Annotated in this window: 56 protein-coding genes (2 of these 56 only partly in view); 13 read left to right on the top strand and 43 right to left on the bottom strand. The window is 62.3% G+C overall.

Features of this window, described 5'->3' with window-relative positions:
- Both argJ and argC read right to left on the bottom strand, forming a co-directional pair.
- Positions 1-396 carry the 5' portion of a bifunctional glutamate N-acetyltransferase/amino-acid acetyltransferase ArgJ gene (gene argJ / locus AC1DCM_RS16665; RefSeq protein WP_442005825.1) on the bottom strand. Its footprint begins 771 nt before the window's first position, so 396 of the gene's 1167 nt are visible here — the first part of the coding sequence; its start codon is at positions 394-396; its stop codon lies beyond the left edge, outside the window.
- Positions 393-1424 carry an N-acetyl-gamma-glutamyl-phosphate reductase gene (argC, locus tag AC1DCM_RS16660; protein WP_477519063.1) on the bottom strand — a complete coding sequence of 344 codons (1032 nt, stop codon included), beginning with the start codon at positions 1422-1424 and terminating at the stop codon, positions 393-395. Before argC ends, argJ begins: the two co-directional genes overlap by 4 nt.
- Positions 1425-1603: 179 nt before the next feature.
- Here argC and AC1DCM_RS16655 point away from each other — a divergent pair, with 179 nt between their 5' ends.
- The 4 genes from AC1DCM_RS16655 to AC1DCM_RS16640 all read left to right on the top strand — a co-directional run bounded on the left by AC1DCM_RS16655 (position 1604) and on the right by AC1DCM_RS16640 (position 9182).
- Complete coding sequence (locus AC1DCM_RS16655; RefSeq protein ID WP_431119551.1) at positions 1604-2692, top strand: fatty acid desaturase family protein; 1089 nt, start codon at positions 1604-1606, stop codon at positions 2690-2692.
- Between the two features lie 85 nt (positions 2693-2777).
- Entirely contained in the window at positions 2778-3743 is a 966-nt protein-coding gene (locus AC1DCM_RS16650) for a quinone oxidoreductase family protein (RefSeq protein ID WP_477519062.1), read from the top strand.
- A gap of 125 nt (positions 3744-3868) precedes the next feature.
- On the top strand, positions 3869-7825 hold the full coding sequence (locus AC1DCM_RS16645; RefSeq protein ID WP_477519061.1) for a Pls/PosA family non-ribosomal peptide synthetase: 3957 nt from the start codon (positions 3869-3871) through the stop codon (positions 7823-7825).
- Between the two features lie 13 nt (positions 7826-7838).
- Positions 7839-9182, top strand: a complete 1344-nt coding sequence (locus tag AC1DCM_RS16640) for a M1 family metallopeptidase (protein ID WP_477519060.1) — start codon at positions 7839-7841, stop codon at positions 9180-9182.
- Here AC1DCM_RS16640 and AC1DCM_RS16635 read toward each other — a convergent pair.
- From AC1DCM_RS16635 to pheS, 4 genes are all read right to left on the bottom strand, one after another.
- Positions 9179-9832 carry a 4'-phosphopantetheinyl transferase family protein gene (locus AC1DCM_RS16635; RefSeq protein WP_477519059.1) on the bottom strand — a complete coding sequence of 218 codons (654 nt, stop codon included), beginning with the start codon at positions 9830-9832 and terminating at the stop codon, positions 9179-9181. The two genes, AC1DCM_RS16640 and AC1DCM_RS16635, sit on opposite strands and share 4 nt — an antisense overlap.
- A gap of 18 nt (positions 9833-9850) precedes the next feature.
- Positions 9851-10822 carry an aldo/keto reductase gene (locus AC1DCM_RS16630; RefSeq protein WP_477519058.1) on the bottom strand — a complete coding sequence of 324 codons (972 nt, stop codon included), beginning with the start codon at positions 10820-10822 and terminating at the stop codon, positions 9851-9853.
- Between the two features lie 202 nt (positions 10823-11024).
- A complete protein-coding gene (pheT, locus tag AC1DCM_RS16625) occupies positions 11025-13568 on the bottom strand; it encodes a phenylalanine--tRNA ligase subunit beta (RefSeq protein ID WP_477519057.1) in 2544 nt (847 codons plus the stop codon).
- A gap of 2 nt (positions 13569-13570) precedes the next feature.
- Positions 13571-14632: a phenylalanine--tRNA ligase subunit alpha gene (gene pheS / locus AC1DCM_RS16620; protein ID WP_223936608.1), complete on the bottom strand. Its 1062-nt coding sequence runs from the start codon at positions 14630-14632 to the stop codon at positions 13571-13573.
- 163 nt (positions 14633-14795) lie between these two features.
- Between pheS and AC1DCM_RS16615 the strand changes: the two genes are divergently transcribed.
- On the top strand, positions 14796-15233 hold the full coding sequence (locus AC1DCM_RS16615; protein WP_477519056.1) for a hypothetical protein: 438 nt from the start codon (positions 14796-14798) through the stop codon (positions 15231-15233).
- Entirely contained in the window at positions 15230-15862 is a 633-nt protein-coding gene (locus tag AC1DCM_RS16610) for an SIMPL domain-containing protein (RefSeq protein ID WP_477519055.1), read from the top strand. Before AC1DCM_RS16615 ends, AC1DCM_RS16610 begins: the two co-directional genes overlap by 4 nt.
- Here AC1DCM_RS16610 and pcp read toward each other — a convergent pair.
- On the bottom strand, positions 15831-16478 hold the full coding sequence (gene pcp / locus AC1DCM_RS16605) for a pyroglutamyl-peptidase I (RefSeq protein ID WP_477519054.1): 648 nt from the start codon (positions 16476-16478) through the stop codon (positions 15831-15833). The genes AC1DCM_RS16610 and pcp overlap by 32 nt on opposite strands.
- Before the next feature lie 92 nt (positions 16479-16570).
- On the opposite strand from pcp, the gene AC1DCM_RS16600 reads away from it, so the two are divergent.
- Entirely contained in the window at positions 16571-17665 is a 1095-nt protein-coding gene (locus AC1DCM_RS16600) for an Rv2578c family radical SAM protein (protein ID WP_477519053.1), read from the top strand.
- Between the two features lie 27 nt (positions 17666-17692).
- On the opposite strand, the gene AC1DCM_RS16595 is transcribed toward AC1DCM_RS16600, so the two are convergent.
- Positions 17693-18127: a (deoxy)nucleoside triphosphate pyrophosphohydrolase gene (locus tag AC1DCM_RS16595; RefSeq protein ID WP_477519052.1), complete on the bottom strand. Its 435-nt coding sequence runs from the start codon at positions 18125-18127 to the stop codon at positions 17693-17695.
- A 132-nt stretch (positions 18128-18259) separates the two neighbouring features.
- On the opposite strand from AC1DCM_RS16595, the gene AC1DCM_RS16590 reads away from it, so the two are divergent.
- Positions 18260-19471 (top strand): MFS transporter, encoded by a 1212-nt coding sequence (locus AC1DCM_RS16590; RefSeq protein WP_477519051.1) that lies wholly within the window; start codon positions 18260-18262, stop codon positions 19469-19471.
- Positions 19472-19577: 106 nt separating this feature from the next.
- Here AC1DCM_RS16590 and AC1DCM_RS16585 read toward each other — a convergent pair whose 3' ends face one another.
- The 5 genes from AC1DCM_RS16585 to infC all read right to left on the bottom strand — a co-directional run bounded on the left by AC1DCM_RS16585 (position 19578) and on the right by infC (position 23865).
- Positions 19578-20495, bottom strand: a complete 918-nt coding sequence (locus AC1DCM_RS16585; RefSeq protein ID WP_477519050.1) for a cation diffusion facilitator family transporter — start codon at positions 20493-20495, stop codon at positions 19578-19580.
- Positions 20496-20586: 91 nt separating this feature from the next.
- Positions 20587-21507 (bottom strand): TrmH family RNA methyltransferase, encoded by a 921-nt coding sequence (locus AC1DCM_RS16580; protein WP_442019236.1) that lies wholly within the window; start codon positions 21505-21507, stop codon positions 20587-20589.
- 26 nt (positions 21508-21533) lie between these two features.
- Positions 21534-22214: a 50S ribosomal protein L20, sunset domain variant gene (gene rplT / locus AC1DCM_RS16575; RefSeq protein WP_431119525.1), complete on the bottom strand. Its 681-nt coding sequence runs from the start codon at positions 22212-22214 to the stop codon at positions 21534-21536.
- Between the two features lie 119 nt (positions 22215-22333).
- Positions 22334-22528, bottom strand: a complete 195-nt coding sequence (gene rpmI / locus AC1DCM_RS16570; RefSeq protein WP_059387794.1) for a 50S ribosomal protein L35 — start codon at positions 22526-22528, stop codon at positions 22334-22336.
- A 119-nt stretch (positions 22529-22647) separates the two neighbouring features.
- Complete coding sequence (infC, locus tag AC1DCM_RS16565; protein WP_477519049.1) at positions 22648-23865, bottom strand: translation initiation factor IF-3; 1218 nt, start codon at positions 23863-23865, stop codon at positions 22648-22650.
- A 229-nt stretch (positions 23866-24094) separates the two neighbouring features.
- Between infC and AC1DCM_RS16560 the strand changes: the two genes are divergently transcribed.
- Positions 24095-24499, top strand: coding sequence for a DUF1844 domain-containing protein (locus AC1DCM_RS16560; protein ID WP_442019234.1), 405 nt, complete (start codon positions 24095-24097; stop codon positions 24497-24499).
- 124 nt (positions 24500-24623) lie between these two features.
- Here AC1DCM_RS16560 and AC1DCM_RS16555 read toward each other — a convergent pair whose 3' ends face one another.
- From AC1DCM_RS16555 to AC1DCM_RS16520, 8 genes are all read right to left on the bottom strand, one after another.
- Entirely contained in the window at positions 24624-25928 is a 1305-nt protein-coding gene (locus tag AC1DCM_RS16555; RefSeq protein ID WP_477519048.1) for an MFS transporter, read from the bottom strand.
- A 53-nt stretch (positions 25929-25981) separates the two neighbouring features.
- Positions 25982-26860 (bottom strand): SseB family protein, encoded by an 879-nt coding sequence (locus AC1DCM_RS16550; RefSeq protein WP_477519047.1) that lies wholly within the window; start codon positions 26858-26860, stop codon positions 25982-25984.
- On the bottom strand, positions 26860-27603 hold the full coding sequence (gene priA, locus AC1DCM_RS16545; RefSeq protein ID WP_477519046.1) for a bifunctional 1-(5-phosphoribosyl)-5-((5-phosphoribosylamino)methylideneamino)imidazole-4-carboxamide isomerase/phosphoribosylanthranilate isomerase PriA: 744 nt from the start codon (positions 27601-27603) through the stop codon (positions 26860-26862). The genes AC1DCM_RS16550 and priA overlap by 1 nt, the downstream gene beginning before the upstream one ends.
- Positions 27604-27637: 34 nt before the next feature.
- A complete protein-coding gene (locus AC1DCM_RS16540) occupies positions 27638-27796 on the bottom strand; it encodes a hypothetical protein (RefSeq protein WP_216925244.1) in 159 nt (52 codons plus the stop codon).
- Complete coding sequence (gene hisH / locus AC1DCM_RS16535; protein WP_477519045.1) at positions 27797-28558, bottom strand: imidazole glycerol phosphate synthase subunit HisH; 762 nt, start codon at positions 28556-28558, stop codon at positions 27797-27799.
- A complete protein-coding gene (hisB, locus tag AC1DCM_RS16530; protein ID WP_442017063.1) occupies positions 28555-29181 on the bottom strand; it encodes an imidazoleglycerol-phosphate dehydratase HisB in 627 nt (208 codons plus the stop codon). The genes hisH and hisB overlap by 4 nt, the downstream gene beginning before the upstream one ends.
- 46 nt (positions 29182-29227) lie before the next feature.
- Positions 29228-30346, bottom strand: coding sequence for a histidinol-phosphate transaminase (locus AC1DCM_RS16525; protein ID WP_442017062.1), 1119 nt, complete (start codon positions 30344-30346; stop codon positions 29228-29230).
- Between the two features lie 77 nt (positions 30347-30423).
- Positions 30424-30783, bottom strand: a complete 360-nt coding sequence (locus tag AC1DCM_RS16520; RefSeq protein ID WP_442005803.1) for a LysM peptidoglycan-binding domain-containing protein — start codon at positions 30781-30783, stop codon at positions 30424-30426.
- Between the two features lie 355 nt (positions 30784-31138).
- Between AC1DCM_RS16520 and lexA the strand changes: the two genes are divergently transcribed.
- The gene (gene lexA, locus AC1DCM_RS16515; RefSeq protein ID WP_224093932.1) at positions 31139-31882 is read left to right on the top strand and encodes a transcriptional repressor LexA; all 744 of its coding nucleotides are present in this window, start codon (positions 31139-31141) and stop codon (positions 31880-31882) included.
- A gap of 9 nt (positions 31883-31891) precedes the next feature.
- Here the strand turns inward: lexA and AC1DCM_RS16510 are convergent, their stop codons facing one another.
- Positions 31892-33949, bottom strand: a complete 2058-nt coding sequence (locus AC1DCM_RS16510; protein ID WP_477519044.1) for an ATP-dependent DNA helicase — start codon at positions 33947-33949, stop codon at positions 31892-31894.
- Positions 33942-35504 carry a GTPase HflX gene (gene hflX / locus AC1DCM_RS16505; RefSeq protein WP_442005801.1) on the bottom strand — a complete coding sequence of 521 codons (1563 nt, stop codon included), beginning with the start codon at positions 35502-35504 and terminating at the stop codon, positions 33942-33944. Before hflX ends, AC1DCM_RS16510 begins: the two co-directional genes overlap by 8 nt.
- A 497-nt stretch (positions 35505-36001) precedes the next feature.
- Here hflX and AC1DCM_RS16500 point away from each other — a divergent pair, with 497 nt between their 5' ends.
- The gene (locus AC1DCM_RS16500; protein WP_442017060.1) at positions 36002-36616 is read left to right on the top strand and encodes a class I SAM-dependent methyltransferase; all 615 of its coding nucleotides are present in this window, start codon (positions 36002-36004) and stop codon (positions 36614-36616) included.
- Here the strand turns inward: AC1DCM_RS16500 and dapF are convergent.
- The 6 genes from dapF to AC1DCM_RS16470 all read right to left on the bottom strand — a co-directional run bounded on the left by dapF (position 36597) and on the right by AC1DCM_RS16470 (position 42218).
- On the bottom strand, positions 36597-37565 hold the full coding sequence (gene dapF, locus AC1DCM_RS16495) for a diaminopimelate epimerase (protein WP_477519043.1): 969 nt from the start codon (positions 37563-37565) through the stop codon (positions 36597-36599). The two genes, AC1DCM_RS16500 and dapF, sit on opposite strands and share 20 nt — an antisense overlap.
- A gap of 61 nt (positions 37566-37626) precedes the next feature.
- Positions 37627-38532 carry a tRNA (adenosine(37)-N6)-dimethylallyltransferase MiaA gene (miaA, locus tag AC1DCM_RS16490; RefSeq protein ID WP_477519042.1) on the bottom strand — a complete coding sequence of 302 codons (906 nt, stop codon included), beginning with the start codon at positions 38530-38532 and terminating at the stop codon, positions 37627-37629.
- A 20-nt stretch (positions 38533-38552) separates the two neighbouring features.
- Positions 38553-40151 (bottom strand): tRNA (N6-isopentenyl adenosine(37)-C2)-methylthiotransferase MiaB, encoded by a 1599-nt coding sequence (miaB, locus tag AC1DCM_RS16485; RefSeq protein ID WP_477519041.1) that lies wholly within the window; start codon positions 40149-40151, stop codon positions 38553-38555.
- Positions 40151-40693 (bottom strand): regulatory protein RecX, encoded by a 543-nt coding sequence (locus AC1DCM_RS16480; protein ID WP_442005796.1) that lies wholly within the window; start codon positions 40691-40693, stop codon positions 40151-40153. Before AC1DCM_RS16480 ends, miaB begins: the two co-directional genes overlap by 1 nt.
- A complete protein-coding gene (recA, locus tag AC1DCM_RS16475) occupies positions 40683-41723 on the bottom strand; it encodes a recombinase RecA (protein WP_223936581.1) in 1041 nt (346 codons plus the stop codon). The genes AC1DCM_RS16480 and recA overlap by 11 nt, the downstream gene beginning before the upstream one ends.
- Positions 41724-41993: 270 nt before the next feature.
- Positions 41994-42218 (bottom strand): DUF3046 domain-containing protein, encoded by a 225-nt coding sequence (locus tag AC1DCM_RS16470; protein ID WP_442005795.1) that lies wholly within the window; start codon positions 42216-42218, stop codon positions 41994-41996.
- A 32-nt stretch (positions 42219-42250) separates the two neighbouring features.
- On the opposite strand from AC1DCM_RS16470, the gene AC1DCM_RS16465 reads away from it, so the two are divergent.
- Positions 42251-42808 carry a MarR family winged helix-turn-helix transcriptional regulator gene (locus AC1DCM_RS16465; protein WP_477519040.1) on the top strand — a complete coding sequence of 186 codons (558 nt, stop codon included), beginning with the start codon at positions 42251-42253 and terminating at the stop codon, positions 42806-42808.
- A 70-nt stretch (positions 42809-42878) separates the two neighbouring features.
- Here the strand turns inward: AC1DCM_RS16465 and AC1DCM_RS16460 are convergent, their stop codons facing one another.
- The 7 genes from AC1DCM_RS16460 to AC1DCM_RS16430 form a co-directional block, all read right to left on the bottom strand.
- A complete protein-coding gene (locus tag AC1DCM_RS16460) occupies positions 42879-43313 on the bottom strand; it encodes a helix-turn-helix domain-containing protein (RefSeq protein ID WP_216925260.1) in 435 nt (144 codons plus the stop codon).
- A 138-nt stretch (positions 43314-43451) separates the two neighbouring features.
- Complete coding sequence (locus AC1DCM_RS16455; RefSeq protein WP_477519039.1) at positions 43452-43964, bottom strand: CinA family protein; 513 nt, start codon at positions 43962-43964, stop codon at positions 43452-43454.
- Positions 43961-44563, bottom strand: coding sequence for a CDP-diacylglycerol--glycerol-3-phosphate 3-phosphatidyltransferase (gene pgsA, locus AC1DCM_RS16450; RefSeq protein ID WP_477519038.1), 603 nt, complete (start codon positions 44561-44563; stop codon positions 43961-43963). The genes AC1DCM_RS16455 and pgsA overlap by 4 nt, the downstream gene beginning before the upstream one ends.
- A gap of 9 nt (positions 44564-44572) precedes the next feature.
- Positions 44573-47437 (bottom strand): FtsK/SpoIIIE family DNA translocase, encoded by a 2865-nt coding sequence (locus AC1DCM_RS16445; protein ID WP_477519037.1) that lies wholly within the window; start codon positions 47435-47437, stop codon positions 44573-44575.
- 73 nt (positions 47438-47510) lie between these two features.
- Positions 47511-49202 (bottom strand): ribonuclease J, encoded by a 1692-nt coding sequence (locus AC1DCM_RS16440; protein ID WP_477519036.1) that lies wholly within the window; start codon positions 49200-49202, stop codon positions 47511-47513.
- 27 nt (positions 49203-49229) lie between these two features.
- On the bottom strand, positions 49230-50141 hold the full coding sequence (gene dapA / locus AC1DCM_RS16435; protein ID WP_223936573.1) for a 4-hydroxy-tetrahydrodipicolinate synthase: 912 nt from the start codon (positions 50139-50141) through the stop codon (positions 49230-49232).
- 74 nt (positions 50142-50215) lie between these two features.
- Positions 50216-50527, bottom strand: coding sequence for a hypothetical protein (locus AC1DCM_RS16430; protein ID WP_442005789.1), 312 nt, complete (start codon positions 50525-50527; stop codon positions 50216-50218).
- Positions 50528-50742: 215 nt separating this feature from the next.
- Here AC1DCM_RS16430 and AC1DCM_RS16425 point away from each other — a divergent pair, with 215 nt between their 5' ends.
- Complete coding sequence (locus tag AC1DCM_RS16425; RefSeq protein ID WP_477519035.1) at positions 50743-51978, top strand: heparan-alpha-glucosaminide N-acetyltransferase domain-containing protein; 1236 nt, start codon at positions 50743-50745, stop codon at positions 51976-51978.
- Here the strand turns inward: AC1DCM_RS16425 and AC1DCM_RS16420 are convergent.
- From AC1DCM_RS16420 to AC1DCM_RS16390, 7 genes are all read right to left on the bottom strand, one after another.
- Positions 51954-52442 (bottom strand): hypothetical protein, encoded by a 489-nt coding sequence (locus tag AC1DCM_RS16420; RefSeq protein ID WP_442005787.1) that lies wholly within the window; start codon positions 52440-52442, stop codon positions 51954-51956. The two genes, AC1DCM_RS16425 and AC1DCM_RS16420, sit on opposite strands and share 25 nt — an antisense overlap.
- A gap of 4 nt (positions 52443-52446) precedes the next feature.
- Positions 52447-53205, bottom strand: a complete 759-nt coding sequence (dapB, locus tag AC1DCM_RS16415; protein ID WP_477519034.1) for a 4-hydroxy-tetrahydrodipicolinate reductase — start codon at positions 53203-53205, stop codon at positions 52447-52449.
- Between the two features lie 75 nt (positions 53206-53280).
- Entirely contained in the window at positions 53281-53736 is a 456-nt protein-coding gene (locus AC1DCM_RS16410; RefSeq protein WP_442005785.1) for a molybdenum cofactor biosynthesis protein MoaE, read from the bottom strand.
- Positions 53726-54229, bottom strand: coding sequence for a MogA/MoaB family molybdenum cofactor biosynthesis protein (locus tag AC1DCM_RS16405; RefSeq protein ID WP_442005784.1), 504 nt, complete (start codon positions 54227-54229; stop codon positions 53726-53728). The genes AC1DCM_RS16410 and AC1DCM_RS16405 overlap by 11 nt, the downstream gene beginning before the upstream one ends.
- Complete coding sequence (moaC, locus tag AC1DCM_RS16400) at positions 54226-54804, bottom strand: cyclic pyranopterin monophosphate synthase MoaC (RefSeq protein ID WP_477519033.1); 579 nt, start codon at positions 54802-54804, stop codon at positions 54226-54228. The genes AC1DCM_RS16405 and moaC overlap by 4 nt, the downstream gene beginning before the upstream one ends.
- On the bottom strand, positions 54792-56024 hold the full coding sequence (locus AC1DCM_RS16395; RefSeq protein WP_477519032.1) for a molybdopterin molybdotransferase MoeA: 1233 nt from the start codon (positions 56022-56024) through the stop codon (positions 54792-54794). The genes moaC and AC1DCM_RS16395 overlap by 13 nt, the downstream gene beginning before the upstream one ends.
- Positions 56025-56095: 71 nt before the next feature.
- Positions 56096-56187: the end of a molybdopterin-dependent oxidoreductase gene (locus AC1DCM_RS16390; RefSeq protein WP_477519031.1), read on the bottom strand. It continues 1495 nt past the right edge of the window; 92 of the gene's 1587 nt are visible here — the last part of the coding sequence; its start codon lies beyond the right edge, outside the window; its stop codon occupies positions 56096-56098.

Here is a 56187-nt window from a genome sequence, read left to right as displayed (position 1 = left end):
CAGCTCGCCGAATGCGGCCTCAACGCCCGGAAGGATCTTGTCCATGGGCAGTTGCTCACCAATCAGGCCAGTGGAGCAAACCACGACGTCGGAAGCTGAGACTCCCAGCACTTCTGCCACTTTCTCGGCCGTGGCGTGCGTGTTCTGGAATCCCTGCGGACCAGTGCAGGCGTTGGCGCCCCCTGAGTTCAGGACCACTGCATCAACACGTCCGTCGCTGACCACCTGGCGTGACCAGTGAACCGGAGCAGCGGCCACGCGGTTTGAGGTGAAGACAGCAGCAGCGGACTTTTGCGGGCCGTCGTTGACCACCAGGGCCAGGTCCGGGTTGCCGGATGCCTTGATGCCGGCTTTGACGCCGGAAGCCCGGAATCCCTTGGGTGCGGTAATGGTCACGGTGCAACTCCCTGCAGGTTAAGGCCGGCGGTTTCGTCCAGGCCGAGGGCAATGTTCATGGACTGCACGGCGCCGCCGGCAGTTCCCTTGGTGAGGTTGTCAATGGCGCACGTCACGATCACACGGCCAGCGTGCTGATCAAAAGCCACCTGCATGACGGCATGGTTGGAACCCTGCACCGACTTGGTCGTGGGCCAGTGGCCTTCAGGCAGCAGGTGGACGAACGGTTCGTCGTCGTAGGAGTCCGCCCAGGCTTGGCGCAGTTCTGCATAAGTAACGCCGTGACCGACTTTTGCAGTTGCCGTGGTGAGAATGCCGCGGCTCATCGGCGCGAGAGTGGGAGTGAAGGACACTGTCACCGGCTCGCCGGCGGCGTTGGACAATCCCTGCTCGATTTCCGGCGTGTGCCGATGACCGCCGCCAACACCGTAAGGGCTCATGGACCCCATGACCTCGGAGCCAATCAGGTTGACCTTCGCCGCCTTGCCGGCACCGGAGGTACCAGAGGCCGAGACAATCACGACGTCGTCCGTCAGGAGGAGATTGTTGGCGAACCCGGGCGTCAAGGCGAGCAGGGCCGACGTCGGGTAGCAACCAGGAACGGCGATGCGCTTGGCGCCCTTGAGCGCGTCGCGCTGTCCCGGCAGTTCCGGGAGCCCATACGGCCAGGTGCCAGCATGGGCCGAGCCGTAAAACTTTTCCCATGCAGCCGCATCCTGCAGGCGGTGGTCCGCACCGGCGTCGATGACCACTGTGCCTTCCGGCAATTGGGCAGCGATCTCTGCAGAAGCGCCGTGCGGGAGTGCCAGGAAGACGACATCATGCCCGGACAGGTTCTCCACCGTGGTGTCTTCCAGAATCCGGCTGGCCAAACCGTGGAGATGAGGCTGCAACTCCCCTAGTCTGGAACCGGCGTTGCTGTGCGCAGTGATAGCACCGATAGTGACGTTCGGATGGCCTGCAAGCAGGCGCAGCACTTCTCCCCCGGCGTAGCCGCTGGCACCGGAGACGGCAACAGAAATAGTCATAGCTCCACTGTACAGCAAAACTATTCATGGTTGCCGATATTTATGCATGCCGTCTTCTGGCAAGTGCACGGCGTCACAATAGGTTAGTGCCGACAGCGTATGCTTAGTGGAGGGTGATCCAGACCGTGCAGTCCGAACGTCGGCTGCAGCGTTGCCCGTTAGCGATACGGGGCACATATATGGCACCCACGTCCACCGCTGAGCGCCCCAAAACACGCGCAATTCAGCCAAACCCCGTTGTCCAAAGCTATTCGGAGCTCCTCAAGAGCGTGAAAGCTGCCGGTCTCCTCGAACGGCGCAGCGGGTTCTACATCTGGCTCTTCGTAGCCCTCATGATCCTCATGGCCGCCACCTGGACAGGCTTCGCGCTCTTGGGTGATTCCTGGTTCCAGCTCCTGATCGCTGCCGCCGTGGGCATCTTCTGTACACAGTTGAGCTTCCTGGCCCACGAGGCCGGGCACAAGCAGATCTTCGCCTCGCGTCGTGCCAACGATTGGTCGGCCCGCCTCCTGGCAACAGGAATCGCAGGCATCAGCTACTCCTGGTGGGAGCAAAAGCACGGTGCCCACCACAACCATCCCAACGTCATTTCCAAGGACCCCGACATCCGGAACAACGCGCTGGTCTTCTATGAAGATGCAGCCGCCGAACGCAAGGGACGCCTGGCCTTCCTGACCAAGAAACAGGGATGGTTCTTCTTTCCGCTCCTGACACTCCTTGGCCTGAGCCTCCAATTCGACTCGCTTCGCTTTATCTTCGGCAAGCAGAAGGTACGCCATCGCTGGGTGGAGACGCCTATCCTGGTTGCGCGTCTTACCGCTCTTCCCGTCCTTGCCTTCACGTTCCTCCCCATTGGAATGGCGTTTGCGTTCCTCGGCGTCCAGATCATGGTCTACGGCTTCTATATGGGCGCTTCCTTTGCTCCCAACCACAAGGGCATGCCGGTCCTTCCCAAGGACAGCCGCGTCGACTTCCTCAACCGCCAGATCCTCACCTCGCGAAACATCTCGGGCGGACGCTTCATGGACTTCCTGCTGGGCGGACTGAACCGCCAGGTGGAACACCACTTGTTCCCTGACATGGCCCGGCCCCACCTTCACAAGGCCGCAGGAATCGTCCGCGAATTCTGCACGAAGCACTCCATCCCCTACACGGAAACCACGCTGATTCAGTCCTATGGAATAGTGGTCAGCTACCTCAACGAGGTAGGCCTGGCAGCTGGACGTGGCTTCGACTGCCCCGTCGCTTCGACGCACGGACGCTTCTAGGCCTCCGCAACCAAAGGCGGCATCCTTCATAGGATGGATCCTGGAACCGGGCACCGGAAGGACCGCCCCGGAGTAAGGAGCCACCATGACGCACGCCATTGTTGCCAACGAGCCCGGAGGACCTGAAGTCCTCGAATATGCCTCCGTGGAGCCACCAGTACCAGGTCCCGGGCAGCTGCTGATCAAAGTCGCAGCTGCCGGGGTCAATTTCATCGAAACCTACCAGCGCAGCGGCACCTACAAGGTTCACTACCCCTTCACCCCGGGCGCGGAAGCGGCCGGTACGATCGAAGCAATCGGTGAGGGTGTGGAGGACTTTGCGGTAGGCGACAGGATTGCCACGGCCGAAGGCTCCAGGACGTACGCTGACTACGCGATTGTGGAAGCTGAGAAGGCGCTACCCGTGCCGGCCGGCGTCGATGATCACACTGCCGCCGCCCTGCCCTTGCAAGGAATTACCGCCCACTACCTCATGAACTCCTCCTTCCGCGTGGAACCCGGGCACACGGTGCTGCTGCACGCGGGAGCCGGCGGTGTGGGGCTGCTGCTGACCCAACTCCTGAAGGCACGGGGGGCACGGGTCATCACCACCGTTTCTTCCGATGAAAAGGCCGACCTCTCCAAGCTCGCCGGCGCCGACGAAGTCCTGCGCTATGAAGGCTTCGCGGACAGGGTCCGCGAGCTTACCGACGGCGAGGGCGTGAACGTGGTGTACGACGGCGTGGGCAAGGATACGTTCGACGACTCCCTCCGAAGCCTGCGCATCAGGGGGACGATGGTGCTCTTCGGCGCCGCTTCAGGGCCCGTCCCCCCGTTCGATCCCCAACGCCTGAACTCCGGCGGGTCCCTGTCGTTGACGCGCCCCACGATGGGCCATTTCGTCCAGAACAGGCACGAGCGGCGTTGGCGTTCAGCTGAGATCTTTGAAGCCGCAGCGAACGGTACGCTGGCGGTTCGCGTTGGCGCTAGCTACCCCCTGGCCGAAGCGGCACAGGCGCACCGGGACCTTGAAGGGCGCCTCACCACAGGAAAAGTCCTCCTGCTTCCGTAGTCGCCCCGCTCAACCTCCACTGGGCGGTTCAGCTGTGACCGCTAAGCGAACATCTGTGCAACAAACCGTGACGGGCAGGAAGCGTCCGACACCTTTTGTTCACCTTTCTGGGAAAAGCTGACTGCGTGAGCACAGAACATTCTGCCGTGGCCGGGAACACACCTGCCTTGGCTACCTATCGCCCCCAATTTCCGGGGGCTTCTGCAGCACCGGCCCAGCGGACCCTGGTGGATATCCTCGAGACGACTGCGGCAGCTTTTCCGGAATCCTCGGCGCTGGACGATGGCCGGAAGTCACTGAGTTACACCGAACTCCTGGGAGCAGTCCGAGCGTTCGCGCGGACCCTGAACGCCGCTGGTCTTGGTCGAGGGGACAAGATCGGCGTCCGCGTCTCATCCGGCACCAGCGATCTCTACATCGCCATCCTGGGAATCCTCATGGCCGGAGCAGCGTACGTCCCAGTTGATGCGGACGACCCCGACGAGCGCGCCAGGCTGGTTTTCGGCGAAGCAAAGGCTGGCGCTGTGGTTGGCGCCGGTCTGGCCCTTGACCTGGCAGGCGAGGCACGGCAGCCTGTGACCGAGCCGCAGAGACCCGGGCTGGATGACGACTCATGGATCATCTTCACCTCGGGTTCCACGGGTACGCCGAAGGGCGTAGCCGTCGCTCATCGTTCCTCGGCCGCTTTCGTGGACGCCGAAGCCCGTCTCTTCCTTCAATCCGACCCGATCGGACCGCAGGACAGAGTCTTGGCAGGCCTATCGGTTGCGTTCGATGCTTCCTGCGAGGAGATGTGGCTGGCCTGGCGGCACGGCGCCTGCCTGGTACCGGCTCCGCGCGCCCTTGTCCGGACCGGCATGGATCTGGGCCCATGGCTCATCAACCACGGCATCACCGTTGTTTCCACAGTGCCCACCCTCGCTGCCTTATGGCCAGTCGAAGCCCTCGAGAATGTGCGTCTCCTCATCTTCGGTGGGGAGGCCTGCCCGCCTGAACTTGCCGAACGGCTCGCCGTCGACGGTCGTGAAGTCTGGAACACCTACGGGCCAACCGAGGCTACGGTGGTGGCCTGCGCGGCGCCCTTGGGCGGACCCGGCCCCGTTCGGATCGGACTGCCGCTGGACGGCTGGGACCTCGCCGTCGTCGATTCCGCCGGCGTTCCCGTGGCCGAAGGCGAAATTGGGGAATTAATCATCGGCGGAGTCGGACTGGCCCGATACCTGGATCCCGGCAAGGACGCTGAGAAGTATGCGGCCATGCCGACCCTGGGCTGGGAACGCGCCTACCGGTCCGGGGACCTTGTGCGCTTCGAAGCTGAGGGGCTGGTCTTCATCGGGAGGGCCGATGAACAGGTCAAACTCGGTGGGCGACGGATCGAACTGGGCGAAGTCGATGCCGCACTGCAGGCGCTGCCTGGGGTGGCAGGTGCGGCCGCCGCGGTGCAAACGACGGCGGCAGGTAACCAAATCCTTGTCGGTTACCTTGCGGCCACCGAGGGCTACGTACTGGACCTGGACGAAGCCCGCAGACGGTTGAGCGGGAGCCTGCCGGCAGCATTGATCCCCCTACTGACGGTTGTTGATTCGCTGCCGACAAAGACCAGCGGCAAAGTTGATCGTCGCGCCCTTCCGTGGCCTCTTGCCGGGGCCGGGGCCAAGGAGGCCGGCAAAGCACCGCTGAATCTGCCGGACGACGCCCGATGGATTGTGGAGCAGTGGGAATCGGTCCTCGGCAGCCCTGTGAGCTCCCTCGATGCGGACTTCTTCGCGTACGGTGGCGGTTCACTGGCGGCCGCACAGCTTGTTTCCGCATTGCGCGTTCGCTACCCGATCATCACGGTGGCGGACATCTACGCGACACCGCGGGTGGGGGCGCTCATAGATACTGCCCGGCAGTCACTTCCCGACGGCGGCATGCCCGGTCCCGCTGCGGAGCGCACCGTACGGCCCACTGCGTTTAAGTCGCAGGTCTTCCAGGTGCTCATGGGCGTACCACTGCACATCCTGGTCGGGATGCGGTGGTTGACCTACCTCATGGCTGCCAACAGGCTGTTGGCCGATTTCGCTGGGTTCACTGCGGCCCCCGTTGTTTCCTGGTGGTGGATCGGGGCATCCTGGCTGGTCTTCGTCAGTCCGCTCGGCCGAATGGCGATCTCGGTGGTGGCTGCCCGCATCCTGTTGGGCAAGGTTGAGCCAGGAACATATCCCCGATCCGGCAAGACGCACCTGCGGCTTTGGCTGGCTGAGCAAATACAGGACCTCTCCGGTGCCATTGGTCTGGCCAGCGCACCGTTCGTTCCATACTACGCACGGGCCCTCGGCGCGAAGATTGGAAGGGACGTCCATCTGCATTCTTTGCCGCCGGTAACCGGTCTACTGTCCTTGGGAACTGGCGCCAACATTGAGCCGGAGGTGGATCTCTCCGGCTGGTGGGTGGACGGCGATTCTGTCCACATAGGGCAAATCCATGTTGGCGCTGGAGCCGTGGTGGGCTCCCGAAGTACGCTCATGCCCGGTGCCACCATCGGCGCAGGCGCACACGTCGAAGCAGGGTCTGCCGTGCTGGGCAAGGTGAAGGCCGGGCACCTCGTGGCCGGTTCCCCGGCCGGACGCCGCGGAAAAGCAAAACACGACTGGCCTGAGCCCAGCAACCGGCGTTCCCTGATGGACCGGCTCTGGTTCTCCGCCTTCGCTGCTGCGTCGGCATTGCTGGCATTGATCCCTTACATTTCAGCGTTCGCAGGCGCCATGGTGGTCCTTGCTTTCATCCAAGGCCATGACTCCCTGGAGACTGCAGTCCCCCGGATTGCACTTGCACTGCCTCTCGCAGCCCTCGTCTGGTTCTTCGGCAACCTCATCCTCATCCTGGCCGTGGCGCGGCTCCTTGGCTTGGGCTTGAAGGAAGGCTATTACCGGGTCCGAAGCCGCATTGGCTGGCAGGTTTGGGCCACTGAGCGGTTGCTGGACATGGCGAGGGACCTGCTCTTCCCCATCTACGCAAGCCTCTTCACTCCAGTGTGGCTACGCCTGCTGGGGGCCAAAGTGGGCAAGAACGTGGAAGCATCAACTGTGCTGTTGGTGCCCAGGATGACCACCATCGGCGATGGTGCTTTCCTCGCAGACGACACCATGGTGGCGTCCTATGAACTCGGCGGCGGCTGGATGAGGATCGCCCCTGCCAAAATCGGAAAACGCTCATTCCTGGGCAACTCGGGCATGACGGCAGCTGGACGGAATGTGCCCAAGAATTCACTCGTGGCGGTGCTCTCGGCAACGCCTGCAAAAGCGAAGTCGGGGACCTCCTGGCTGGGCAGCCCGCCTGTCAGACTGCGCCGGACCGCCGTCGACGCCGACCAGACCCGGACGTTCCAGCCGCCCCTGAAACTCAAGGTAGCCAGAGCACTGTGGGAGGCATGCCGGCTTGTCCCGGTCATCCTCACGGTCGCCATCGCAGCCAGCGTGATGTTGGCCTTGGATTGGATTGCCCGTGGTTGGGGTTACGGGATAGCGGCCCTGCTGGGCGGTGTTGTGGTTCTGGCAGCCGGTGCCGTGGCCGCGTTCAGTTCCATCATTGCCAAGTGGGTGCTGGTGGGTGCCATCCGGGCCGGCGAACACCCACTGTGGAGTTCGTTCATTTGGCGGAACGAGGTAGTGGACACCTTCATCGAGATGGTGAGCGCACCGTGGTTCGCCCGTTCGGCAGCGGGCACGCCGGCCCTGGTGTGGTGGCTTCGCGGCCTCGGAGCGAAAATTGGGCGGGGAACGTGGTGTGAAAGCTATTGGCTTCCCGAGGCTGACCTCGTGACACTTGGGGAGAACTCCACCGTCAACCGGGGCTGCGTTGTCCAAACACACCTCTTCCACGACAGGGTCATGAGCTTGGATACGGTCACGTTGGGAAATGGTGCGACGATGGGACCACACGGCGTCATCCTCCCTGCGGCCAGCATCGGGAATGGCGGAACTGTCGGGCCCGCGTCGTTGGTCATGCGCGGCGAAACCGTGCCGGCCGGAACATACTGGATGGGAAATCCGGTGAGTCCTTGGGAGGGTCCGGCAGCACGGGCCGCCCGACTCAAGTAGATTGGGGCAGATCATGACGGAACCGATCACCAAACTTGTGACCCCTGCTGACCCCTATACCCTGGACCACGGCAGCACGAGCTACCGTGTGGATCGGTATGAGTTGGATCTCGATGTCAGGCTCGGCAGTAACAAGCTGATCGGAAAAGCGATCCTCCGCTGCACTGCCTTGGAGCCTGCTGCCCAGATAGTCCTGGACCTGGTGGGACTCCGGTCGTCCAAAATCCAGATGGATGGCAGGAAGGTCCAAAGGTTCAGCCAACGGGCCGAACACCTCGTGGTCACCACTGCGTCGCCCTTGAAGGCGGGTCAGCCGTTCGTCCTCGAGATCCGCTATGAGGGCAATCCGCAACCGCGCCGAGGCTTGTGGGGCGAGGTTGGCTGGGAAGAACTGAATGACGGCGTCCTGGTGGCCGGCCAGCCCAACGGCGCAGCGTCATGGTTTCCTTGCAACGATCATCCCCGCAGCAAATCCTCGTTCCGGATCTCGGTGACCACGGATGACAATTACCGGCCGGTGTGCAACGGCCAGCTAGTATCCCGATCACGAAAATCAAGCCGTGAGACCTGGGTCTACGAACATTCCGAGCCCATGGCCACATATCTCGCCACGCTGCAGATCGGCCGTTATGTCATGATCCCGCTCAACCCTTCAGACACCCATCATCGGGTCCCGCAGTTCGCCGCGGTCACTGCGGACATGGCTGGCGACGCCCGCCAAGGGCTTCAACGCCAGCCGGACATGATGAAGACGTTTGAGGACTGCTTCGGCCCCTATCCGTTCAGCGATTACACCTCGGTTGTCACCGAGGATGAGTTGGAAATCCCGTTGGAGGCACAGACCGTCTCCATTTTCGGCCGCAATCACATGCGCGGCACGTGGGAGGCCCAACGACTGATCGCCCATGAGTTGTCTCACCAGTGGTTTGGTAACTCCCTGACTGCCAGCAACTGGAAAGACATCTGGCTCCACGAAGGGTTCGCTTGCTACGCCGAGTGGCTGTGGTCCGAGGAGTCCGAAACCATGCCAGTCGCGGCCCGCGCCTTGGCCGCTTGGAAAAAGCTCGACGCCGGGCCGCAGGACCTGCTGGTTGGCGACCCCGGCCCGGAGCTGATGTTCGATGACCGCGTGTACAAGCGCGGCGCCCTTGCCCTCCACGCGGTCCGCCTGGCAGTCGGGGACGAAGCGTTCTTCGGGCTACTGCAGCATTGGACGGAGCGGAACCGGCATGGATCCATTTCCACGGCGGCATTCATCGATACCACCGACGCTTTCATTCCAGGGTTTGATGCCGCAAGCGTCCTTTGGCCATGGCTCTACGAAGCAGCACTTCCGTCGCTGCCATCGCCTCTCTAGCCCACGGCCAAGGCGGCGACGAAACCTTCCGGCAGATCAATGCCCGCATCGCCGCTGCTGTTCAGGTCCCGCAAGCCCGGACGCTCCAGCACATCCACCTCCGCTGGGTTCCTTCGAAGGCCTTCCCCGGTCATCTTCAGCCAGGCCTCCTTGCGCGCCCAGAGCTGGGCACGCTGCCTGGCCCGCTGATTATCCGGGATGGACGCCAGGAAATGCTTCTCGCCTTCGGTCAAGGCGACATCGTCAAAGCCCACGAACGCTGCTTGATCAGTCGCTTCAAGGTCCACTCCCAGCCGGAGGCCAAGCGTTGGATTCACGACGGCGGCCAGCAGCACCCAGCCCTGCGCTTTGGACGCGCTCAGCGCGAGAGGCGCGGGCACGCCGTCGAGCATGAAGCCCGGGCGGCCGTGGTCCTTTCCTTGACCGCATTGAGGGCAGTGATAATTGGGGTTCAGCCGGTTGGGGCTTACCCCAAGGAGCGAGGCCGCGAAGCGGTGCAGGGCAACCCGGCCGGCGATGAATTCTTCCCGAGCCTTGGTGCTGGCGAACCGCTGTGCGCGTTCCATGGCAGCCGGCCCGAGCTCCTGAACGGCAGAGTCCGGAACGGGGACGTCGGCGAGCTTCTGGAGCTCAAGCACAGGGCTCTGCACTATCGCCGTTCCTTCCGATCAGGACGTGGACCCGTCAGTCAGCGCGGAGACCGCATCCAGCTGCTCCGGCGTGAGCTCGAGGTCCGCTGCCGAGGCGTTGGCGCGGAGTTCGTCGACGGTCTCGGCCCCGACGATCACCGAGGCCACGGCCGGGCGGGAGAGCAGCCACGCCAATGACACCTGCTGCATTCCGAGCCCCCATTCTCTGGCCAGACGGTCGAGCTTGCGGGCAACGGCGATCTCGGACTCCGAATATCCGGGTCCACCATAGCGCTTGTCCCCCGCAATTTCGCGATCCAGAACCTTCAGATTGGCGAGCAGGCCGCCGTGCAGCGGCCCGTAGGGGACGATCGACACCCCGAACCGCACGCAGGCGGCGCTCAGCTCCCGCTCGACGCTGCGGTCCAGGAGGTTGTACATTACCTGCGCAGCCACGGGAGCAGAGACCAGCCGACGGTCATCGGCGATCCACAGGGCCTCGGCCACCTGCCAGGCAGGGTGGTTGGACAGTGCGACGTAGCGCAGCTTTCCTTGGCGGATCAGGTCGTCGTAGACAGCAAGTGTCTGCTCCAGCGGCGTATTCGGATCAGGGAAATGGGCGTAATAGAGGTCAATGCGGTCTGTGCGCAACCGGCGCAGGCTCTGCTCAACCTGCTGGATGATGTACCGGCGTGAGAGACCGGCATCCGGGTCGAAGCGGCGCTCCCCCGACTTCGTGGCCAGCACCACCCCATCCCGATGACCGGCGAGGGCGCGACCAAGGATCTCCTCTGCCGACGCCCGCTCCGAGGCAGGCGGGGCACCAGGCCGGTCGAATGTCGGCGTGGAGCCGTAAACGTCTGCGGTGTCGAAGAAGTTGATGCCGAGGTCCAGGGCCGCTTGGACAACGCCATTAGCTTCGTGTGCGCTCGGTGCTACGCCGAAGGTCGCAGTGCCCACGCAGATGCGCGACACACGCACGCCGGTCGGGCCGAGAACGGAGTACTTCATCCTGAGGATTCCTATCTGCGGGTTCGGTCCGGCTGGGACGTGGAGCGATCGTTCAGGACGTCCCTGACGGCTACGAGCCGCGGCTGAGTTTAAACACTAACCAATTGGTTATATTTCGGCACGCCAGCACCGCCGCGTGGGGAGGCAACTGAAAAAAATCCCCGGAACCATCAGGTTCCGGGGATTTCGCATAGCGAGAGGCCTAGCGCTGGACTGCTCCAAAGCGCTCTGCAGCAACAGCCACGGCGCCAGCGCGGGCCTCCGAGGCCTCGTCGGCAGTGAGTGTGCGGTCGTCGGCACGGAAGCGAAGGCCGAAGGCCAGGGATTTCTTGCCTTCCTCAATCCCGGGTCCAACGTAGACATCGAACAATGCGACGTCTTCGAGGAGTTCGCCCGCACCTTCACGCAATGCTGCAAGGACCTGGTCAGCCGGCACGTCCTGCGGAACAACCAGGGCCACATCCTGGGTGGCCACTGGGAATCCGGAGATGTGCTTGGCAACAATGACGTCGGCAGCAGCTTCAAAGAGCGCCTCCACGTTGACCTCAACCGCCACAGAGCGTGCTGGCATGTCGTGGGCTGCCAGAAGCTTCGGGTGCAGCTCACCGGCGTATCCCACCACGTCGCCTGACCGCAGCGCGAGCTGTGCGGCACGTCCGGGATGGAATGCCTGGTGGCTTCCCTGGCTGACGACAAGTTCAACACCGAGAACATCCGCGATGAGTCGGGCCACATCCAAAGCATCTGCCCAGTCCCAGGGACGCGGCGTGTGCGTCGCCGCCGCAGGCGAATCGTGGCCAGTCAAGACAGCGGCGATGTGCAGCGGCTGGTGCGGGACGCCGTCGTACAGTGCATCCAGTACCTCATCGGAAGGCTTGATGCCCAGCGGCGGAATGGATTCAGTACCGAGCTTCTCGCCGGGCAGGAAGACAGAGCCGGCCTCGTAGAGTGCCAGGTCACGGAAACCGCGGGAGTGGTTGCGGCGCGCAACCTCGATCAGTCCCGGCAGGATGGACGTACGGAGGTAACCGTGTTCCTCGCTTATGGGATTCGCCAGCTTCAACGCCGCACGTTCTTCGCCTTCCGTCGGCACGCCGAAGGTGTCGTTGGCTGCCTTGGCCACGAACGGATAGGACAAGACCTCCGTCAGCCCGGCGTCTGCCAGTGCCTGTACGACGCGGCGCTTCTGCTGCTGGCTGCGGCTCAGGCCACGCCCCGGAGGCGCCACGGGCAGGGTGGCCGGGATGTTGTCATAACCAACCAAGCGGGCAATTTCCTCGGAGAGGTCTTCCTTGGTTTCAAGGTCGTGGCGCCAGCTTGGAGCCGCCACCAGGTAACCGGTGGCAGTCTTTTCCACGGCAGCACCCAGATCCATCAGGGATGTGGTGATCTGCTCTTCCGTGAAGTCGATGCCGATACGGGCGGCAGCGAACTCTGCCGGCAGTTCAATCGTGACGGCGTCAGGGGCCGTTCCGACGTCGGTACCGGTCTCGTCAGCTGTGCCACCAGCGAGTTCAACCAAAAGGTCCACGACGCGCTGGGCGGCGATACTGGCAACGTGCCAGTCAACGCCGCGCTCGAAACGCTTGGAAGCCTCGGACGGGAGCTTGTGCCGACGACGCGAACGGGCAATAGATACTTCATCGAAGTGCGCGGCTTCCACCAGGATGTTCGTGGTGGAATCCGAAACCTCGGTGTGGGCACCGCCCATGACCCCGGCAATGCCGATGGCTCCGGAGTCATCAGTGATCAGCAGGTCTTCGACGTCGAGCGTGCGCTCTTTGTCGTCCAGAGTGGTGATCTTCTCCCCGGCCACGGCACGGCGGACCACGATGTCGCCCGCAAGCTTGTCGAGGTCGTAGCAGTGGTTCGGCTGACCGAGCTCAAGCATGACGTAGTTGGAGATATCAACGGGCAGGGAGATGGAACGGACGCCGGCCAGACGAAGACGGGCGGACATCCAAGGCGGCGTGGGACGGGAAGCGTCCACGCCACGCACTGTGCGTGCCACGAAGCGGTCACAGCCCGGCTTGCCATAGATGGGGGCGTCGTCGTTGAGCTTGACGCCGTAACCGCCTTGGAGGCTGGCCGGAGCGTTGACCTTGGAGGCCGGGTCAACGAAGGATGTTCCGGTGGCGTGTGCGTACTCGCGTGCCACACCACGGATGGAGAAGGCGTAGCCGCGGTCCGGGGTGACGTTGATTTCTGCAGCCTGGTCATAGAGACCAAGGAGTTTCATCGCATCCGTGCCGATTTCCGGATCCAGCCCAATCCGTGAGAGGACCAGGATTCCGTCGTGGTCATCGCCGATACCCAGTTCGCGAACGGAAGCGATCATGCCCGCAGACAGGTGGCCGTAAGTCTTCCGCGCCGAAATCTTGAAGTTTCCGGGCAGCACAGCTCCGGGAAGCGTGACAACAACTTTGTCGCCTTCCACGAAGTTGTGGGCACCACAAATGATGCCCTGCACGCCGGAGGGATCGATTCCCTCGCCAGTCAGCGTCTGTTCCTGCCCTTCAGGGACAACACGGACCTGGCACCAGTTGATGGTCTTGCCATTGGATTGCGGTTCCTTGACCAGGCTCAGCACCTGGCCAACCACAATGGGACCCGTGAGTTCATCCGTGGGACGGTGGACTTCTTCTTCTTCAAAACCGACCTTGACCAGGTCAGCCATAACGTCTTCGGCCGTAGCATCGGCCGGAACCTGCGCAAATTCACGCAGCCAGGAAAGTGGGATACGCACTGTTAGATCTCCATCCCGAAGTGCTCGCTGAAACGTACATCGCCCTCGATCATGTCGCGCATATCGCCGACCTCATTGCGGAACATGAGCGTGCGCTCGATGCCCATGCCGAAGGCAAAACCTGAATAGACGTCCGGGTCGATGCCGGCAGCCCGAAGGACGTTGGGGTTGACCATGCCGCAGCCACCCCATTCAATCCAGCGGGGACCACCCTTGGCACCGGGGTGCCAGATGTCCAGCTCAGCAGAGGGCTCGGTGAACGGGAAGTAGTTCGGGCGCAGGCGAATGGAGGCTTCGTCGCCAAACATCTGGCGGGCGAAGTGCTCCAGCGTTCCACGGAGGTCGGCCATGCTCAGGTTCTTATCGATCGCCAGGCCTTCGAACTGGTGGAAGACAGGCGTGTGCGTTGCATCGAGTTCATCCGTGCGGAACACCTTGCCCGGGCACAGCACGTAGATGGGAACTTCGCGCTCCAGCATGGAACGCACCTGCACAGGTGATGTGTGCGTTCGCATCAGCAGGTGCGCTTCGGGAGGCTCCACGAAGAAGGTGTCCTGCATTTCACGGGCCGGGTGATCCGGTTTGAAGTTCAGGGCGTCAAAGTTGAACCACTCGGACTCAACCTCGGGGCCTTCGGCAATTTCCCAGCCCATGCCGACGAAGATATCCGAAACACGGTCCTGCAGCGTGGACAGTGGATGACGCGCTCCCGCCCGGCGTCGACGCGGAGCTGCCGTGACGTCAACGGTTTCCTCCACCAGGATCCGGGCGTCGTTCTCGGCTTCCAGGACTTCGGTCCGGGCTGCGAGCGCTTGGTTGACCCGGCCGCGCGAGGATCCCATGAGCTTTCCGGCGGCAGCCTTGTGCTCCTTGGCGAGGCCACCGATTTCACGGTTGGCCAGGCTCAGGGGCGACTTCTCTCCGGTGTGGGCGAGGCGGACGGCCTTAAGTTCTTCGAGGGAGGAGGCAGCCGCAATCGCGGCGATCGCATCCTCAACGGCGGCGTTGATGGCGGCTTCATCCAGCGGATTCGGGATGGCAGCGCCTGGCAAAGTGTCAGTCATCTACTGTTCTTAGCTACGAGTCGGGAGCGGCCGGCATGGCTGGCCTGCAAAACGAAAGGGCAGTGCTCACCACGGACGGCAGGCACTACCCTTCAGTCTAGTTGAAGCTCACAGGCGCCATTTAACCCCTGGTTTGTGCGCGCCGCGGGTCTAGCATGGCTTCATGACTCCCGGGCAGCGCTTACGGCAAGTTGCCAACATCCTGAACCTGACCACACCGTTGGGGCTGTTGGTCGCGCGGACGTCCCGATCGCGCATTTCGCGTGGGCCCCGGGGACTGCTGATAGCAGCAGGGTATACGTGGAAGCTTCCACACGCCGGGGCTTTTACGGTGGGGAACGTCGTCCTCTACCGCGCAGCCCACGGCGTGGCAGGACGCAATGAGCTGCTCCTTGCCCACGAGGAACGGCACAGCACTCAGTACGCCTACTGTCTGGGGCTGCCTTTCCTCGTTTTCTACAGTGTCGCCGCCGGCTGGTCCATGCTGCGTACAGGCAATCCGGCGTCGAGGAATTTCTTTGAACGGCAAGCTGGACTCGCAGCGGGCGGCTACATTGACCAGCGAATCGAGATTGACCAGCGAATTGAGGCCGAAGCATGAAGCGCACAATAACCGTCACCGGAACGGCGAGCGCCAAGGCAGTTCCGGACCTGGTGACACTGACTTTGGGCGTCGAGACGCGAAGGGAGACTGCATCCAAGGCATATGACGACGCCGGCAAGGCAGCCGCCGCCGTCGCCGCCAGTTTGCGCGCGGCTGGCGTGGAGGCTGCAGATCTGCACACCAGCGGCTTAAACCTTCGAGCAGACTTGGTGTGGGTGGAGGGGCAGGGACAGAAGGTCGCTGCCTATGTGGCGTCCACCAATGTGCGTGTCGGCATCCGCTCGCAAACGGAAGCGCCTGCCACCATTGCTGCGGCGGTGGCGGCCGGTGGGGACGACATCCGGATCAACGGGATAGAGCAAGGCTTCGCAGATGCCTCTGCGGTCACGAGCCAGGCGCAGGAGGCGGCGTGGCAGGACGCGCTTCAGCGGGCGGAGCAGTACGCGTCCTTGGCGTCTGCCCGGCTGGGCTCGGTGGTTTCCATTTCCCAGCAACCTCTTCCGGGCTCCCCCATTCCGATGGGTGGACTCGTCAGGGCCTCTGCTGCTGAAGCACTTCCGATCGAGGCCGGCGAGTCGTCCGTAGCGGCAAGCGTCACTGTGGAATGGGAACTCTTGAAGCCTTAGGTCCATCCACCGGCGCCTGGACTGCCGTCCGCACCACCACTGCGATGCCAGCAGCCATGGCCTCAAGCGGCATGGACGGTGTCGCGCTCCCCTCGGGTACCTGCTCTGGAAGGTAGGGAAGATGGACAAATCCTCCCCGGATGCCGTCCTTGGTTGCGAGGGCGTGCATCAGCGCATAGAACACGTGGTTGCAGACGTAGGTTCCTGCAGACTGTGAGATCTCACCCTTGATGCCTTCGATCTGCAGGTTCCGTAGGGCGGCTTTGATCGGCAGCGTCGAGAAGTAGGCCACCGGTCCACCAGGAACCACTTCCTCGTCGATAGGCCGCTTGCCCTTGTTATCCGGGATGCGGGCGTCATCACAATTGATGGCTACACGCTCCAGGGAGACCCTTTCCCGTCCTCCAGCCAATCCAGTGCACACCACGACGTCCGGCGTCAGGGTTTCGACGGCGGCCAGCAGGAGGGTTGCCGCTTCACCGAACACGCAGGGCAGCTCTAAAGCTTCCACCTTGTGCCCTTCGGAACGAAGGATGTCACGAGCGCGCAGAACAGCCTGCCAGGAAGGATTGACCTTCTCTTCGCCAAACGGTTCGAAGCCAGTCAGCAGAATCATGGGCCAACCTTAGCAATGTCCGGAATGGCAGTGTCCGGAATCGGCGTTCGAGGTCCTTGACATTCGTTCGAACATACATTCGAATAGAGTCCATGAGATGGGACGCACAAGCACTTTCGCCAACGCGTGGACTGGCGTCCGAAAGCGTTGGCAGTATGGCTCCTGGCCCTGCCCCGGCCATGGACGCACTACTGCCGCTGGCCGGGCTTGTGCGTTCCATCTCAACACCCGAATTCTCCGGAGTCACCTTCCATGAGGTCACCGCAAAGTCAGTGCTCAACAAGGTGCCTTCCGGTTCCAATATGCCTTTCGAGTGGACAGTGAATCCCTACAGGGGCTGCAGCCATGCCTGCGTCTATTGCTTCGCCCGGAAGACGCACACCTATCTGGAGTTCGACGCCGGACGCGACTTCGACTCCCAGGTTGTAGTCAAGATCAACGCGGCAGAGGTCCTTCGGAAGGAACTGGCCAAGCCCTCTTGGGAACGGCACCAGGTTGCCCTCGGAACCAACACAGACCCCTACCAGCGCGCCGAAGGCCGATACGCGCTGATGCCGGGGATCATCCGGGCCCTCGCCGATTCAGGCACACCGTTTTCGATCCTGACCAAGGGCACGTTGCTTGCCCGGGATATTCCCCTGCTCAAGCATGCAGCCGCCCAAGTCCCAGTAGATCTGGGCATCTCACTGGCCATGACCAACGAGGACCTTGCTGAGATTGTTGAGCCCGGCACCCCCTCGCCGAGGGCCCGCCTCAAGCTCATTGCGCGGCTACGTGAGGCAGGTCTGGGTTGCGGAGTCATGGCCATGCCCATCCTGCCTTGGCTCACGGATTCAGACGAAGCCCTTGAATCCTTGTTCTCAGAACTCTCCAAGGCCGGCGCCACGGGCGTCACTGCAGGAGCCCTCTACCTCAAGCCCGGTACACGTGAGTGGTACATGAAGTGGCTCGCCGCCCACCATCCCGAACTTGTAGGACGATACCGTCGCCTGTACGGGCAGGGATCTTATGCGTCAAAAGAGTACCGCTCCTGGTTGTCGGCCAGGATCAATCACTTCAAAGCCAAGCATGGCTTTACTGGAACACAAGGCTTCAGCCACCGTAATGCACGGCCAGCCACCACTGCCGCCTCGGTCACGGACAGTGCCCTTGGGACGCCGTTGCCAGGGCAGGAGCCACTTTTCTAAGCCGCTAGGCCACTACGGTCACGGCGGCTAGGCTGGCGCAGTCACGCGTTCCAGCAATGCCCGGACAATTGGGAAGTCTGCCGGGATCCAGGCAAGGCTAAGAGCTTCTTCCTCATCAACCAGGGATACCCAGCGCAATTCGTCGTGATCCTCCAGGGCACGGGGCGTGCCTTCAGCGAGTTCCGCCAACCACACGCGCATGGCCGCGCGCTCATTGAGGGGCCACCCCGCGGCCTCACCGGACTCCAGCTCCGCACCGAGACGAACTGTAACTCCCAGCTCCTCCGCGAGCTCCCGATGAAGGGCTGCTTCGGCCGACTCGCCCTCCTCTACTTTGCCGCCGGGAAATTCCCACATTCCGGCGAACTGCGGCGGCGCAGTGCGACGCGCTACAAGGAGTCGGGCCGGCGCGTCCAAGGAGTCGACGACGGCGGCGCCCACTACGTTTACCAGTCCAATCACTGAACCAGTCTATGTGCTGGGAATCATGGGGATCGTCACATAGCGACGTCAAGTCACGGTCACGGGACTAAGCTTGTTATCGGATTTTCTCCACCTTTTCCCAGCCCTCAAGGCACCTCACGAAGCAGGCTCATGACTATCACTGTGTCCCCACCGGCCGTCGCCAAAGCAGCAAGGCGCCACCTAGGCTTGGCCATCCTGGCGCTGGCCATGGGAGGGTTCGCCATCGGCACCACCGAGTTCGCCATGATGGGTCTTCTCAAGGAAATTGAGGAAGGACTGGGCATCAGCACTCCCGAGGCTGGCAACCTCATCTCCGCCTATGCCTTGGGCGTTGTCATTGGAGCGCCCATCTTCGCTGCATTCGGAGCCAAACTTCCCAGGAAGCACCTGGCACTGGGGCTGATGCTGTTCCTTTCCATCGCCAACCTGACCTCTTTCATTGCTCCCGACTACGGTTTTATGCTGCTTTCGCGTTTCGCTTCCGGTCTGCCCCACGGCGCGTTCTTCGGTGTGGCTGCTGTCATCGCTGCGGGCTTGGTGGCACCCACCAAACGGGGCTGGGCCATCTCCATGGTCATGGCAGGCCTCACCGTCTCCAACGTCATCGGGGTGCCTCTGGCTACCTGGGTGGGGCAGACCTTCGGCTGGCGGCTGCTCTTCATCATCGTTGGGGCCATTGGCTTGCTTACTGTGTTCATGGTGTGGAAATTCGTCCCCTTCGAAGCAGCGCACCCTGAGGCGAGTATTCGACGCGAACTCGGTGCCCTCAAGCGGCTTCAGGTATGGCTTGCTTTGCTGATCGGCATCATAGGCTTTGGTGGGTTCTTCGCCGTCTACACCTACATCGCGCACACCATGACGGGCGTGGCAGGCATACCAGAAAGCCTCATTCCGGCAGTGGTGGCGTTATACGGGCTGGGGATGGTTGCGGGGAACATGATTGGCGGCCGCATTGCGGATAAGTCCGTTATGGGCACCATCTATTGGGTCATGCCGGGCATCGCCGCAGCATTGGTCGTTTACGCAGTCGCAGCGCACTGGGCTTGGTCCGCATTCATCATGGCCTTCGTCGTTGGCGGCATAGGCTCCATGCTCACGCCAGCGTTGCAGACCCGTCTCCTGGATGCCGCCCCGGGCGCTGCCTCGCTCGCTTCATCGCTGAACCACTCCGCCCTGAACATTGCCAACGCTCTGGGCGCCTTCCTCGGCGGGACCGTGATCGCCTGGGGCTGGGGCTACGTGGCTCCGGCCCTCGTGGGTGCGGTCCTCGCCATCCTGGGTCTGGGAGTTGCCATCATCAGCGGGCTGCTGGAACGCAGGAAGCCGCTGGCTACCTCATAAATCGATAGAGCGTGATCTAACTTCTGGATGCTGCAACAAAAAAGGTGGGCTCCGCTATTTGACCAGTTCAAATAGCGGAGCCCACCTTGGGTTAATGCTGACCTGACTACGCCTGGACGCGCTCAACATCCGGTTCAAGGTAGATGACCCGCGCAATCGGAACGGCCGCCCGGATCCGTTGCTCGGCGTCGTCAATCACCCGGGCAATTGCCTGACCGGTATCGGCGGCACCCATGGTGATCTTGGCAGCAACCAGCAGTTCTTCCGGCCCGAGGTGCATCGTCTTGAGATGGATGATCCTGGTGCCATCCGCCTGCAGTGCCTCGGTGATTCGTGCGACGTCGTCTTTGGTAGCCGACTCACCCAACAGAAGCGATTTGGTCTCGACCGCAAGGATGACAGCAATGGCGACCAGCAGCAGGCCGATCATGGCCGTACCGAAGGCGTCCCAGACGCCATCACCGGTGACGAGGGTCATACTGACGCCGAAGAGCGCGAACGCCAAGCCCAGCAAGGCGCCAAAGTCTTCCAGAAGGATGACCGGCAGCTCGGGCTGCTTGGCGTTGCGGATGAACTTGGCCCACGTCTGCTTGCCACGGATATGGTTCGATTCCACAATGGCGGTTCGGAAGGAGAACGACTCGGCAACGATGGCACCAACCAGGACGGCCAACGGCACCCACCAGAAGTCGCCTTCGATGCCATGCGGGTGCTGGAACTTCTCCCACGCTTCGTACAGGGCAAAGAGGCCACCCACGCTGAACAAGACGATGGAGACGATGAACGCGTAGATGTACCGCTCGCGTCCGTAGCCGAAGGGGTGCTCGGGGCTTGCGGCACGCTGTGCGCGCTTGCCTCCTATCAGGAGAAGGATCTGGTTGCCGGAGTCGGCCACCGAGTGGATGGCCTCGGCGAGCATGGATGATGACAGTGTCAGGACGAATGCAACGAACTTCAGGACAGCGATGGTCAGGTTCGCGGCGAGGGCCGCCACGATCGCTTTGGTACCGCCACTTGCAGCCACGAAAGCTTCACCTCTTCGGTTTTGGGAAAGTATGGATTGTGCCAAGAAGAGTCGTCATCGTCTTATCTTGCAAGAAATACCGTACCGGGCGTCAGGCTATTTCTGCATTCCCGACCCGGGCGCCCTGCTGCGAACGGGCGCTTGCATAGAGGCAAACGGTGGCCGCTGTACCCAGATTCAAGCTCTCGGCTGCACCATAAACAGGCACGGCTACGCGGTGATCCGCGAGTGCCAGCTCAGCATCGGAGAGCCCTTGGGCTTCGTTCCCGAACAACCAGGCTGTGGGTGCCTCAAGGGCATAATCCGAGGCAACGGAGTCATTTCCGAGCCTCCGGGCAGCATTCTCGTCCTGGAGCTGGTCCAGGTTTACTGTCCCATAGCCGTCGGCAGCCAGGACTCCTATCCCCTGTGCCCGGCAGCGCGCGACGAGATCTTCAACATCAGCACCCAGGACCACAGGCAGGTGGAACAACGAACCGGCCGTGGACCGTACCGCCTTGGGGTTGTAGATGTCTACGCTGGAGCCCGTCAGGATCACAGCGTCGGCACCTGCAGCGTCGGCCGCCCGCAACACGGTGCCTGCATTGCCGGGGTCCCGGACCTGGCACATGACCGCAATAAGGCGAGGACCGGCGTCGAGCACTGATTCGAGGCTGACATCCACAAAACTACATACGGCAACGATGCCCTGCGGATTGACGGTGTCCGCCATGGCGGCCAGGACGTCGTCGCTGGCCAGCCGAAGCTGCGTTCCTTCTGCAAGGTCTGCGAGTTCCGGGAGCCGCTCAAGGCATGCCTCGCTCGCAAAGACTTCATGCACGACGGCGGCACCGCCAGCCGCAGTGCGCTCCCGGTGAAGGGTCAAAGCCTCGCGAACCGCCTGTGGACCCTCAGCCAGGAAACGGCCGCGCTTTAAACGGGCCGGGCGCCCGGCAAGCTTGGCGACATCCCTCACCCGATCTGCTCGGGGGTTGGTCATCGGAAAGTCTTGCGGGCGCCCGGTTTGGTTCATATAAAGAACTTTAGTGGCAGTTGCGACTAGTTCTTGATCTGCTGGCGGGCTTCGCCGCCGGCCGGCTCGAAGCCGGCAGCCTTTGCAGCCTCTACCGTGGAGAACCAGTATTCAGCAGCAGTGTTCTCGTACCAAGTGGAACCCGGTACGTGGTACTTCTTGGACTCGGCGTTGCCCTTGATGGCGTGGCCTTCAGGAGCACCTTCGCCCTCAACGGCAGCAATAGCGCCATCGATGGCCGGCTTCTCGGAGACAGAAGCCTTGACAGCCGTTGCGGTAGCAGCAGCCGGAGCAACCTTGGCAGCCTTCGGTGCGGCAACCTCGGCCTTGGCAGCCGGAGCAGACGTGTCGGCCGGGAGGGCAGCCTTGGCAATGTTCACCAGTGCGGCGAATGCGTTGGCGTCCGAAACAGCCAGTTCGGCCAGCATGCGGCGGTCAACCTCAACCTCAGCGGCCTTCAGGCCCTGGATCAGGCGGTTGTAGGTGAGGCCGTTGGCGCGGGATGCAGCGTTGATGCGCTGGATCCAGAGGCGACGGAAGTCGCCCTTCTTCTTGCGGCGGTCGCCGTAGCTGTACACAAACGAGTGCAGCAGCTGCTCTTTGGCCTTGCGGTACAGGCGCGAACGCTGACCGCGGTAACCCTTGGCGCGTTCGAGGATAACCCGGCGCTTCTTGTGGGCGTTTACCGCCCGCTTCACACGTGCCACGTGCGTACTCCTTCAGAAATCTTTATCCCAAGCTGCTACTGCCGGAAATCCGGCCGGCCTGAGAAGGCTTTTGGTGTAGTCGGTCGCTACCGGATGGCAGCAACCAAAGAACTTGGAACTTAGACGCCGAGCATCTTCTTGATGACCTTGGCATCGCCCTTGAAGACGATCTTGTCGCCGGCGAGGCGACGGGTCAGCGTGGAGGACTTGTGCTCCAGGTAGTGGCGGCGGTTGGCCTGCTGACGCTTCAGCTTGCCGGTGCCGGTCAGCTTGAAGCGCTTCTTAGCACCGCTGTGGGTCTTCATCTTCGGCATGGGAACCGATCTCCTTACGTGTCCACGGACAAAGTCCGCAGTTCTTTCGTGCAGCCGGCCTACAAGGGCCGGCGTGCTGGTTGCTTGCCGTTGGAGGCCAGGGCCTCCGCGGCGTTGAACTAGTTGGTCTTGCGAGATGCAGGCTTCGGCGCAGCCTTGGGGGCTGCGGGCCGAGCTGCCGGCTTGGGAGCTGCCGGCTTGGCGACGGGCTTCGGAGCCGAGGGAACTGCAGGCTTCGGGGCAGCAGCCGGAACAGCTGGCCTCGGAGCTTCCGGTGCGGGGGCGGCCTTGGGGGCCGGTGCTTTCTCCGCCGGTGCAGCCTTCACAGCCGGGGCTTTCTCAACCACGGGTGCTTCTTCGACTACCGGAGCCGCTTCAGCTACCGGCGCCTCTTCGACTACCGGAGCTTCCTCAACAACCGGTGCCTCTTCAGCTACGGGTGCTTCCTCAACAACCGGAGCCTCTTCAGCTACGGGCGCTTCCTCAACAACCGGAGCCTCTTCGGCAATGGGTGTTTCAGCCTCGGGAGCCTCCACAGTTTCCTGCGTGGGCTCTTCTTCGGAAGCAAGCAGGCCTGCCGGAAGAAGGTCGCCCAGGGTCTGCGTCAGCGGAGCCTGGTCGCCCGTGGTGTCCACGCGTCCGGAGGCCTTGGCCTCGTTCTGTGCCTTGGCTTCGGCACGCTGGGCTGCACGCCGGGCTTCAGCCTTGGCTTCTGCCTTGTTCTTCAGCGGACCGATCACCATGACCATGTTGCGGCCATCGATGCGTGGGCTGGACTCAACAATGCCAACCTCGGCGACGTCTTCAGCAAACTTCTGAAGCAGGCGGATGCCCATCTCCGGACGCTGCTGTTCGCGGCCACGGAACTGGATCATTGCCTTGACCTTGTCACCAGCGCCGAGGAAGCGAAGTGCATGTCCGCGCTTGGTTTCGTAGTCGTGCTTGTCGATCTTGAGGCGGAAACGGATTTCCTTAAGAACCGTGTTTGTCTGGTTCTTGCGGGCCTCACGCGCCTTCACGGCAGCTTCGTACTTGTACTTGCCGAAGTCCATCAACTTGCAAACAGGAGGCTTAGCCTGCGGGGCAACTTCAACGAGATCGAGATCGGATTCGGCAGCAAGACGCAGGGCGTCCTCGATGCGGACGATTCCTACCTGTTCGCCGGCAGGGCCGACCAGCCGCACCTCGGGGACGCGGATACGCTCATTGATTCTTGGCTCGCTAATGTTAAAGCTCCTGTGGTTGTGGTGAGTTTCACCGGCAAATAGAGAAGGCCTCCAATTGCTGGTGCAATCGAAGGCCTCAAGGATCGGGTGTGCTCCCTTGTAGAGAAGCACGCACTCCGGAGGCTGGGCCTCTGAGCGTCCGACCGGTACCCGGCAACCTCTTGTTCCGTGAAGGAATCCTGTTCCCCGAAGGGAAAACGGCTGACGCGGGTGGGAGAGAACTCCGCTTGCAAACTGAAAATCAATTCTACAGAAATAACCCGCCAAGCGCACATTGCACGGGGCGGGAGCATTTAATGCGAATAACGACTTCCAGTCGGTCTGTGACAAGCTTACCAGTATGAGCACTGAAGACAGCAATTCGCGCAACTCCTACTCCGAGGACACCGCCACAGCCCCCGCCGCCGATGCCGGGGTTTCCCAGCAGATCCGTGACATCGCGGAAGTTGCGGCAGTAGAAGTCATCACCACCGGCGCGGTCCACCTGATGAGCGCCGCCGCTGTGAAGGTCGGCCTTGCCGATGACCCCAACGCGGAGGACCTCAAAGACCTTGACGAGGCCCGCAAGCTCATCACTGCATTGGCTGGCCTCGTAACGGCAGCTGCCCCCGAAATCGGTTCCCAGCATGCCGGGCCTTTGCGTGATGGACTGCGCTCCCTCCAGCTGGCTTTCCGCGAAGCTTCCCTTATCCCTGACGCACCAGGCAAGGGCCCTGGTGAGAAGTTCACCGGACCGGTGAACTAGCCAGGAACTGCTCCAAAGTACATACGACGGCGGCCCCGACCACATGTGGTCGGGGCCGCCGTCGTCGTTAATGCCGCCGTCATCGTACTGCAGCGGGATCACTGAGGATTTGCGGTCGTTGGAGCTACACCCGGGCCCGGCGCCGCTTGGACATCAGGGCGAAGCCCGCGATGCAAAGTACGACTCCTGCAGTTCCGACGGAGGCAAAACCTCCGGACGGGCCCACAGTGTCAATAAATATCCCGGCAAGGGGCGCGCCGAAGGCAATGCCAGCCGTTAGCGCGGATCCGTACCACCCCATGGCCTCGCCGCGGCGTTCCTCATCCACGAGGTCCGCCACCTTCTCCGACGACGCCGACAACACCGGAGCGCAAAGAAGGCCCGGGAGAATCGAGAACAGTGCAAGCGTCCAGGTGTCGTGTGCGAAACCCATCGGGATGGTGAGCGCGGCCATGCCCAACAACAGCAGCATGGGAGAGACCGAACGGTTCATGGCTCCGTAAATGAGTCCACCCACAACCGATGCCGCACACCAGAAGAAGAAGACGATGCCGATCTCGTTCTGGTGACCGCCGCGCTCCAACAGGCCAACGATGCTGACGTCGGAGCCGCTAAGTACCATCCCCGATCCCGCAGCTACGGCGAAAAGGGCCGCAACGGAAACTGTAAACCAGGTGAAATTGCGGGCCACGCGATTCCGAAGGCCGGCTGTGCGGGACACGGCTGCAGGCGCCATTTCAGACGCCGCCTCCTGCACGTGACCTGGTGCGGAGGCCACCATGGCCGCCTCGGCAGCGGCAAGGTCGGCGGCGGCCCGTGCCGCAGATTCCTCCGGCGTGCAGTTGGGATCGCTGCGGGTGGGAGGATTGAACCAGATCAAAAACAGGCCAGCCACGGAAACAGAGATTCCCACCGCGGTGAGTCCCACTGCCGAGAAGCCGCTCGTGGCGACGATCGCACCAACAGCCGGGCCGATCATGAACACGAGCTCAGTGGCGATGGAATCGAGCGCAAACGCCGAGCGTCGCTGGTCCCCGTCCACCATGACACCCAGCGATTGACGGACCACGCTGAAGATCGGCAACGTGAACAAGCCCCCCACGAAGACCAAGGGAAGCAACCAGGCGTACGGGACGTGCGGAACAATGGACCAAATCACTGTTTCCGAGATGACGGATGGGATCAGGGCCTTCCGCAGGCCCACCATGTCCACGCGCCGACCACGCCAAGGCGCCCCCAAGGCAATGCCAATGGTCATGACGGCGGCAGCGGCGCCCGCGGCGGCATAACCCTCCCCCAGCGTCAGGACAATGTGCAACGTCAGGAGCACGCCAGCCGCCGAATGTGGGATGCGGGCGATCATGCCCACCAGCAGGAGGCGCCGGACAGGGCGGATAGACAGCATCTCTTTGTAGAGAGCGAAGTTCACGGACTAATTCCTCTTGTTCCCCCGGGGCAGTCCCCGGTGGACGGGTACTGCCGCTAGTGCAGCCCAGGCTCCTGCGCCGCACGTTGCAGTTTTACTTCGATGGAGTCGACGCCCTCGGCAAACGATTCCAGCTTCGCCCACGCCTCATTCAGGTCAGCCACCAGCGACTGGACGGATGCGGCGTCGAGTCCGTCCTCAAGGAACAGCACTATCCGCAGTTCCGGGCCAGCGCCTCCGCCAGGGACCGTCCGGCCATCCGCCGTCAGGCAGGCTACGCCACCACCGGTCTGTGTTTTGAGTCGGCGAACCGCCGGAAACGCCTCGGCCTGTGAAGCGAGAGCAGACTCCAGTTGATCATCAAGGTAAGACGGCGTCCAGTCCCGCTGCTGCGCCAACGCCCACATGGCTGGCCGCCGAACCACGAACGTGAACGCGGAACCGGGGTCCAGTACCAGCAATTGTGCGCCTTCGGAAACGGCCGAAAGGGCAGCCCTTGCCGCATAAACAGCTACCGGTCGGGCATCCGCATGCCAGGCTTCAAGAGCAGCGGCCGTCGTGAACACCGGCATGGCCTTCCGACCATCAGGGGCCTTGAGTGTGACTAATGCCATATCGGCCTGCTTGTCCGCGTGCAGCCCATCAACACCTTCGGCTTCCTCGGCGAGCTGGGCTATCACGGGAACGAAGACCCGGGCGGTAGCGAGTGAAGCTACAACCTCCGCCTCACTGCCCGTCCCATTCAGCAGTGCAGCAACGGCAGCGAGGTAGCCTGAGTCCGCCGAACCGTCGTCGTCCTCAAAATTGTGGATCCTGGCATCGTCACCACTAAGGCTACGGCCTTCCCAGGGCTGCCCCGCAGAGTCAGCTGCTCCCCCGGCACCGGCCAAGGCAGCAGCAATGTGGCCTGGAAGTTCGCGTCGTGAATCGGACATCAACGACGACCGGCTACGTCCAACGCTTCGGGCAGGGTGAAAGCACCTGCATAAAGGGCTTTGCCAACAATCGCGCCCTCAACGCCCAGGGGCACGAGTTCACGAAGCACGCGAAGATCCTCAAGGCTGGAGATACCACCTGAAGCCACCACGGGCTTACCCGTTTTCTCCACCATTTGGCGCAGCAAGTCAACATTTGGACCTTGCAGGGTTCCGTCTTTGGTGACGTCGGTGACCACGTAGCGTGCGCAGCCGGCGTCCTCCAAGCGGGCAAGAACTTCCCAGAGGTCGCCGCCTTCTTTGGTCCAGCCGCGACCGGCCAGGGTGGTACCACGGACATCGAGGCCGACGGCGATCTTGTCACCGAATCGGTCGATGGCGCGCCGTGTCCACTCAGGGTTCTCCAATGCTGCTGTACCGAGGTTAACCCGCTCCACGCCCAATTCCAGGGCGCGTTCCAGCGACTCGTCATCCCGCAGGCCGCCGGACAACTCAACCTTGACGTTGAGCTGGGACACGACCTCGCTAATGAGGTCCGCGTTGTTGCCACGGCCAAAAGCGGCGTCGAGGTCCACCATGTGCACCCACTCAGCACCGGCGTTCTGCCAGTTCAGGGCAGCTTCCAGAGGCGTGCCGTAACTGGTTTCCGTGCCTGCCTCGCCTTGCAGCAGGCGGACTGCCTGGCCATCAACGATGTCGACGGCGGGGAGGAGTTCCAGAACGGACTGGGCTGAGGTGGTCATGTGTGTCCTAGGAGTTGATGGGGACGCGGGGCGTTCAGTTGCCTGGCAGCGTCAGGAGATAGGCGGCCAGCAGGGACATCCCCGCCAGCACGTAGAAAGAGACGGAAACCCACAGTGGCTTCTTCTGCTGGTGGAAAGAGATACCTCCACCCACCAGCACGCCGGCAAGGCCCATGAGCACTACCGACCACATTTAGGCTGCACCACGATCGTCCGCTGCCGGAGTATGTGCCACCGTGGATCCAGGCTTGCGAAGGCCGTCCACCCAGTTGCGCAGGAGGCGCGCCCCGGCGTCTCCGGATTTCTCGGGGTGGAACTGGGTTGCGCACAGGGGGCCGTTTTCGACAGCGGCGATAAAGCGTGCACCGTGCTCGGACCAGGTCACCAGAGGTGGGGCCATCCGAGGCTGGACGACGTCGAAGTTCCACTCCTGCACGCCGTATGAGTGCACAAAGTAGAAGCGTTCCTGCTCAACGCCCGCGAAAAGCTTTGATCCTTCAGGGACGTCCACCGTGTTCCAACCCATGTGGGGAACCACAGGGGCGGGAAGGAGTTCAACCTTGCCCGGCCATTCGGCCATGCCCTCGGACTCGGTGCCGTGCTCGACTCCGGCTTCGAAGAGCACCTGCAGCCCAACGCAGATTGCCAGGACAGGCCGCCCACCTGCGACGCGGCGGCCGATCATGCGGATGGCATCGACGGCCTTGAGTTCCTTCATTACCGTTTCAAAGGCGCCGACGCCGGGGACCAGCAGCCCGTCGGCATTCAGCACATCCTCAGGCTTGGAGCTGAGAACCACTTCGGCGCCCGCACGCTCAAGGGCGCGAACAGCTGAACGGACGTTGCCCGAACCGTAGTCCAGCACGGTAACCGTGGGCTTACCTTCAGGGGACTCCGGCTTGAGGTTAGCCGAAGCGTCAGTAACCGCACCGTCCTTCAGGATTTGCCCGCTCATAGCGCCCCCTTGGTGGATGGAATGCCCTCGACACGGGGATCCGACTCCACTGCCGAGCGAAGAGCCCGCGCGAAGGCTTTGAACTGGGCCTCGACGATGTGGTGCGGATCGCGGCCTGCAAGGACGTTCATGTGCAGGCAGATACCGGCGTGCAACGTGATGGCTTCAAAGACGTGACGGGTCAGCGAACCCGTGAAGTGGCCACCGATGAGGTGGTACTCCTGCCCCGCGGGTTCTCCTCCGTGCACCAGATATGGGCGCCCCGAAACATCCACGACAGCGTGCGCCAAGGCTTCGTCCAATGGAACCGTAGCTTCGCCAAAGCGGCGGATTCCGGCTTTGTTGCCCAAGGCAGTACGCAAGACCTCACCAAAAGTAATGGCCACATCCTCCACGGTGTGGTGGGCATCGATGTGGGTGTCACCCGTGGCCTTGACGGTCATGTCGATCAGGGAGTGCTTGCACAACGCCGTCAGCATGTGGTCATAGAAGGGAACCGTGGTGCTGATGTCCGAGACACCGGTGCCATCCAGGTTGATCTCTACCAGGACGGAGGATTCGCTGGTGGTGCGCTCCATGCGCGCGGTGCGGTCAGCGGACGGCGTGGCGCCGGTTTCGCTCATTGGGACGTCCTTATACACGAAGAATGGGGTGGGTCTATTGACAAGTTTAGTTGGGCTGGGACGCAGGGCTGTCCAGAAGGGCTTCCAAGGCCTCAAGGAAGGCCGTTGTTTCCTTTTCTGTTCCTGCAGTCACCCGCAGGTGTCCGGGAATGCCGACGTCGCGGATCAGGACGCCAGCATCCAGCAAGCCCTGCCAGATCGCATGTGGGTTCGAAAGGCCACCGAAGAACACGTAGTTCGAGTCCGAGGCCGCCGGCTTGAGTCCCATTCGGAGGAGCTCGGTCACAATCCGGTCCCGTTGGACCTTGATGTCCTCGACGTCAGCCATGAGGGCTTCGCGGTGGTTCAGGGCGGCAAGGGCCGTGGCTTGCGTGACGGCTGAGAGGTGGTAAGGCAGCCGGACGAGCCTGATGGCGTCAGTAACCTCAGGTGCGGCAGCCATGTAGCCCAGACGCGCACCTGCCAGGGCAAAGGCCTTGCTCATGGTGCGCGAGACGATCAAACGCTCCCGCCCGGGAAGCAGCGTCAGCGCGCTGGGCGTGTTGTCGTGCGCGAACTCGTGGTAGGCCTCATCCACGATGACGATAGCTTGGCTGGCATCGCCGGCTTCGTACACAGCTTCGACGACGTCCAGCCCCAAGCCCGTTCCCGTGGGGTTGTTCGGAGAGCACAGGAACACGATGTTCGCGCCAGTCTCCTTCACTTGGGCAGCAGCGGAAGCCGCATCCAGGCCATAGTCATCAGCTCGCACTCCACGGACGTACTCAGTGTCCGTGCCACTGGCAAGCAGCGGGTACATGGAATACGTGGGAGGGAAGCCCAATGCCTTGCGCCCCGGACCTCCGAAGGCCTGCAGAATCTGCTGCAGGACCTCGTTGGAGCCGTTGGCCGCCCAGATGTTATCCGCGGAAAGCCCGTGACCGAGGTAATCGGCGAGGGATTCACGAAGTTCGGTGAACTCGCGGTCAGGGTATCGGTTCAGACCCGTGGCCGCAGCCGCAACGGCCTCGGTAATGGCCGCTTGCACATCGGCCGGCACGCCATGGGTGTTCTCGTTGACGTTGAGCAAAATGGGGACATCAAGCTGCGGCGCGCCATAGGGGCTCAGTCCACGCAGGTTGGTCCGGAGGGGAAGTCGGTCAAGTCGCTCAAGCTGGTCACTCACCAAGACAGTTTAAGGTGCCGGTGCGACTGCAGAGTAACTGTGACGCCAGGGACGGTGACCCATAGCCCCCTGGCCACTCAATTCGCGGGAACGAACAGTTGCTGGCCGGGTTGGATGCGTCCTCCGCGGAGATCGTTCAACTGGATGATTTCTGCGATGACATCACGCGGGTCCCTCTCCGGCGCGGCCGCACCGGCGATGCCCCACAGTGACTGCCCGGGCTGGACAGTAACCGTGACGGCCACCGGCGGCTGCAGTTGGGACTGGGAATCCGAAGCCTTGGCCGGAGAGTTGATGAAGCCGGCAAGGCTCAGCAGCGCGGCAAGCAGCAGCATGGCGGGGATGCCGAAGAACACGATCCTGCCGCGCCGGGTAAGCCGGAGACGCGTAGGCGCCGGGGTGTTGCGGAATTCGTGGAACGTAGAGATTGCGGACATGAGCTGAGCCCTTCTGAGCGATTGCCTGCATCGGATGCCCTTTGCCGGCTGCCAATTCCTTGTGTTCGTTGGACCCGCCCCGGATATTCGAACACTTTCTTCGAACATCCGAGCCAGGTTCAACTTTTATAGAACACATATTCGAACCTTGCTATGACATTTTTAGCACTTATCAACGAACGGTGTCGAGACTCGCTAGAACGAATGTTTGATAAACGCCTGTGCCTGGCCTAGGTTTGAGTGAAGAAACAGGCACTGTTTCAGTGGAACAGGAGGGTCTGACATTTTTTCAGATCCAACATCCCCGGGCACACTTCAGACCGTGACCGGGCGGAACAGAAGGGCATTGGCGAACATGGCAGCGAAAGCCACCGGCGGCGGGGCACCCCTGCGGAGCCAGCAGCCTCAAAAGAGTCCCAAAAGCCTGACTGTCCGGCAGAAGAAAATCCTGGAAACCATCCAGCGGTCCGTCAATGACAACGGCTATCCGCCCAGCATGCGCGAAATTGGTGACACCGTTGGTCTGGCGAGCCTGTCCAGCGTCACCCATCAGCTCTCCCAGTTGGAGAAGCTCGGCTACCTGCGCAGAGATCCCAAGCGCCCCCGCGCCATGGAAGTCCTCATGCCTTTGACCCTTGACGGCGGGACAATTCCCGGAGTCGAAGCAGCTACCACACTGCGTAGCGCAGGTGGACTCGCCGTGACGGAGTTGGCCAGTGCCAGCGACACCGCCATGGTGCCCCTGGTGGGACGCATCGCGGCCGGTGGCCCCATCCTCGCAGACCAGACTATTGAGGACGTCCTGCCCCTGCCCCGGCAACTGGTGGGCCACGGCGAACTGTTCATGCTGAAGGTCGCTGGTGACTCAATGATCGATGCCGCAATTTGTGACGGTGACTGGGTAGTTGTCCGGCGCCAGAATGACGCCATCAACGGTGACATCGTGGCAGCACTCCTGGATGACGAAGCCACGGTAAAAACCTTCCGCCAGCGGGACGGCCACACATGGCTGCTCCCCCAGAACACGCAGTACGAACCGATCCTGGGAGACCAGGCCACCATTATGGGCAAGGTCGTCTCGGTCCTGCGCTCCCTTTAGGGCGTTTGCCTACGTTTTCTTTGCGCCCAAGCGTTCCAGGACGCCGCGCACAACATTGCGATCCGTCGTTGCCCAGAAGGGTGGCAAAGCTGCGCGCAGGAACGCGCCGTACCGTTCCGTGGAAAGCCGTGAGTCCAGCACGGCGACCACGCCTTTGTCGCCAGTGGAGCGAATGAGGCGTCCTGCCCCCTGCGCCAGACGAATTGCCGCGTGCGTAGCTGACACCGCCATGAACCCGTTGCCCCCGGACTGCGCAACAGCTCGCGAGCGTGCGGTCATCAGCGGGTCGTCCGGCCTCGGGAACGGAATGCGGTCAATCACCACAAGGCGGCATGAATCGCCAGGGACGTCGACGCCCTGCCACAAGGACATCGTGCCAAAGAGGCAGGTGTCCGGTTCGTCGGCAAACTGCTTCACGAGCGCTGCCATAGTGGATTCGCCTTGGCAGAGGATGTCCACATCCAGACGTGGACGCATCGCCTCTGCGGCTTCCTCGGCCGCCCGACGTGAGGAGAAGAGGCACAGGGCTCCCCCACCGGAAGCACGGATGAGGTCTTCGAGCTCATCCAGTGCCTCGGGAGAAGTGCCCCTGCCGGGCTTGGGCAGGTGCTTGGCCACGTAAAGGACACCCTGCTTCGGATAATCAAAAGGCGATCCGACGTCCAACCCGGTCCAGCTCGGTGCACCCTCTCCAATCAGCCCCAGGCCACCGGCGGCAGGCTCAAAGGCGGATCCAATAGCGAGCGTGGCAGAAGTAAGCACCACTGTGTGCCCTGCGAAAAGGCCTTCCCGCAGCCGGCCGGCAACGCTAAGCGGAGCGATGTTGATCAGTGCGGGCGCGGTCTCATCCGGCGGGGAGTACCCCTGCTGGGGATCGAAGGTGCTGTTCCTGGAGAACCACACCACTTCACGGTTCTCCTTGGCTGCGAGCATCCGCTCGCACAGTTCCAGAATGAGCATGAGCCGTGAGCGCGCAAGCTGCCGGCCGCCGTCGACCGCGTTTGAAGAGTCAGTCTTCGAGTCAGACAACGCAGCGCGTGTGGCATCACGCAGTTGGTCGAGGCAGTCCAGTTGTTCGTCGTTGAGCCCGTTGGGCAGCAGTCCGTTGGGGACTCCGGCAATGGCCATGTCCAGTCGGTCGGCTGCCGCGTTCAGGGCGTCTACGGTAATGGCGGTGTGCTTACGCGCGCTCGAAGCCGCAGCATGCACCATTGCTACGGACAGCTGGCCCGTGACGGCCCCCGTGACCCTGTCCTGCAGCTCATGAGCTTCATCAACCACAACGACGTCGTACTCGGGCAGTACAGCAAGCCCTTCGAAGGCACTGACGGCAAGCATGGCATGGTTGGTGACCACGACGTCCGCCTCGGCCGCCCGGGCCCGTGCCTGCTCGCTGAAGCATTCCTCAGCGAGTGGGCATTTTTGCGCTCCCAGGCACTCCATGGACGTCACGGAGACTTGCCTCCAGGCGCGATCGGTAACGCCTGGCATCAGTTCATCGCGGTCGCCCGTGGCCGTCTTTTCGGCCCATTCACGGAGCCGGATGACTTCCTTGCCCAATTGCGACGACGGGCCGCCAACCGCCGCTGCGAAATGCGGCACGCTGGTGTCCTCACCCAGGGAAAAAAGTTGGCCCTCGGATGGCTCTTCGCTGGGGAAGCCGCCCTCCAGCTTTTGCAGGCAAACATAATTTGCCCGGCCCTTGACGAGTGCCACGTTCACAGGACGCTCGAGGGCCGGGCTTATGGTCTCCAACAGCCGGGGCAGGTCCCTGCCCACAATCTGTGTTTGCAGGGCCAAGGTAGCGGTGGACACAAGCGTCGGTTTGTCGCTGTCCATGGAATGGGCGATCAACGGAATCAGGTAAGCCAAGGACTTACCCGTTCCCGTTCCGGCCTGGACCAGCAGATGTTCACCGGACTCGATGGCCCGGGTGACTTGCCTTGCCATCTCGTGCTGGCCTGAACGGCTTTGACCGCCCATCCCGTCAACAGCTTTGTCCAACAGCTCGAGGGTGAACTTCTCCCCCACTGACTCGACGACGTCCGCCGCCACCTTCTCAACCATTGCTGACGAATGACTCCAGCTCGGCGGCCAATCCTTCACGAACCATGGCCACCACGCGGGTTCCGTTTTCCTCGTGCTCGAGGCTCAGGATTTCCGAATCGGAGTTGTGCAGCTTGTTGACCATGTCACCACGGTCATACGGGATGAGGACCTCGAGGCGGACTCCCGGCCGGGGAATCGACCGGCTGATCTCTTCCAGGAGTTCAGGTATGCCCTGGCCCGTGCGGGTGGAAACCACGGCGTGCCGCGGCTCCTTCTGCTTCAGGCGTTCCACGACGAAGGGATCCGCTACGTCGACCTTGTTCAGGACGATGATTTCCGGAACCTTGCGGGCGTCGACCTCGGTGAAGACAGCACGCACTGCCGCGATTTGCCCTTCCGGGTCCGGGTGGGAGGCGTCCACGACATGCAGGATCAGGTCTGCGTCCGCTACTTCTTCCAGTGTGGAGCGGAAGGCTTCCACCAGCTGCGTAGGCAGCGAGCGGACGAATCCAACGGTGTCAGCCAGCGTGTAGCCGATGCCATCCGGAGTCTGTGCCTTCCTGACGGTCGGGTCCAGGGTGGCGAACAGGGCGTTTTCCACCAGCACCCCAGCATCGGTCAGCCGGTTCAGGAGCGAAGACTTTCCAGCGTTGGTATAGCCGGCGATTGCGACCGAGGGTACGGCATTACGACGGCGGTTGGCCCGCTTGGTCTCGCGCGCCGGCTTCATCGCGGCGATCTCCCGACGCAGCTTGGCCATGCGCGTCCGGATCCTGCGGCGATCGAGCTCGATCTTTGTTTCGCCTGGACCACGCGAACCCATACCGGCACCGGCTCCACCCACTTGGCCACCGGCTTGGCGGGACATGGAGTCACCCCAACCACGAAGCCTGGGAAGCAGGTACTCCAGCTGTGCGAGTTCAACCTGTGCCTTACCTTCGCGACTCTTGGCATGCTGCGCGAAGATATCCAGGATCAGCGTGGTCCTGTCCACCACCTTGACCTTGACGATGTCCTCAAGTCCGCGTCGCTGCGAGGGGGAAAGCTCGGTGTCGACCACCACGGTATCGGCGCCAGTGGCGGCCACGATGTCCTTGAGTTCCTGGGCCTTGCCCGATCCGAGGAACGTGCCGGGGTCCGGCTTTGTGCGCCGCTGAACCAGGCCGTCTAGGACCTCGGATCCTGCTGTCTCTGCCAATGCTGCGAGTTCGCGAAGCGAATTCTCGGCGTCAGCCAAAGTGCCTTCTGTCCACAGGCCAGCCAGGACAACGCGCTCCAGGCGCAGCTGCCGGTACTCAACCTCTGTGACGTCTTCGAGTTCGGTGGAAAGGCCCGCGGTGCGGCGGAGCGCACGTCGGTCCGCCAGGTCTTCCTGGTCGCCGTCGTAAATGCTGTGTTCGTGGTCAAGCGTGGAGATCGCTTGTGCCCTGCCGAAAACACCTTTGGCATCATTGTCATCGGATGCCTGTGCGGGTACATCCTTGGAAAGAATCCGGTCAATGACGGCCTGGATTTGTTCAGGACTCATGTCCTGGGCGTCGGAATCGGATCCGGAGTGCTTCTGGGTGGTCATGGTCTCCTTAGACTGTTCGGCATATCCAGAATAGTGCTGTTTTGCGTCCAATGGGACGGTATTCGCGGTGGGCTGACGAGCTTCGGCCATATAGGGCCTCCTGTGCTGCTTGGATCGAGCGGGTTGGTCCGCGGGAGGTCCTGTCCTGCAGGAGAATTCATCGCCAAACCCATAAACCAAGAGCTAACAGCAGATGGCAGGGCCACTGCTTTCGCGACAGCTGGGGTGGGACATGTTCTACTGAGCAACCGCGATCAACCAACAACGGGCGATTGCGGAGTCTGCCGGACGGAACCTGCGGGCGGAATGGCCATGAGCTGGGCTGATACGCCAAGCGGGCCTGCATCGCGGGCAGGTGCCTTGCCGACGTGAAAGGGTCGGCTCGGGCTGATTACTCAAAGATCAAGAACATGCATTCCACATTAGCAGCACTGTCAAACTGTCCCGGCCCGAGGGCAGTTTCCCAAGCCGCCGATAGCCAACTAATCTGGCAAATTATGGAGTCTGCACACTATTTCAGCGCCCAACCGGCCGGTCCGTTCACCCGCAAGCCCCTCACTGTGGAACTGGCTGGAGCTACCCGTCATGTGCAGACGTCGTCGGGCATCTTCAGCCCCGACGGTGTGGACAAGGGCACCAAGGTACTTTTGGCCGAGGTTCCACCGCCTTCGCCCCGGGGCAACCTGCTGGATATTGGGTGCGGTTGGGGTCCTGTTGCCCTCACGATGGGGCTCATGGCGCCCCTGGCACAGGTCTACGCCGTGGATGTCAACGAGCGCTGCATCGCGTTGACCAACGAGAACGCGGCTGCCCTGGGCTTGAACAACGTGAAGGCCAGCCTCCCGGATGAGGTAGACCCCGGCGTCGAATTCGACACGATCTGGTCCAACCCGCCGATCCGCATCGGCAAGGACGAACTACACTCGCTGCTCCTGACGTGGCTGCCCCGGCTGGCACCTGGCGGCAACGCGTGGATGGTGGTTCAGAAGAACCTGGGCTCGGACTCCCTCCAACGCTGGCTGGCCAACGAACTGGACAAGTCCTTCACGGTTTCCCGCGAGAGCACCTCCAAGTCCTTCAGGATCCTTCGCGTCAGGAAAGCGTCCCACTAGCCACAATGACTGCGGGGCCGCTGAGCTCAACGTGTTCCCGGCCATCCTCACCCGGGAAGAACTTCACGTCCACCACGCCACCGGGAACGTTGACGTGCCAAGAGTTGGGGGCGCTGCTGCCAGCCCAATGACGGATCGCGACGGCGGCGGCACAAGCCCCGGTGCCACACGATTGGGTTTCGCCCACTCCACGCTCGTGCACGCGCATGGTGATGGTTCCCACGCCGTCGTGAACCAGCGGCTCTGCGGGTACTACAAACTCGACATTGGTGCCGTTGGCAGGCTTGGGATCCACGGCCGGCGCTGTGAATAATTTCGTAGCGGAGAGTTCGCTGAGCTCGGCAAGCGCAACCACAGTGTGCGGGTTGCCCATGCTGACGGAGAGGCCGGGCCTGGCCACTTCCAGGCCGTCTGCGCTGACCAAGGCATCCATGGCTTTGCTTTGTGCTTCTGCAGGAAAAATGAATTCCCACGGGCCCATATCCACGGCATAGCCGTCGGCCGTGCGCACAATCTTCTTAATCCCGCCACGTGTTCCGATGGTCAAGGACTGACCCGGACCAAGCTCTATCAGGCCTTCGGCAATCAGGAAATGCACGAAGACGCGGACGCCGTTGCCGCACATCTCCGACAACGAGCCATCGCCGTTACGGTAGTCCATGAACCATTCCGCAGAGGCGTCCTGCTCGAGCAGGACGCGGCCTTCGGGCAGATACCGCGAAGGAACAGCACGGATAAGACCGTCGCCACCTATCCCCCGATGCCTGTCGCACAGCTGTGCTACTTGCTCGGGAGAGATCTCGTGGACATCACCGGGATCAGCAATCAGGACGAAATCATTGCCCGTTCCATGGCCCTTGGAAAACGCCAAGCCGGAAAGGCTGGCAGTGGGCACGGGGGCGCCGGCAGCGGCGGACTGCTGGGCGGGAACTGCGGCGGTTTGATCCATGGGACTAGGCTACCCGCCGGGCAGGTTCGGCCAGAAATTGCTGTAGTGAGCGCCAGCCCGGCTAGGCCAGCGCGACTGCTTTGGACACGAGCTCCGAATCCTGCCAATCGAGCCAAGCGATCCGCGGATCGGCCCGAAACCACGTCAATTGTCGCCGGGCGAACTGCCTCGTGGCCACAATGGTTTCTTCAGCTGCCTCCGGGACACTGACTTCGGAGTCGAGCACCCTGAGGAACTGTGCATATCCCAATGCACGCGAGGCTGTCTTGCCGCGTCGCAGGCCAGCCGCATCAAGCCGTTCCACTTCCTGCAGCAACCCCGCATCCACCATCCGGTGTACGCGGATCGCCAGCCGCTCCCGCAGGACCTCGCGGTCCACAGCCAGGCCAATCTGCAGGGCCGGCTGGAAGTACTCGCGTTGTGGCATGAACGAGCTGAACGGGCGTCCCGTCATTCCGTAAACCTCAAGGGCCCTGATCACCCGCCGGGCATCCCCCAGACGGCCTGCCGAGACGGGATCCACCTTTTCAAGCCGGGCCCGCAACGGCGCCAGACCGAAGGTTTCCCATTCGTCCTCAAGCCGTTTTCGCAAGTCGGGGTCCGTGCCGGGGAACTCCAGTACATCCAGGGCGGCCCGCACGTAGAGGCCAGAGCCGCCCACCATGATGGCCCGCTTGCCCCGGGCGTGGATGTCATTGATGGCGGCGCGGCATTCCGCTTGGAAGTCCGCCACGCTGGCCTCCTCCGTGACGTCCTTTGTGTCCAGCAGATGATGTGGCACGCCCTTGCGTTCGTCCAAAGTGATCTTGGCCGTACCGATGTCCATGCCGCGATAGAACTGCAGGGCGTCAGCGTTGATGACCTCGCCATTGAGTGCAAGGGCCAGCTCGACGGCCAGGTCCGATTTACCGGACCCGGTTGGCCCGACGACGGCAATCACCGGCGGCGCGGCATGGGAGAGGGCCATTCGATCTCGAATAATCGACGTCAGGCGCCGCGAACAGGCAGCGACGGCATGCCCAAGGACACACCCTTCTTGCCCGAGGCCGCACTAGCACTGGGAACACCGCAGGAATCTGCCTGCGAGCGATCCCAGGCGTCACCCGCCCTCGACCGGCGCAACGTGTAATCGTCCAGGCTTGCAGGATCGGCAACCAGGTGGAATGCCGCGGCTTCGGTAATGGTCACGGTGACAAAGTCCCCGGGGCGAGGGGTTTGCGCACCGTCAGGTACTGAGAAATGAACGAGTCGCTGATCCTTGGAACGGCCAGACAACCGGTGCGTTTCCTCTGCTTTGCGGCCGGACTGCGCTGTCACCAGCACTTCCACACGGCGACCCAGTTGCTTGGCGTTCTCCTCCGCCGCGATACGGTCCTGCAGGGCGGTCAGACGTTCAAAGCGCTCCTGGACCACTGCTTTGGGAAGTTGCTCCGGGAGCTCGGCGGCCGGCGTACCAGGCCGTTTGGAGTACTGGAAGGTGAAGGCTGTGGCGAACCGCGATTTCTCCACGACGTCAAGCGTCGCTTGGAAATCCTCCTCGGTTTCACCCGGGAAGCCAACAATGATGTCCGTAGTGATGGCCGCGTTGGGGATCCGCTCACGAACCTTGTCCAGGATGCCCAGGAACTTACTGGACCGGTACGAGCGCCGCATGTCCTTGAGGACCTTGTCCGAGCCCGATTGAAGGGGCATGTGCAGCTGCGGCATCACATTGGGTGTCTCGGCCATGGCATCAATGACGTCGTCAGTAAATGCGGCTGGGTGCGGACTGGTGAAGCGCACGCGCTCAAGGCCTTCAATTTCCCCACAGGCCCGAAGGAGCTTGGAGAAGGCCTGGCGGTCACCGAACTCAACCCCGTAGGAATTCACGTTCTGGCCCAGCAACGTGACTTCCACGGCGCCGTCGTCCACCAAGGCCTGAATTTCCGCCAGGATTTCGCCGGGACGGCGGTCCTTCTCCTTGCCACGAAGGGAGGGCACGATGCAGAACGTGCACGTGTTGTTGCAACCTACTGAAATCGAAACCCAGCCGGAATAGACGGAGTCGCGCTTGGTGGGAAGGGTGGAGGGGAAGACGTCCAGCGATTCCAGGATTTCGAGTTGGGCCTCGTTGTTGTGCCGCGCCCGCTTCAGTAGTGCCGGAAGTGCGCCTACGTTGTGGGTGCCAAAGACAGCGTCAACCCAAGGAGCCTTCTTGACGATGGTTTCCCGGTCCTTCTGGGCGAGGCAGCCACCAACAGCGATCTGCATGCCAGGGTGGGCTGCTTTGACCTGCCGAAGCTGGCCAAGGTTTCCATAGAGCTTGTTGTCGGCATTTTCCCGAACGGCGCACGTGTTGAACACCACAATGTCCGCAACCTCACCGTCCGCGGGCACGTAGCCGGCGTCCTCAAGGAGGCCGGCCATACGTTCGGAATCGTGGACGTTCATCTGGCAGCCGAAAGTCCGGACCTGATACGTCCTCGGTTCAAACGGGTCAGGCTCAAACGGGGCAGAGGCATCCGTCACTTGGGCACCAGCACTGGTTGCCAATGCTAGGGCCGAAGGCGTGGATTCTGCTGAGGGGGAAGGAATGGTCAAACTCACTACTCAAGGGTACCGGCTTGGGCAAGTACCTCGCCGACGATCCGGAAGGCCATTGAAGGCGCATAGCCCTTCCGTGCCAGCATGGACGCCAGCCTGCGGGTGTACTTGTCACGTTCTGCGCGATCCGAGAGATCCATGCCGGGCCTCAGTTTGCGCTCCACAAGCTCGCGGGCGGCGATTTCCTCATCTTCATCGCTGAGCTGTGAGAGTGCTTCCTCGGCATCATCGAGATCGATGCCCTTCTCCGTCAGCTCACGACGAATGGCACCCTTGGCCAGCTTCCTGCTTTGGGAACGGCTGCGCACCCACATTCTGGCAAACTCAGCATCATCAATGAGCTGGACTTCCTCGAAACGGTCCAGCACGGCCTCTGCAACCTCTTGGGGAACATTACGTTCCGCCAGCTTGCGGGACAGCTGCAGCCGACTCCGTGGCGCCATCGTCAATTGCCGCAGGACGATGGCGCGGGCCACGGATTCGGGATCAGGCTCAGGATCGCCGGATACGGAGGACTCCGGGTCCGGCCCGCTCCTAGCCGTCAACGGCCTTCAGCTTCGGGGAATCTGCCTCCGGCTTGACACCCACGCCAAGCTTTTCCTTGATGAGGCGCTCAAGTTCCTGGGCCAGCTCCGGGTTATCACGCAGGAAGCGCCGTGAATTCTCCATACCCTGGCCCAGCTGATCGCCGTCGTACGTGAACCACGAGCCGGACTTCTTGATGATGCCGTGCTCGACGCCCATGTCAATGATGCCTCCCTCGCGGGAGATGCCCTGGCCGTAGATGATGTCGAATTCAGCGATCTTGAAGGGCGGGGCCATCTTGTTCTTGACGATCTTGGCCTTGGTCCGGTTACCGACGGAATCGGCACCTTCCTTCAGCGTCTGAATGCGGCGGACATCGATGCGGACTGAGGCGTAGAATTTCAGGGCCTTACCACCGGTGGTGGTTTCGGGCGATCCAAAGAAGACGCCGATCTTCTCACGCAACTGGTTGATGAAGATTGCGGTGGTCTTGGTCTGGCTCAAGCGGCCGGTAATCTTTCGCAGGGCCTGGCTCATGAGCCGAGCCTGGAGGCCGACGTGGGAATCGCCCATCTCGCCCTCGATTTCAGCACGCGGAACCAAAGCAGCCACGGAGTCAATGACGATGACGTCCAGGGAACCGGAGCCCACCAGCATGTCCATGATTTCCAGGGCCTGCTCACCTGTGTCCGGCTGCGACACGAGCAAGGCATCCGTGTCCACGCCCAGCTTGGCTGCGTAGTCAGGATCCAGGGCGTGCTCGGCGTCGATGAAGGCCGCTATGCCACCGTTACGTTGCGCATTGGCTACAGCGTGCAGGGCCACTGTGGTCTTACCAGAGGATTCCGGGCCGTAGATCTCCACGACGCGGCCTCGGGGCAAGCCACCAATGCCAAGGGCGACGTCCAGTGCAATGGATCCGGTTGGAATAACTTCGATCGGTGCGCGGGTGTCATCACCCAAGCGCATGATGGAGCCTTTGCCGAACTGCTTGTCGATCTGGGCAAGCGCTGCTTCGAGCGCCTTCTCACGATCCGGGGTTGCCGCCATGGTTCACACCTCTGATGCTTTCTCGCTGTGGAGTGGCCTGAATGGCCGCTTTCCTGTCATGTCAGACGCTATTACGGCTCCCTGACATTTTTTGAAGCCGACGTGGGCTATGTGGATAACCACGCCCTCCGATTGCCCGTGGAATGCGTCCTTCAGGAACAATTTTCCTCTCACAGGAGCATATCCCCATCCGAACAGATATTCGAACAATGCATGCGGGCGTGTCACCACCATGGAGCCTGGAAGTCCCTCGGCAAACGTGGCTGGACTTCAGTTCGCCGCAGGCTTGATATCCCGGCCGAGCCTGCGCTCCGGCGGTACATCCTGGACTTCGCACATTGCCAGCCAGACGTCCCGGGGCTGGTAGCCGGCAGCCAGTGCCTCCACGGCGGTCCGCCCTCCCACGCCGGCCAGCACCAGGGAATTGGCCAGGACGCGGGAATAGCCTGCCCCAAATTCATCGTCCATTAAACGCCAGAAGTCACTTGCCCTCACGGATAGAGTCTCTCACGACGCCGGACTCTAGAATGGTTGCCATGAGCAATCCTCTCCAGAGCACGCCCCCCGAGGCCGTGCCAGGTGACACCACAGACGACGCCCTTCAGCAGGTGGAACACCAGCTGAGCCTGCTCTGGCGCCGTGCCCGTTCAATCTCGCATCAGTTATCCCGCCAGGTCCACCCCGACATGGAGCCTGCCGCGTACGGCCTGCTGACGATCATTCGCCGCGAAGGCCCCATCCGCCTGACGGACCTTGCCTCGTGCATCGGAGTGGGCAAGCCTTCAGTGAGCCGCCAGATCGCATTTCTGGAAAGTATTGGCCTGGTCTACAAGGAGGCAGATCCGCAGGACGGACGGGCTCAGTCCATCCGCCTGACGGAAAAAGGCGAGGAGAAGATGCATCAAGTCCAGGACGCCCGCCGGCAGGTGTTCCGTGAGCGACTCGGTGAGTGGCCGCTGGAAGACGTCCAAACCTTGGCCGACTACATGGGCCGGCTCAACGCCGTCTATGGCGAAAGCATCATCAAGGACACCACCCTGAAGGACACCGAGTCCGGGGAGACTGCCAATCCCACGGAGGACTGACAGCAGCACCAATGCGAAAGGTCCCCAGCCAGAGGCTGGGGACCTTTCGTGATAATTCCTGGTCTGACCGTTACCGGGCTCCGGAGAGCATCCCCTGCGGGAAGTCGTCGGTAAGGTCAAGATCGCGACCGTAGCGCTGGGAGAATTCCTGCGGAACGGTGTCCGGAACAGCTACGCCCTCCGCAACGGCCACGCGGTCGCTGACTTCGCGGAGCATGCTGGACAACGGAACGTCCAGGGCGGTGCAGATAGAGGACAGGAGCTCGGAAGAAGCCTCCTTTTGGCCGCGTTCAACCTCACTCAGGTATCCGAGTGAGACGCGGGCGCTGTGCGAGACCTCGCGGAGGGTTCGGCCCTGACGCTGGCGGACATCGCGCAATACATCACCGATTTCGTGGCGTAGTACAACCATCTTGCGCTCCTTCTGTTCGCTCTGTGCCTGCTTAGCCAAGCCCACATCCTTCCAGCGGACAACGCCGTTTACGGATACGGGCTGCTTTACCATCTGTATCGCCTTGCTCCCTCGTTCATCCGGTTCGCTGGCTGGCGGACCGGTATGGTTTTTTACATCCTAGGCGCCCCGGCTGTTCCGAAGCGACACAATGACACAACTATTGGCAATGAGTTTTTGTTCCCGGCTACTTTACGAACGGTAACCAACCCCTTCCAGTGCATCAATCAGATGCGCCAGCGCAGCTTCGCAGGCCTTTTCCCTGATACTTTGCCTGTCCCCCGAAAAGCTGAATTCAAACGAACCAGTGCCAGTACTGGTGGCGACCCCAACGAAGACTGTTCCCACGGCTTTGCCGTCGTGGGCCTCCGGACCGGCCACACCAGTAGTGGATATTCCGACGTCGGCCGTACAGGCGCGCCTGGCACCTTCGGCCATGGCCGCCGCTACTCCGCCATCCACTGAACCAACGGCAGAAATCAGCTCCGTCGAAACACCGAGGATTGAGGCCTTCACGGAGTTCTGATAAGCAATCACGCCGCCCTGCAACATTCCGGACGCACCGGGTGTGTTGGCCAGGCTGGCCGCCACCATTCCTGCTGTCAACGACTCGGCGGTGGCAACGGTAAGGCTCTTTCCCAATGCCAAGGCAACTGCCGCCGTCGCTAGTTCCGAGGCTTTGGCGGCGTCCACGGGGTTGCTCATGCGCGGCGGCCCGCAGCCCGAAGGCGGAGCGCCTGGACGACGTACTCCGCTCCGGTCCATAGCGTGATGGCAAGGGCGGCCATCATGACCCAGAAGGCCACAATGACCAGCCACGGCGCGATGGCCTCAAGCGGCAGGATGTACAGGAAGATGGCCACTGTCTGGATGACGGTCTTGAGCTTTCCGCCGCGGGAAGCCGGCATAACGCCGTATCGGATCACAAAGAACCTCAGTGCCGTGATGCCCCACTCGCGGACCAGGATGAGGATAGTCACCCACCAGGGCAGTTCCCCGAGGATGGACAAGAGCACCAGCGCTGAGCCGATCAGCAGTTTGTCGGCAATGGGGTCCGCAATCTTGCCGAAGTTGGTGATGAGGCCACGGGCACGGGCGATATCGCCGTCGAGCTTGTCCGTGTAGATCGCTACGGCGAAGGCCACAACGGCAGCCCACCGCCAAATACCTTGATGGTTATCATCCGCCACCAGGAACCAGACGAAAAATGGAACCAGGACGATACGGAGCATCGTGAGGATATTGGGAAGGTTCCAGACATCGGAGCTGGTGGAAGCGGCGTTGTCACCCTCGGCTGTAGTCACCCCTCTAGGCTACCGTCCGGTGAGCGACCAGGCGTCCTCGCCGCCCTCGTCCTCATCATCGGGGACGTCGGCGCCGTCGAAATATTCAACAGCTTGGGTCCGGTTGTCGAGCTCCGCTGCCACCAGGTCCTCGGCGTAGCCGCCGACGGCGATATTGGAGTTCGCGTTATCGCTCAGTGCCGCAGTGTGGGCGTCAGGCGCAGCCGGCGATTCCTGTCCCTTCATGGCAGCAAGCACGGCAGCGAGGTCATCCGGCTTAACCAGGACATCCCGGGCTTTGGAGCCTTCGGAGGGACCCACGACGCCGCGGGACTCCAGGAGGTCCATGAGGCGTCCGGCCTTGGCGAAGCCGACACGAAGCTTGCGCTGCAACATGGAGGTGGAACCGAACTGCGTGGTGACCACCAATTCGGTGGCCTGCAGCAGCACCTCGAGGTCGTCTCCGATGTCGTCGTCGATCTGTTTCTTGGGGGCCTCAGCAGCGACGTCGTCCCGGTACACAGCCTGCAACTGGCCCTTGACATGTTCAACAACCTTGTGGATTTCGGATTCCGTCACCCAGGCACCCTGCACACGCATGGCCTTGGAAGCGCCCATCGGCAGGAAGAGCGCATCGCCCTGGCCAATGAGTTTTTCGGCGCCAGGCTGGTCCAGCACCACGCGGGAGTCCGTGACGGACGAGGTGGCGAACGCCATGCGGGAGGGCACGTTGGCTTTGATGAGGCCCGTGACGACGTCCACGGATGGCCGCTGCGTAGCCAACACCAGGTGGATGCCGGCGGCACGTGCCAGCTGGGTGATGCGGACGATCGAGTCTTCGACGTCGCGTGGCGCCACCATCATGAGGTCCGCTAGCTCGTCCACAATGACCAACAAGTACGGGTAGGGCTTGATGACTCGCTTGGAGTCAACGGGCGGCGTGACCTTGCCTGCCCTGACCGCCTTGTTGAAGTCGTCGATGTGCTTGTACCCGTAGTTGGCGAGATCGTCATAACGGGCGTCCATCTCCCGAACCACCCACTGCAGGGCTTCGGCCGCCTTCTTGGGATTGGTGATGATGGGCGTAATCAAGTGTGGAACGCCTTCATACGCAGTCAGTTCCACGCGCTTGGGGTCCACCATGACCATGCGGACTTCGTCAGGCGTAGCGCGCATCAGGATCGAGGTGATCATGGAGTTCACAAAGCTTGATTTACCAGCACCTGTAGCACCGGCCACCAGGAGGTGGGGCATCTTGGCCAGGTTGGCGACGACATAACCGCCCTCGACGTCCTTGCCGACGCCCATGACCATCGGGTGGTCGGTGCGGCGTGCATTCTGGCTCCGCAGCACATCGCCAAGGGATACCGTTTCGCGGTCCGTGTTGGGAATCTCGATACCGATTGCGGACTTGCCGGGAATGGGGCTCAGGATGCGCACATCGCTGGATGCCACCGCGTAGGAGATGTTCTTGGACAGCGCCGTTACGCGCTCCACCTTGGTGCCGGGAGAGAGTTCGATTTCGTAGCGTGTCACCGTTGGGCCTCGGCTGAAGCCAGTCACTGCGGCATCGACGTTGAACTGCGTCAGCGTGTCCGTCAAGGCGGCCACGACGGCGTCATTCGCTTCGGTGCGCTCCTTCGGAATGGAGCCTGGTGTCAGGAAGTCCGAGGCAGGCAGGGTGTACGTGACGTCCCCGGCCAGTGACAGTTGCTCTGTACGCTGCGGAATTGGCGTGGGCGGCGGAGGGGGCGTTGCTGGCCGGGCCGGAACCTGCGCCGCTGTGGGTGCCGTCATTTCCGGGGTGAGGACGGGAATGGCCTCTGTGGGGTTGTCGATGCCTGGAGCAGCACCCAAGCCCTGGGCAGCCTTGATCTTACCCACTGCTATCTCGGCTTGGGTGGGGCGGCGTACGCCCGGCGGAACGCGCGGGGCAGACGTTTGGGGAGTTTCGTCGTCGTCGACTATTGCATGCTCAAAAGCTTCGTCACCGACGTAGCCTTCCAAACCGGCGTCGGTATCCTCATCCTTGCCGAAGAAGCGCATCCGCTTCTTCTTCTTGGGCTTTGCAACCGCCCCGTTTTCATAGAGGTAGCTGCGATCATGGGCATCCTTGCCGGACTCGGCATCCATGAGGTCCACGCCCATGAGGTGCTCGTAGGCGGAGCGGATCCTGGAGGGGATCGCCCCGAAGGGCGTGGCCGTAACGATCAGCACCGACACGAAGGCCAACAGGCTGTAGAGGATCACCGGGACGGCGGCATGAATTACAGCAAGTGGCGACGCTGCAAGGAAGCCCAGCATTCCGCCGGCCCTGCGCAGCCCATCGAAGCCATCGGCCACGGTGGGCTGGCCGCCGATGATGTGGGCCAAGCCGGAACCGGCAAAAGTCATGATCATGAAGCCGATGCCAACGCGGTTGTTGCCGCGGCCATCCTGCGGTTTGCGGAAGAGGCGGAAAGCGCAGATGAAAAGCATGAAAGGCAAAACAAGCGACATCCAGCCGAAAGTGCCGTTGACCACGCTGTAGACGGCGTCAGGCAGCCATCCGGTCAGGCCCCACCAAGCGAAGGTGGCAATGCCGATTCCCAGCACGAGGTTGAACAGGGCTGCACCGTCGCGGCGATCGGCGGGATCGAGATCGCTGACGTCGTATCCGATCCGGCGGACTCCTGCGCCAACTACGTGCCCAATGCCCTGCCAGACGCCCGCCAGCATGCGCACGGGCAGCGGCGCATGGGGCTCGACGGCGGCCGGCTGCTTGGTGCGGGCACTGCTGCCTCGACCGTTCCTGGGCGTGGCTGCGGTGCTTTTGGATGCAGCTGCGCCCCGGCCTGTGCCGCCGGATTTACTACTGGAGCTGCCTCGTGGCGTGGAGGAAGTACGGGTCGCCATGCTTGCCACGCTACCCCAAGGGGGCCCGAAATCCGCGGATTTCAGACCCCCTGGGATGCATGTTGCCGGTGGACTACGCCTCCAGGACCACCGGAATGATCATGGGACGGCGACGAAGCTTCCGGTTCACCCATGTTCCGATGATCCTGCGCACTACCTGCTGCAGCTGGTGGTTGGTGTGGTCTGCGTGGTTGAGCACAGCTTCTTCCAACGCGGCGTTGATCTTGGGAATGATTTCGTCGAAGACGGCGTCATCCTCCGCCACTCCGCGCGCATGGATTTCCGGTCCGGAGACGATCTTGCCGGTGGTCCGGTTAATAACCGTGATGATGGAGATGAAGCCTTCGTCGCCGAGGATACGCCGGTCCTTCAGATCCGCATCGGTGATTTCACCCACGCTGGAACCGTCCACATAAACAAAGCCGACCTCTACTTGGCCAACGATGTTGGCCTTGTGGTCCTTCAGGTCAATAACGGTGCCATTATCGCTAAGGATGATCCCGTCGGAGGGCACCCCGGATTCTTCGGCGATATTTCCATTGGCAATCAAGTGACGCGTTTCACCGTGGACAGGCATCGCATTGAGGGGCTCAAGGATGTTGTAGCAGTACAGCAATTCGCCGGCAGCTGCGTGTCCGGACACGTGAACCTTGGCCGTTCCCTTGTGAATCACATCGGCACCGAGCTTCAGCAAGCCGTTGATGATGCGGAAGACTGCGTTCTCGTTGCCTGGGATGAGGCTGGAGGCCAGGATTACGGTGTCGCCCTGGCCGACAACCACTCGGTGGTCGCCGTTGGCCATGCGAGATAGTGCCGCCATGGGCTCGCCCTGGGAGCCGGTGGACATGAGGACCACCCGGTCATCGGGGAGGTTGTCAATGTTCTTGATGTCCACCAGGATCCCGTTGGGAACGTCAAGGTAGCCCAGTTTGGCCGCGATGGCCATGTTCCGAACCATGGAACGGCCCACGAAGGCAACGTTGCGGCCGTGCTTGGCTGCGGCGTCGAGAACCTGCTGGACGCGATGAACGTGGGAAGAGAAAGAAGCCACGATGATGCGCTTCTTCGCCTGCCCGAACAATCGATCAAGCGTGGGGCCGATTTCCTTCTCGGCGGTAGTGAACCCGGGAACGTCGGCGTTAGTGGAGTCTGCCATGAAGAGGTCCACTCCTTCTTCGCCCAGGCGGGCGAAGTGACGGAGGTCGGTGATACGGCCGTCCAAGGGCAGTTGGTCCATCTTGAAGTCGCCCGTATGCAGGACAGTGCCGCCCTCGGTGCGGATGAAGACTGCCAAGGCGTCCGGGATCGAGTGGTTCACTGCGATGAATTCGCATTCGAACGGCCCGAACTGCTCCACCTGGCCCTCGGTAACGGTCAGCGTGTACGGCTTGATCCGATGTTCCTGGAGCTTCGCCTCCACCAGGGCCAGCGTCAACTGGGAGCCGATCAGGGGGATGTCCGCTTTGAGGCGCAGCAGATAGGGAACAGCACCGATGTGGTCTTCGTGGCCGTGCGTGAGCACCACACCAACAACATCCTGCAGCCGGTCCTCGATGTAAGAGAAGTCGGGAAGGATCAAATCAACGCCGGGCTGCGTTTCCTCGGGAAAAAGTACGCCGCAGTCAACGATCAGCAACTTGCCGTCGATTTCGAAGACCGCCATGTTGCGGCCTATCTCCCCCAGTCCACCCAGCGGAACAATCCGCAGTGTGCCTTGCGGCAGTTTCGGCGGAGTAACCAGTCCAGGAAGGGCTGTTTGGGTCATATTGTGCTTCTTTCCGGCGGAACCGTCCTAGACGTTGAAGTCCATTCCGGCTTCCGCCAAATCCCCGCGGATGGTTTGGATCTCGGCCTCGTCCGGCTCCACGAGGGGCAAACGGACAACCGAGTTGGGCAGGACTCCCTGCCACTTGAGAATCTGCTTGGCGGCTACAGCGCCTTGGACCCGCGTCATGGTTGCACGCACCACGGGTTCCAGTTCAAAGTTGATGGCCCGCGCCTTGGCGAGGTCATTGGCATTGACAGCGTCAATGAGTTCGCGGAAACGTCGGGTGGCCACGTGCGTGGTTACGCCCACGAGGCCTACCGCGCCGAGCGCCATCCACTGCAGTGTGAGGCCGTCGTCGCCGGAGTAAAAGACCAAATCAGTCTCGGCCATGACGCGGGTGGCTGCGGCGAAGTCCGCCTTCGCGTCCTTCACGGCCACGATGTTCGGGTGCTTCGCAAGCCCAATCATGGTCTCGGGAGCGATGGCAATGGAAGAGCGTCCGGGGATGTCGTAGAGCATGACCGGCAGGTCCGTAGAGGACGCAATCGTCTCAAAGTGGGCCCGAACGCCGGCCTGGCTGGGCTTGTTGTAGTAAGGAGTGACGATCAGAAGGCCGTCGATGCCAATCTGTGCCGCACGCTGGGACAGGTGCACCGAGTGCGCGGTGTCGTTGGTGCCGGTTCCGGCAATGATGGCAGCTTTGCCCCCCACGGCTTCCTTGACCGCACGGAACATGCCGAGGTTTTCTTCGTCAGTAAGGGTTGAGGTCTCTCCAGTGGTACCGGTGACCACGAGTCCGTCGCAACCGTCCTGGACCAGCTTCTCCGCCAATGCTGCAGCTTGGTCGTAGTCGACCTTGCCATCCTCGGTGAACGGGGTGACCATGGCGGTCAACAGGGTACCAAGTGCGGGAATGTGGGCGCGGGAGTCAGACATAAGAAAAACGTTACCTTGTCACGGCCATGTTCCGGGAATGGGTTCCGCGTGATGGTCGTCATCGGCACTGCTGACTATGCGGGCTTGGGCGTCTTCAGCGTCCCCTCCGAACTCGCCGTCCCCTCCGAGCAATACTGCGCCACCGCTTTTTCCTTCAGCTGTTCCGCCCACGCAACCAAGCGCTGGGAAGCGCGGACGTAGTCGAAGAGTTCCCTTGGTGTGAGGGCTTCAAGGTCTGTTTCAGCCAGGCGACGTGCAAGCTCAGCACCCGGCGGCTGCTCGATCAGGACCGTGCCCTCGCTGCGCCACTGGACGTCCTCTGGCGGCTCGCCTGCCACGAGTTGCCTGAAGAGGAAGTCGACCACACCCGGACTCATCGCCTTCATGGGTCCGTGGAGGCCTTGCCGAGGATTTTGAGGCCGAGGATTTGGAGGCAGAGGACTTGGAGCATCGTTCATGCAGCCATGTTATTAGAACATATATTCGAAGACAAGGCCCTTGAGCCGGAGCCGCCCGCAATTCCGCTATGAGCCACCTGCCCCGAAGATGCTTACAGCCCGCTTCACAGCGGGGCCATAGTCGCTTGTGAGACGATCGCAGCATGACTTCGCAAGAGACGGCGCCAGCCCGGAAGGTGCCCAGGGGACGCAAAGTCTCCACCCGCCTTACGGGCATTGATGCCGCCCGCGGCCTGGCCCTGCTGGGAATGATGGCCACGCATCTGATGCCGACCTTCGGCCCCTCCCCCCAGTGGGAACCCACCTGGGTGGGACTGGTTTTCTCGGGCAGGTCCGCTGCGCTGTTCGCAGTCCTCGCCGGAATCGGGTTGGCACTCACCACCGGGAAACAGGAGCCGCGCCAAGGCATGGACCTCTGGGCGGCCAGAAGCGGTGTTGCAATGCGCGCCTTGGTGATTGCCGTCGTCGGGCTGACTCTTGGGGGTCTGGACGTCAACATCGCAATCATCCTGGTGCACTATGCCGTCCTGTTCCTGTGCATCCTGCCGTTTCTGGGATTGCGACTGAAAGCGCTCTTCTTGTGGGCGCTCGGCTGGGTCCTGGTGTCACCCCTGATCGCCTACGTCGTCCGCCCCTGGCTTCTCGACGCCACCCCTCCCCTGCAGTTGGGCCACAATCCAAACAGCGAGGACCTGGAGACGCCGGGACGCCTTGTCGCGGACCTGTTCTTCACTGGCTACTACCCCGTGTTCCAGTGGATCGCTTATTTGCTGATCGGACTGGCGATCGGACGCTTGGCGCTCACGACGGCGAACGTCCAGTTGCTGCTCTTCACCTGCGGATTCGCCGTGGCCGCTTTGGCGAAAATCGCAGGAACCCTGGCCATGGAGGTATGGGGCGGTCGCGCCGCCCTCGAAGCACTTCCCGGAACACGCGGATACCCGCTCGAGAGCATGCTCCAGGTGAATCTGACCGGATTGCAGCAGGTGGATTCCTGGTGGTGGCTGGCAAGCGCGGCACCACATGCCGGCACCACCCTGGACCTGCTTCATACCGGCGGGGTAGCGGCCGCCGTCGTCGGGTTCTTCCTGATGCTCGGCACGCTGGCCGAACGCATCAAGGTCAACTTCCTCATACTCCTCAGCGGTCCGGGTGCCATGACCCTCACGTTGTATTCACTCCACGTGTGGGTGGTCTCCGGTTTCCACAACAAGCCACTGCCAGTGGGGTGGACCGACGAAGGAATGTATTGGACACAGGCGCTGGCCGCCGTAAGCATCGGCGTGTGCTTTGCCCTCTTACGACGCCGGGGACCTCTGGAGTGGCTGGCCCACCAGGCCTCGCGTTTGGGCAGTTACCGCCCGGCTGCCGTGGGCTGAGAACGGAACAGTTTCACGGCGTCGCGCATTGAAGCGCGGGCACGTTTGCGATCTCCGGAGGCATCGTAGGCACAGCTCAACCGGAACCAGGAACGCCAATCCCCCGGCGCTGCCTCGGCCTCCTCACGGTACTTTTCGAACTCGGCGTCCGCGGCAGCACGGACAATGCGGCCACCGGGCGTGCGCGGCAGGGTATCCACAGGCAGTCCGCCCTCGGCCTCCAAAACCTTGGCCATCTGTTCGGTTCTCGCGCCAAACAACAGCTCACGAATGAGCGCCCAAGCGCCAATCATGGGCAAAACAAGGTAAGCAGCGCCGATGCCCTTTGCCACCAGATTGGGATCACCAAGCAACAGGATGGACCGCTGGAGGGAAACCACCAGATACAGCACCAACAGTAAGGTGATGGCACCAACCCAGATTTTGGTGCGGTTCTTCTTCACAGACTCCCAAAGAGTTCCCATGGTCCTAGAGCCCCAGGTCCAGGTAGCCATCCAGGCCCACGGTCAAGCCTGGGTGGTCCGCAACTTTGCGAAGCCCGAGCAGGACACCAGGCATGAACGAGGCACGGTCGAAGGAATCATGGCGCAACGTCAGCTGTTCACCAGGCCCGCCGAAGAGCACCTCCTGGTGCGCCACCAGCCCGCGGAGCCGCACGCTGTGGACGCGTACACCCTCCACGTCGCAGCCCCGGGCGCCGTCCAGGGACGTTTCCGTAGCGTCAGGACTTGCTGGCACACCGGCTTCCTGCCTGGCCTGGGCAATCAGCTGTGCCGTACGCACGGCGGTACCTGAAGGAGCGTCTACCTTGTTCGGGTGATGCAGTTCAATGATCTCCACGGACTCGAAGTACTGCGAAGCCTTCGCCGCAAATGCCGACGCCAGCACAGAACCCAAAGCAAAATTCGGGGCGATCAGAACGCCTGTTTCCGGCTTCTGTTCCAAGAGGGTTCGCAACGATCCAAGACGTTGTCCATCCCAACCCGTGGTCCCAACCACTGCATGAATGCCATGCTCAACCGCGAAGCGCACGTTGGCCTCGGTAGTGTCAGGAACAGTCAGGTCCACAACGTACTTGGCACCTGTGTCGAGCAGTGTCTGCAGGGAATCGCCGCGACCGAGAGCCGCTACCAGCTTCATATCGTCGGCTGCTTCAACAGCCTTCACGGCTTCAATTCCCATGCGCCCGTAGGCGCCCAGCACTGCAACAGCAAGTTGTTCGGTCATGCCTTTAACCCTACCGCCGGGCCGGGGTACGGCAGGAACCGTGACTCCGCGCTTACTCTCCTGGGCCGTTCCCGCTTACTCCCCGGCCCCGACCCATTCCACCGTGCCGTCGCTGAAGAACTGTTCCTTCCAAATGGGCACCTGAGCTTTGACCCGGTCCACGAGTTCGGCACAAACGGCAAACGCCTGGCCCCGGTGGGCGGCCGCAACGGCACACACCAGCGCGGGATCACCGATCTCCAGCATCCCAATCCTGTGCGCGGCCCAAATCCTGACCGGTTGTTCTGCTTCGCCGGAGTGCTCCGCGACCAGCTGCGCGACGACGTCGGACATGATCCGGTGCGCTGTGGGATGGGCGCTGTAGCTCAGGCGGTCCACGGGCTTACCGGAATCGTGGTTGCGCACCACGCCGCTGAAGCTGACTACTGCCCCGGCGGTGTCAGACTCCACCGCGGCAATTGCCTGGTCAACGGAGATAGGCTCGGCGCTCAGGACCGCGCTAACAACTTCAAAGTCTGTTTCAGTGCCCATGGCTTCCTTCCAATTGATCGCAAAGGTGCCCGATCACCGGATCCAGGACAGTCAATCCATCCATGACGCCCTTCGGGGAGCCGGGCAAGTTAATGATGAATGTCTTTCCCGCTGCTCCTGCGTGCCCACGGCTCAGCATTGCCATGGGCGTCTTTGCAGTGCCCGCCCGCCGAATGCCTTCCATAATGCCCGGAATCTCGCGATCCAGCAGCGGCAACGTCACTTCCGGCGTCTGGTCGTCCGGGCTCAGGCCTGTTCCACCACTGGTGATGACGACAGCGGGCTGCTGCGTCAGGAGCGCCCTCAAAGCCGCGCCAACGGGCTCACCATCCGGCACCACCATGGTGGGGAAGGCATCAAAGCCATGCTCCTTGAGCCAGTCCATGATGACGGGGCCGGTTTCGTCGGCGTAGATTCCCGCTGCCGCACGGGTGGAGGCGATAACGACGCCGGCCTTCCGCGGCCCGTGGGCGTTGGGTTCGCACGCACTCATGCTTGGGCTCCTTCAGGGGCGGATTGCGGGGCGGATTCCGGGGCTGCGCTGCCCCGGCCCCAGTCATCGTGTTTCCAATCCCCACTTTTGCCACCGCTTTTTGCCAGCACCTGGATATCTGTCAGGACTGCGTGCTTGTCCACGGCTTTGATCATGTCGTAGACGCTCAGGGCGGCCACTGAGGCGGCGGTGAGCGCTTCCATTTCGACGCCGGTGACACCGCGAGTCTTCACGGTAGCCAGTACTTCGATCGAGTCAACTCCCAACTCAAAATCGATGGTGACTTTGGAAATCGGCAACGGGTGGCACAGCGGGATCAGTTCCGGTGTCTTCTTAGCGGCCATAATCCCTGCCACGCGCGCCACTGCGAGCGCGTCGCCCTTGGGTAATTCGCCAGCGCCGAGAAGCGCCAGGACTTCGGCAGTGCTGCGCACCGTGGCCGTGGCAGTTGCCTCACGGGTGGTAACTGCTTTCTCTGAGACATCCACCATCTGGGCAGTACCGTCTTGCCGGAGATGGGTCAGGCCGCCGCTGTTGCCGGACGTGTTCGTGGGAATTTCATTCACAGCATCCATACTTCCACTTCGCTTCCCTCCGCGAGTTCCGTGACGTCGCTGGGGATCTGCACCAGGGCGTTCGATCGCGCCAAGGCGTGCATCAGGTGGCTTCCCGCGCCACCTTCCATTCGAACGGAGCCGTCAGGCAGCACTGTTCCGCGGCGCACTTGATGCTTGCCCTCGGGTGAGCGCAGGGGTTCTGCCAAGCGTGCCCGCTGTACTGGCCGCGGTGCCGGGACACCGTGGATCAGCGACAAGGCAGGGCGCAGGAACATTTCGTAGGAGACAAGGCAGCTGACAGGGTTGCCGGGAAAGCCGAGGAACGGAACACCTTCAAAGCGGCCGATTCCTTGTGGTCCCCCGGGCTGCATCGCCACCGGCAGGAACTCCACGTGCTGGGCGGCCATGGCTTGGCGGACAACCTCGTACGCCCCCTTGCTGACGCCACCGGTGGTCACGATCAGGTCCACCGGGTGCTTGCCGTCTTCGCTTCCGACGTGGTTGCGAAGTACTGCGAGCAATCGTGCGGGATCGTCATCGGAGATTCCGCTTCGTACCACGTCAAGACCCGCTTGGCGCATGGAGGCTTCCAGGAGGATTCCGTTGGAGTCGTAGATCTTGCCGGGCGTGAGATTCCGGCCCGGTTCCAGCACCTCATCGCCCGTGGTAACCAGCAGGACGCGCAATGGCTTGCGGACTTCGACGGCGGTCAGGCCCAGTGCGGCCAACAAGCCGAGCTGCGCTGGTCCTAAACAGGTCCCCGCGGGAAGGGCCAACTCCCCTTCCTGGATGTCGCTGCCGGCGTTTCGAACATAGGTGCCCGGAGCAGTGGCGGGCAGATCAACCTCAACGTCCCTGGCCTCAGGATTCGGGAAAGTGCTGGGACGCGCCCGCTCAATGGGAACCACGGCGTCGGCACCCTCGGGAATCATGGCGCCGGTCATGATGGGCACGGCATAGCCTGGCTTCAAGGCCTCCGGAGCCGCCCCAGCTGGAACCGGCGCCGCCACGCGCAGCTTCGCGCCGCCGTCGGGAATGTCGGCAGAGTTGACGGCAAAGCCGTCCATTTGGGAGTTGGCAAATGGCGGCAGGGAAAGTGGCGCCTGGAGGTCGACGGCGAGCGCCTTGCCCAGGGCTTCCAGTAGCGGCAGCTGTTCAGTTGACGTGGTCGCGGCTGGACCGCTCAGTAGTTCCACCACGGCGTCGCGATGGGCAGCAACGGATCTGGGCAAGGACATCCTCCTGTGTGGTCACGCTGTGTGGTCACGCTCGGGGCCGGAGATTATCCGGACGTACCCAGAGTAGGGCCTTAAGTGACCTTCACGTTGATGGTGTGGTACCCGGTGGCGCCGTCGGGAGCTACCGGGGTCCGGTCTTCGGTCTGTGGTTTGCCCGTGGAGT

This window comes from Paenarthrobacter sp. 10N417 (genome assembly GCF_056394745.1).
This window is presented reverse-complemented; position numbering and strand designations above follow the sequence as displayed.

What these genes read in the sequence shown, in the direction of transcription:
- dapF (WP_477519043.1), bottom strand. Translation starts at nt 37,565, where the DNA reads ATGGATCAAACCGCCGCAGTTCCCGCCCAGCAGTCCGCCGCTGCCGGC.
- AC1DCM_RS16550 (WP_477519047.1), bottom strand. Translation starts at nt 26,860, where the DNA reads ATGTCCGATTCACGACGCGAACTTCCAGGCCACATTGCTGCTGCCTTG.
- AC1DCM_RS16610 (WP_477519055.1), top strand. Translation starts at nt 15,230, where the DNA reads ATGAAGCGCACAATAACCGTCACCGGAACGGCGAGCGCCAAGGCAGTT.
- AC1DCM_RS16460 (WP_216925260.1), bottom strand. Translation starts at nt 43,313, where the DNA reads ATGGTAAAGCAGCCCGTATCCGTAAACGGCGTTGTCCGCTGGAAGGAT.
- recA (WP_223936581.1), bottom strand. Translation starts at nt 41,723, where the DNA reads ATGGCGGCAACCCCGGATCGTGAGAAGGCGCTCGAAGCAGCGCTTGCC.
- AC1DCM_RS16395 (WP_477519032.1), bottom strand. Translation starts at nt 56,024, where the DNA reads ATGTCCTTGCCCAGATCCGTTGCTGCCCATCGCGACGCCGTGGTGGAA.
- AC1DCM_RS16540 (WP_216925244.1), bottom strand. Translation starts at nt 27,796, where the DNA reads ATGTGGTCGGTAGTGCTCATGGGCCTTGCCGGCGTGCTGGTGGGTGGA.
- AC1DCM_RS16615 (WP_477519056.1), top strand. Translation starts at nt 14,796, where the DNA reads ATGACTCCCGGGCAGCGCTTACGGCAAGTTGCCAACATCCTGAACCTG.
- AC1DCM_RS16425 (WP_477519035.1), top strand. Translation starts at nt 50,743, where the DNA reads ATGACTTCGCAAGAGACGGCGCCAGCCCGGAAGGTGCCCAGGGGACGC.
- AC1DCM_RS16655 (WP_431119551.1), top strand. Translation starts at nt 1,604, where the DNA reads ATGGCACCCACGTCCACCGCTGAGCGCCCCAAAACACGCGCAATTCAG.
- AC1DCM_RS16600 (WP_477519053.1), top strand. Translation starts at nt 16,571, where the DNA reads ATGAGATGGGACGCACAAGCACTTTCGCCAACGCGTGGACTGGCGTCC.
- rpmI (WP_059387794.1), bottom strand. Translation starts at nt 22,528, where the DNA reads ATGCCGAAGATGAAGACCCACAGCGGTGCTAAGAAGCGCTTCAAGCTG.
- hisH (WP_477519045.1), bottom strand. Translation starts at nt 28,558, where the DNA reads ATGAGCGGGCAAATCCTGAAGGACGGTGCGGTTACTGACGCTTCGGCT.
- AC1DCM_RS16630 (WP_477519058.1), bottom strand. Translation starts at nt 10,822, where the DNA reads ATGAAGTACTCCGTTCTCGGCCCGACCGGCGTGCGTGTGTCGCGCATC.
- hflX (WP_442005801.1), bottom strand. Translation starts at nt 35,504, where the DNA reads ATGACCACCCAGAAGCACTCCGGATCCGATTCCGACGCCCAGGACATG.
- AC1DCM_RS16455 (WP_477519039.1), bottom strand. Translation starts at nt 43,964, where the DNA reads ATGAGCAACCCCGTGGACGCCGCCAAAGCCTCGGAACTAGCGACGGCG.
- priA (WP_477519046.1), bottom strand. Translation starts at nt 27,603, where the DNA reads ATGACCACCTCAGCCCAGTCCGTTCTGGAACTCCTCCCCGCCGTCGAC.
- AC1DCM_RS16560 (WP_442019234.1), top strand. Translation starts at nt 24,095, where the DNA reads ATGAGCACTGAAGACAGCAATTCGCGCAACTCCTACTCCGAGGACACC.
- AC1DCM_RS16405 (WP_442005784.1), bottom strand. Translation starts at nt 54,229, where the DNA reads ATGAGTGCGTGCGAACCCAACGCCCACGGGCCGCGGAAGGCCGGCGTC.
- AC1DCM_RS16500 (WP_442017060.1), top strand. Translation starts at nt 36,002, where the DNA reads ATGGAGTCTGCACACTATTTCAGCGCCCAACCGGCCGGTCCGTTCACC.
- dapA (WP_223936573.1), bottom strand. Translation starts at nt 50,141, where the DNA reads ATGTCTGACTCCCGCGCCCACATTCCCGCACTTGGTACCCTGTTGACC.
- argC (WP_477519063.1), bottom strand. Translation starts at nt 1,424, where the DNA reads ATGACTATTTCTGTTGCCGTCTCCGGTGCCAGCGGCTACGCCGGGGGA.
- AC1DCM_RS16445 (WP_477519037.1), bottom strand. Translation starts at nt 47,437, where the DNA reads ATGGCGACCCGTACTTCCTCCACGCCACGAGGCAGCTCCAGTAGTAAA.
- moaC (WP_477519033.1), bottom strand. Translation starts at nt 54,804, where the DNA reads ATGGATGCTGTGAATGAAATTCCCACGAACACGTCCGGCAACAGCGGC.
- AC1DCM_RS16465 (WP_477519040.1), top strand. Translation starts at nt 42,251, where the DNA reads ATGGTTGCCATGAGCAATCCTCTCCAGAGCACGCCCCCCGAGGCCGTG.
- AC1DCM_RS16640 (WP_477519060.1), top strand. Translation starts at nt 7,839, where the DNA reads ATGACGGAACCGATCACCAAACTTGTGACCCCTGCTGACCCCTATACC.
- AC1DCM_RS16440 (WP_477519036.1), bottom strand. Translation starts at nt 49,202, where the DNA reads ATGACCCAAACAGCCCTTCCTGGACTGGTTACTCCGCCGAAACTGCCG.
- AC1DCM_RS16410 (WP_442005785.1), bottom strand. Translation starts at nt 53,736, where the DNA reads ATGGGCACTGAAACAGACTTTGAAGTTGTTAGCGCGGTCCTGAGCGCC.
- pcp (WP_477519054.1), bottom strand. Translation starts at nt 16,478, where the DNA reads ATGATTCTGCTGACTGGCTTCGAACCGTTTGGCGAAGAGAAGGTCAAT.
- AC1DCM_RS16420 (WP_442005787.1), bottom strand. Translation starts at nt 52,442, where the DNA reads ATGGGAACTCTTTGGGAGTCTGTGAAGAAGAACCGCACCAAAATCTGG.
- AC1DCM_RS16580 (WP_442019236.1), bottom strand. Translation starts at nt 21,507, where the DNA reads ATGAACCAAACCGGGCGCCCGCAAGACTTTCCGATGACCAACCCCCGA.
- miaA (WP_477519042.1), bottom strand. Translation starts at nt 38,532, where the DNA reads ATGGCCCTCTCCCATGCCGCGCCGCCGGTGATTGCCGTCGTCGGGCCA.
- lexA (WP_224093932.1), top strand. Translation starts at nt 31,139, where the DNA reads ATGGCAGCGAAAGCCACCGGCGGCGGGGCACCCCTGCGGAGCCAGCAG.
- dapB (WP_477519034.1), bottom strand. Translation starts at nt 53,205, where the DNA reads ATGACCGAACAACTTGCTGTTGCAGTGCTGGGCGCCTACGGGCGCATG.
- AC1DCM_RS16510 (WP_477519044.1), bottom strand. Translation starts at nt 33,949, where the DNA reads ATGGTTGAGAAGGTGGCGGCGGACGTCGTCGAGTCAGTGGGGGAGAAG.
- AC1DCM_RS16590 (WP_477519051.1), top strand. Translation starts at nt 18,260, where the DNA reads ATGACTATCACTGTGTCCCCACCGGCCGTCGCCAAAGCAGCAAGGCGC.
- AC1DCM_RS16430 (WP_442005789.1), bottom strand. Translation starts at nt 50,527, where the DNA reads ATGAAGGCGATGAGTCCGGGTGTGGTCGACTTCCTCTTCAGGCAACTC.
- hisB (WP_442017063.1), bottom strand. Translation starts at nt 29,181, where the DNA reads ATGAGCGAAACCGGCGCCACGCCGTCCGCTGACCGCACCGCGCGCATG.
- AC1DCM_RS16650 (WP_477519062.1), top strand. Translation starts at nt 2,778, where the DNA reads ATGACGCACGCCATTGTTGCCAACGAGCCCGGAGGACCTGAAGTCCTC.
- pheS (WP_223936608.1), bottom strand. Translation starts at nt 14,632, where the DNA reads ATGACTGACACTTTGCCAGGCGCTGCCATCCCGAATCCGCTGGATGAA.
- AC1DCM_RS16520 (WP_442005803.1), bottom strand. Translation starts at nt 30,783, where the DNA reads ATGTCCGCAATCTCTACGTTCCACGAATTCCGCAACACCCCGGCGCCT.